Raw genomic sequence first — 55,162 nt, forward strand, 5'->3', positions numbered from 1 at the left:
CCGTCCTCGACTTGCACGATAACCATGTCACTGGCGACGTCGCCGTTCTCGTCGTAGTTCACCTGCCCGCTCGGCCCCGAGTAATCGATCGTCGTCCCGTCATCGATCAGGTCGAATCCGTCGCCGACCTCCGCGTAACTCACGGTGTCACCATCGGGATTTGAGACCGGACGCATGCTTTCCTTGACCGTGTTCGGATCGGTCGTCCCGGCGTGATGGACCGCGAGCGCGTAGGAAACGAGCGCGTCGTACGAGTTCCACGAGTACGGCGAGAACAGGTCGGCGTCCGGGTACGCGTCGGCGTAATCCGCTTCGAAGCTACTCGTTGCGTCACCAGTGGGCGGGAGCGTCCGCACGCCGTACATCCCGTTGAGGATATCCGCGCCGACGTTGTTGAGGAAGTCCTGTGAGAGGAGACTCGTGTGCAGCACCCAGTTCCCACCGTACCCCTCCTCGTTCCACTGATTCAGAATGGTGGTCCCGCTCTCCGGGTACCCGGCGTACGCGATGAACTCCGGATCGTCGGCGTACAGCTCGGACAACGCCTGCTGGTACGAGGACTGTCCGGACTCGTACCCGACCGTGGCCGTCGTCGTCCCGCTAAACGTTTCCTCGAACGTGTCTGCGAGCGCCGCCCCGAAATCGTTGTTAATGTAGAGAACTGCCGCGGAGTCCGCTCCCTCGTCTTCGATGATCTGTGCCATGACCTGCGCGATGAACCGGTCGTTCGTCCGCGTCCGGAACACGAGGTCGTTGTCGTCGAGCGTGCTGATCGTCGGTGACGACGACGCAGACGTGATGTGCAGAACCTCGTTCGGAATACTCACTGATTGGGCGATACTGATCGTCACGCCGCTCGAAACCGCCCCGATCAGTCCTGAGACGTTCTGCGTGTTCACGAGGGAGTTCGCCGCGTTGACCCCCGCAGTCGAATTGGTTTCCGAGTCCTCGTCGAACAGTTCGATCTCTCTGCCGAGCGGCCCACCGGCGGCGTTGATATCCTCTAACGCCATTTCCAGGCCGTTCAGCATCGGTTGCCCGAAGTCACTCAGGTCACCACTGAACGGGATCACGACACCGACACCGATCGGGTCGCTGTCGCCCGCCCCACCGTCCTCACCGTCCGCCGAGTCGGAGCCGTCCTCCGAGTCGGAACCGTCGGACGACCCATCACCGCCGTCACCACCGTCGCCTTGGAGGTCTTCCTGACTACTGCACCCCGCCAAGGCCGCGACTCCGGCACCGCCACTCAGACGAACGAACCGACGCCGTTTGAGCCGCTCTGCAAACGTGCTATCATTCGACATGGCTACGAATCTCATATGTATCTCAGTATAAATATGTGGTTGTTAGAAACTCACACGTAATGCGTCGGCGCGATGTCATCGTATGAATCAGTATGAATTCTGCATACTACTGGAGTATCGGCGATCGCCGAACAGGGATCGTTCTCATTTGTCCGGTCTCGTCTCAGTGATCAGCACCTTCGTTAACCCTTCCTCAATAACGAGGTCGAAGGGGAGATTCGCCGCACTCCGTTCAATAAATCGAGTCATAAACCACCGGATCTGATCTGACGGAAACACGACGTGATACCGGTTATCGTCACTCCGACGGACACTCAAAAACCCGCACAGCGAGAGCCACTCAAGTAACTCGTCGAGCGTCTCAAACTCACCGTCGTACTCGTGTGCGTGATACTCAGAGACTTGGTCCGCTTTCGCTAAGAAGTCGGGATCCGGCTCGTCGTCGCTATCAGACACGTAATCGAGGAAGCAGTGGAGGAAATCGACGTCGAGAAGAACGTGTTCACCGCCCGAGAGCATTTTGTGATAATCGCCGAGCTTCGTCCCCGCGTCAGTCGTTGCGGCTTGGTAATTAGCAGCGTAGAAGGTCAACGCACGCCGCAGTAGCTCGCTTTGCCCGTGCCCCGTTCGTTCAGTGAGATCATCGAGTGCCTCCTTCGCATCCGTATCAAGTGAAACTGTCACACGGTCAATCGCCATATGCTACTGCCATCACTCGTCACGTGAATAGTCAACGGTTGCCATAACAAACTGACGAGGGTGAATAAATCGACAACCGCCCTTGGGCTCTGTCGAAACACGTCGAAACGGATAGGGTAGGCGTACAGAGTAGTGAGACTGTAGTTGACTTGTAAACCGGTCGGTTTTATCGATTGCCGGCCCGCTTGACGGCCGTACCACGCGGCACTCGTTCAGGCGACCACTCCGAGCCGCTGATCAGTCCAAGCTCAGCCGCACGTCACCCATCTGCTTCCCGCGGACGACGAGCGTGGTGCCGTACTCGGTGCGTGTTTGATCCCATGCCGCGAGCGCGTCATCGACCGATCCGTGGCTTGTGAGGGCATCGGTTTACCGCTGGGTAGTTCACGGCAAAAATCGGGAGAAGGCGTCGGGTTAGGATGCTCCGGCTGGGATTCGAACCCAGGTCATTGCCGTGAGAGGGCAATATGATTGGCCGGACTACACCACCAGAGCGCACGTCCGTTCGACGCATTCTCGGATACGGCAGGATATTGTAAAACAGTTCCGTTTCGACCGCACCGTGCCCCGGTTTACCGTGGTTCGGTTTCCCCGACTGCGGCGGGAACAGCCGGTCGGCCGCGGACGACGCGCCCCTCAGACGTCGACGGCGAACGGGGCCGCCTCGGCCGCGTCGTCGGCGACGGCGGCGAGCAGGTCAGCGACCGCGTCGAGGTCGCCGAGGTCGACAACCTCCACGGGCGTGTGCATGTATCGGTTCGGGATCGAGACGTTGAGCGAGGGGACGCCGCCGCGCGCGGTGTAGAAGGCGTCGGCGTCGGTGCCCGTTCGAGATCCGGTCGCCTGGAGCTGCACGTCGATGTCGTCCGCGGCGGCGGCGCCGCGTGCGAGTTCCACGAGGACGGGGTGGTTCGCGCTGCCGCGGGCGATCACCGGCCCCGCGCCGAGCTCGACCGGCCCGCGGCGCTCGGTGTCGACGTCGGGGTTGTCGGTGGCGTGCGTGACGTCGACGGCGACGAACGCGTCCACGTCGTCGAGGTCGACGCCGACCATCCGGGCGCCCTGAAGACCGACCTCCTCTTGGACAGTGGAGACGGCGTACACGGTCGCGTCGACGTCGCGTTCGGCCGCACGGCGGAGTCCCTCGGCGGCCGCCCACGCCCCCGTGCGGTTATCGATCCCGCGGGCCGCGATCCGGTCGCCGGCGAGCTCCTCGCAGTCGGTCGAGAAGGTGACGGGGTCGCCGACCTCGACGTGCTCGCGGGCCTCGTCGGCGTCAGTCGCGCCGATGTCGACGAACTGGCCGGCGATCTCCTCGTACTCCTCGTCCCCGGCGTCGCGCAGGTGGATCGCGGTCTGGCCGATCACGCCCTGGACGGGCTCGTCGGCGTGGACCGTGACGTGCTGGCCCTTCGAGACGGTGCGGTCTGAGCCGCCGATCCGGGAGATGCGGAGGAAGCCGTCGTCGAGCACGTCGCGGACGATGAACCCGATCTCGTCGGCGTGGCCGGTGCAGGCGATCGCCGGCGCGTCGGGGGCGCCCTCGTGGACGGCGACGGCGTTGCCGTAGGCGTCGACGGAGACGTCGTCCGCGAACCCGCGGACGTAGTCGGTCCAGACCCGCTGGCTCGGAGTCTCGAACCCGGAGGGGCTGGCGGTCGCGAGCAGGTCGTCGAGGAACGTTCGGCCGCGCTCGTGCATGCACGCGAGTGACGGGGCGCACGGCAAGAAACCGCCGGTCGGGGGCGACCGCGAGGGCGAGGGCCCGCCGGTCGCGAGGCGGCGGCGTCCCGCCGGTCGCGGGTCGACGGTCCCCGCCGGCCGCCACGACTAAATCGTTGCCGCACGAACAACGAGATATGACCGATTCCTCATTTACCCTGTTGGAGGTCCACCTCGGCGACGGCGACATCGAAATCGGGCCGTTCGAACTGTTCGGCGCGAGTGACGAGCCGACGGCGATCGCCGCGTCGGAAGCGGACGCAGACGCAGACGCCGACGAGGACGACACCGAGACCGACGGCGGCGTTTCGGCGCGGGCGGTCGCCGGTCTCCTGCTCGCGGTGGCCGCGCTCGTCGCGGTCGCGGTCGGCGTCGCGAAGCTCCGCGGCGACGACGAGGTCCCGTCGGGGATCGCCGGCGACGAGTGACGACTGGACGCGGTCCGACGCGGCTACCGACTGACTGAACCCGACGCAAACGACTTGAGGCGCGCACCCCTCCCGTCGGTATGGACATTCTCCGAAGCCTGCGCGCGGTCTCCGAGGCGTCCGGCACCGGCGTCGTCGACTGGGACCGGGCCGCGGCGGCCGCGAAGGCGAGCACCGACCCGGGCTCGCTGGCGCTCACGGCCGCCGAGCGGGAGGGGTACGCCGCCGACGTCCGGGACGCCCGGACCCGGCTCGGCGAGGTCGCGGGAATCGCGTTCGACGTGCCCGACGCGATCGAAGTGCAGAACCGTCACCACTGGATCGACGCGAGCGTCGACACGTTCCGGAACGTGATGGCGCCGATCGAGGCGGCGGCGACCGGGCAAGCGGGGGCGGACGGCGCCCCCGGCGAGCCAGCGAGCGAGGATAACTGGACGACAGAGGGCGGCGACTGGAAACCCGAGAGCAGCGACTGGACGACCGAAGGGCCGCTCGACCGGATTCCGGACCCGTTCGGGGGCGCCGGCGGATCCGGCGGTCCGGGGGGGGTCGGCGGTCCCCGGGGGCCTACCGGCTCCGGCAACCCGATCGCCGCGTTCTCGCGGGACGTCTCGCGGGTCGCCAACACCGGGACGATGGCGTTCGCGCTCGGCTTCCTCGCGCGGAACGTGCTCGGGCAGTACGACCCCCTGTTGCTCGCGGACGAGCCGGACGCCGAGCACGGGCTCTACTTCGTCCACCCGAACATCGTGCGCGTCGCGGCGGAGCTCGACGTCGACTACCCGCGGTTCCGCCGGTGGATCGCCTTCCACGAGGTGACGCACGCGGCCGAGTTCGGCGCGGCGCCGTGGCTCCCGGAGTACCTCGAATCGCGCGTCGAGCGCGGCGTCGAGGGGCTGACGGCCGGCGAGGTGACGATCGGCGGGCTCGACACGGAAGCGTTCGGCGAGCTGCAGGCGGCGATGACGGCGGTCGAGGGGTACGCGGAGGTGCTGATGGACCGCGCGTTCGACGGCGAGTACGCCGATCTGCGGCGCAAGCTCGACGAGCGCCGCGGGGGCGGCGGACCGATCCGGCAGCTCGCCCAGCGACTCCTCGGGCTTGGGATGAAACGGCGCCAGTACGAGCGCGGCGCCGCCTTCTTCCGCCACGTCGCCGACGCCCGGGGGATCGAGGCCGCCGGCGCCGTCTGGGAGCGCCCGGAGCACCTGCCGACCAAGGCGGAGATCGACGACCCCGAGGCGTGGCTCGTGCGGGTCGATCCGTGAGGGCCGACGGCGCGGGTTAGGACAGATCGAGCGCGATCGGGGTCTCGCCGCTGAGGTTGTCGCTCACCGGGCACCGCTGCTCGACGCGAGCGAGCCACTCGTCGCGAGTGTCGTCGCTGACGGGCGCACCGTCCCGCGAGCGCAGCTCCGCGTGAACCGACGCGCGTATCTACTTGGAAGCCGGCGCGCGAGTCGACATCGGCGCCCTGAAACTTCGCCGGATCGAGGTCGCCCTCGAGGTCGATCGCCAGCTCGGCGACATCGATGTCCATCTCGCCGGCGACGACGCGGCCGACGATGCTCAGACAGCCGCCGAGCGAGCCGAGCAGGTACTCGACCGGATTGGGGCCGGCGTCGGTGCCGCCGAGCGATTCCGGCTCGTCGATGACGAACTCGAAGTGGCGGGTCTCAGCGCGGACTCGGGTTCCCTCCTCTAACTCTGTGCGGGCGTCGAACGTCGCTGTCTGTTCGGACGAGTGGCTCATACGCGTCGATACGCGGGGGTCGAATATCAACGCGGGGGAGCGTTCTCACGCCGAGAGACCGGCTACGCCAGTCGCTTATCCCGGAACGCCCGGATCACGTCTTGGCGGGCGATGATCCCGACGACGCGCCCGTCCTCGTCCACGACCGGAACGCGGTTGATGTCGGGGTCGTCGCCGACGAGCAGGTCGAGCACGTCGTCGACCGGGGCGTCGGGGGTCACCGTCGCCACGTCGGTGCTCATCACGTCGGAGACGGGGCGGTCGGCGTTCCGGATCATGTCTACGCCCAAGTCGAGGTCGCCCCACGGCGCCTTCACCTGATACGTGAGCGTGTCGACGAACGGCGGGAGCCCGATCGGGATCCACAGCGTCTCGTCGTCGGGCTCGAACAGATCGACGAGGTCGGACTCGGTGATGACGCCGACCAAGCGGTCCTCGCCGTCGACGACGGGGAAGCCGCTGAACTCGTAGCGGGCGAACTTCTTGAACACGTCGGCGACGTCGTCGTCGGGGGCGACCGTCTTCACGTCGGATTCCATCAGGTCACGCGCGTGCATACCGTCACCGTCGCGAGCGGGGGCCGTAGGCGTTTCGACCGGTGGTGGTGCGGTAACAGAGCGGCGGTACGAGGAAACGGCGCTGCCGCTCGTCAGGTATCAACGAGTGAGTGGCCGGGGTGGGCTCCGAACCCACGATCTCCGCATGTCCCAGGTCCGAGGCTCGGCGGAGCCACGGGAAGGACGCGGACGCTTCCAAGGCGTCACCGCACCGAATCTCCGAACCCTATGAGTGCGGCGCTATGTCCAGCTAAGCCACCCGGCCTCACCTTCACGTACCGCGATGAAACCCTTTAAGCTTCCCATCCGTCGGAAGGGTGTGAGGCGGTGACAGAGCGTGGGCGGGCGCCCCGAGTCGGCCGCGCCAGAGGTGACCGGTCCGAGGCGTTGGATCCGAGAATCGGACCCCGCGGATTTATGGCCGGCGCGGCGAATCCCCGGGACATGACCCTTCCCGACCTGCTCGCGGAGACCGTCGGCGACGAGAGCGTCGTCGCCGAGGTCTCGCTGGGGGGAGACGACCGGCTCGCGGTCACGCCGACGCGGACGCTCGTCTACCGCGGCGACGGCCTGCTGTCGGACGAGTCGGTCGCCGAGTACTCCCACGACGTCGAACGCATCGCGATTTCGACGGGCCGCCGCAAGGCGAAGCTCACCCTCGGCTACGGCCTCGACGGCGACGAGACCCTCTCGCTGCCGGCGAAGCGCGCCGACGAGGCCCTCCACCCGATCCTCGCCGGCGTCCTCTCCGCGACCGGCGTCACCGACCCCGGCGAGTCCGTCCTCCGCACCTTCCGCTTCTCCGAGCTCACCCTCGTCGTCACCAGCGACCGACTCGTCAAACACGTCGGCTCCGCCGTCTGGGACGAGGAGTTCGAGGAGTTCCCCTACGCCGATCTCACCGACCTCGACTTCGAGGAGGGCACCGTCGCGACCGCGGTCGTGCTCGCCCACGGCGGCCGCTCCGAGCGCTTCAAGGCCCCCAACGAGTCCGCCCGGGCGCTCCGCGAGACCCTCGTCGACGCCGTCTGCGACTTCCACGACGTCGCCAGCTTAGAGGAGTTCCGCGTGACCGTCGCCGACGACGAAGATGAAGGGGCCGGGAGCGGCGCGGGCACCGACGGCACCACCGACTTCGGCGAGGGGCCCGACCCCCTCTCGGCCTCCCCCGTCGCCGACGCGGAGGCGGAAGCCGAGGCGGAGGGGGGAGGGGACGGCATCGCGGGTGACACAGGGGCGCCGGACGACCCGCTCTCCGCGGGCGTGGGCGACCCCGAGCCCTCGGCCGCGGCCGGAACTGATGACGATTCCGCGGCCGCGCCCGCGGGAGAGGCGAGCGACGCGACCGCCGACCCCGTCGACACCGACCCCGCCGACGGCCCGGAGACTGGGCCCGAGATCGGCGACGAGGCCGTCAACGAGACCGGCGGCGACGCCGCCGCGCTGAGCGAACCCGCCGCGGAGGACTCCGCGGTCGACGTCGACCCGGCGGCCGAGGCCGACCTCGCGAGCGACACCGCGGGAGAGCCGCCCGCGGAGGGGGCGGCGGCCGAGGGATCCGCGGCGGCCCCGACCGACGCCGACGCCTTCGACGGCTCGCCGTTCGAGAGCGCGGGCGTCGAGGGCGAGGACCTCGCGACCGAGGTGGCCGAGCTCCGCCGTGTCGTCGAGGAGCAGTCCGAGCGGCTCGACCGGCAGTCCGAGCTCATCGAGCGGCTGATCGAGGAGCTTCGACGCGGACGCTGAGGGGCGGTTTCGCCGCCCGAAGCCGGTTCTCCGAATCGATAGCCGTAGGGGTGCCTTTTTAAGTCCGACGACGAAGACGCAGAGAGTGACCGCGCAACTCGGCCCCTGGATCGACGCGACGCTGGGCAGCGTCGCGACCACGGAGGCCCGCCTCGCCGCGACCGGCGGGATCTTCCTCCTGACCGTCGCGGTCGGGTGGCTACTGCTCCCGCGGGCCGTCCGGACGGGCGAGCGGGTGACGGCGGACCGACTGGAGGGATTCCTCGACGGCCGCGGCGAGTCGTCGATCGAGACGCTCCGCGAGGCGCTGCCGGTCTCGTTCGGCCTGCGACTGCTCGTCGGCCTCTTCCAGCTCGCGCTGTTCGCGCTCGCCGCCGTCGCCGTGCTGACGCTGTGGGGACAGTTCTCGGTCGTCGCCGCGGCCCTCCCGGTCGCGGAGAACGTCGCGACCGTCGCCGGGCGGCTCCTCCTCTCGGCGCTGCTGCTCGGCGGCGCCTACGTCGCGAGCGACGTGTTAGAGGAGTACGTCGCCGACCTCTCGAACGACAGCGACCGCATCACGGCCCATCAGGAGCAGCTCCTCACCCGGATCATGCAGGTCGGCCTGCTCGTGGTCGCGGGCGTCACCGTCCTCGGGATCTGGGGTGTGAACCTCGGCGGGCTCCTCGTCGGCGCGGGCTTCCTCGGCATCGTGCTCGGGATGGCGGCCCGGCAGACGCTCGGCTCGCTCATCGCCGGCTTCGTGCTGATGTTCGCGCGCCCGTTCGAGATCGGCGACTGGGTCGCGATCGGCGACGAGGAGGGGTTCGTCACCGAGATCACGATCATGAACACCCACATGCGGAACTTCGACGGCGAGTACGTCGTCGTCCCGAACGACCTGGTCACCAACCAGGCGATCACGAACCGGAGCCGCGAGGGACGGCTCCGGATCCACATGGAGGTCGGGATCGGCTACGACGACGACCCCGACGCCGCCAGCGACATCGCGGAGGAGGTGCTGACCGACATCGACACGATCGCCAACAACCCGAAGCCGTACGTGATCCCCTCCGGCTTCGGCGACTCCGCGATCCTGCTCGACCTCCGCTTCTGGATCGACCCGCCGACGCCGCAGGCGCGCTGGCGCTCGAAGGCGACCGCAGTCGAGCGGATCCAAGACCGGTTCGCCGACGCCGGGATCTCCATCCCGTACCCGCAGCGGACCGTCTCCTACCCGCCGGAGACGGCGGAGGCGGACGAGACCGTCGAGCGCGTCGAGCGCTTCGACGACGACGGCGACGGGCGCGCGAGCGACCGGCCGGCCTGAGGGCGCGTCGCCGCCGCCCAACTTCTTTTTCGCCTGACAGACTGAGGGACGGTATGAGCCGACTCGACCGCGACCGGACGGCGGTCGCAGCGACCGGCGGGACGACCCGCGAGCGCCGCCGGCCGGCGTCGGTCGCATCGCCGCCGCTCGGGAGGTGGAGCGATGCGTGAGCGGGGAGGAGTCTACTGGCCGGACGTCGCCGCCGGACTGGGGGCACTCCTGATCGGCGCGGTCCTCGTCGGCGGACTCGTCTACGCCGCGGGCGCGACGTCGGTGACCCGCGCCGACTACGAGGCGTACGTCGAGCGGTGCGGGGACCTCTCGGAGGAGTCGCGGCTGGTCGACACCGGCCTCGGCATGGAGACGGTCCCGCTGAACGAGAGCGACGTGCGGGCCTGCGAGAACACCACGCTCGGGGAGTACCGGGACGCGAGACTGCGCTCGATGCGGTCGACGCCGCTGAACGCGGTACAGCGGGGGTGGATCGGCGGCACCGGGGCCCTGTTCGCGGCGATCGGCTGGCTCCTCCTCCGACGACAGGTCACCGCCGATCGGTCGGGCTGAGCCCCAGACGTGGTGCTTTCCGTCCGCTCACCGGTCCCGCCCGAAGCCGGCCGCGAACGTCGACTCGTCGACCGACAGCACCGTCGGCCGCCCGTGCGGGCAGGCGTACGGCCGATTGCACTCCCCGAGCCGGTCCAAGAGCGAGCGCTGCTCCTCGCGGGTCAGCTCGCCGATCTCGCCGCGCTTCAGCGACGGGTGACACGCCAGGTCGGCAAGCAGCGCCTCCCGAGCGTCTCGCGGCGACTCGCCGCCCGACAGCGTCGCGAGCGCGTCGCGGAACGCGTCCGCGTCGGCCGCCCGACCGAACGGCGCCGGCACCGCTCGCAGCCTGACGGTCCCCCCGCCGAACGGCTCCGTCTCGAAGCCGAGCGCCGCGAGCGCGTCGGCGTGCGCCTCCGCGGCCGCCGCCTCGTCCGCCGACAGCGACAGGGTCGCCGGCGGGTCGAGCGCGGCGGTCGGCACCGCCTCGTCGGCAAAGGCCCGAGCGAGCCGCTCGTAGTTCACCCGCTCGTGGGCGGCGTGGCCGTCGACGACGAGCAGCTCGTCGCCCGCCTCGACGAGGAGGTAGAGGTCGCGGAACGTCCCGATCGGTTCCGCGTCCGCGAAGGCCGCGGGGCGCTCGCCCGCCTCCCCGCCGACCGGGTCGAGCGCCGATTCGATCCCCGTGTCCACGTCGGCCTTCCGCCGGAGGTCCGCGCCCGTGAGCGCGTCGGCGACCGCCGACTCGACCGCGTCCGCGACCCGGTCGGCGTCGCGCAGCCCGACCTCCCGCTTCGCGGGATGGACGTTCGGGTCGACACGCGCGGGCGGTACGCTGACATCCACGGCCGCCACCGGCTCGCGGCCGTCCGGGAGTAAGCGTCCGTACCCGCCCCGGACCGCCGCCGCGAGCCGGTCGTTGCGCACGGGTCGCCCGTTCACCGACGCCCGGACGTGGTCGCGGGAGGCCCGGGTCACCGAGGGGTACGCGAGCGCGCCGGCGACGTCGATCGAGAGGCCCACTTCCCCTTCGCCCCCGTCCTCGACCGCGACGCTCGCGGCGAGCTCCGTCGACCGGCTCGCGGTCTCGCGGTCGTAGACGCCGAACAGGGCGTCCGTCGGCCCGGTCCCCGGGGTCGACAGCGTGGTCGCCCCGTCGTGTTCCAGCGCGAACGCGACGCGGGGGTTCGCGAGCGCGTAGTCGGCGACCAGCGCCGAGATCCGCGCGAACTCCGCGGCCGGCCCCGCGAGCGACTCCCGACGCGCCGGGCGGGTCGCGAACAGGTCCTCGACGACGACCGTCGTCCCGCGGGCGCGGCCGGCGTCGGAGACGGTCGGATCCCTCGGGTCGGAGTCGCTCGCCGCCCCGTCGACGACCACCCGCGTCCCGACGGCGCCGCCGTCGCTCGTCGTCAGTTCGAGCCGCGCGGCGTCGGCGATCGCGGCCAGCGCCTCGCCCCGGAAGCCCAACGACGCGACGCCGACCGGGTCGCCGTCGGGCGCGAGCTTACTCGTCGCGTGGCGCTCCACGGCGCGTCGGGCGTCCTCGCGGCTCATCCCGTGTCCGTCGTCGGCGACCCGGACCCGGTCGGTGCCGTCGCCGTCGACCGCGACCTCGACCGACGAGGCGCCGGCGTCGAGCGCGTTGTCGACTAGCTCCCCGACGACCCGCGCCGGCCGAGTGATCACCTCGCCGGCGGCGATCCGGTCGACGGTGGCGGCGTCGAGCCGGCGGACGCGTCCCGCCCCCTCGGTCGCTTCCGTCGACCCGCCCGGACGGCCCTCGCCGGCGCGCTCGTCACCCGCCATCGTCGAGCCTCGACTGGAGGTCGTGGAGCGCGTTCAGCGCCTCTATCGGCGTCATTCTCGCGAGGTCGAGGGCGCGGAGCTCGCTCGCGAGGTCGCTCCCGACCCCGCCCTCGGCCGCCTCGTCGAAACCGATGCCGTCGTCCGGGGTCGGGGCGTCGCCGTCGGTCGCGCTCGGGCCGTCTCCGTCGGCGTTCGCGCCCCGGCCGTCGCTCCCCGCGTCGTCGACCGCGCCCTCCTCGACGAGGAACTCGCGGAGCGAGACGTCGTCGGGGTCCGTCTCGTCGAGATCCGCATCGTCGGTCTGACCGTCGGCGGGCGGGTCTCGGTCGTCCTCGTCCGTCGCGGCTCCGCCCTCCGGGGGCGCCCCCCCGGCGTCGTCGGCCACCAGCGACCGCGACCGCTCGACCACGGGCGCGGGGACGCCGGCGAGCTCGGCCACCTCGACGCCGTACGACGAGGAGGAGGCGCCGGGGACGACCCGGTGGAGGAACGTCACGTCGCCGTCCTCGCGGGTGGCGGTGAAGTGGAGGTTGAAGACGCGCTCGCGCTCGTCGGCGAGGTCGGTGAGCCCGTGGTAATGCGTGGCGAAGAGGGCGGTGGCGCCGAGCTCGTCGTGGACGAACTCGGCGGCCGCGCGGGCGATGGCGCGCCCGTCCGTGGTGGCGGTGCCGCGCCCGACCTCGTCGAGGAGGACGAGCGAGTCCGGGCCGGCGTCGTGGAGGATCTCCGTCAGCTCGCTCATCTCGCGCATGAACGTGGACTGCCCGCCAGCGATGTCGTCGGAGGCGCCGACGCGGGTGAACAGCCGGTCGAACACCGGCAGTGAGGCCGCCTGCGCCGGGACGAACGACCCGGTCTGCGCGAGCACCGTCGCGAGCGCGACCGCCCGCATGTACGTCGACTTCCCGCTCATGTTCGGGCCCGTGATCACGGCGACCGACCCGCGCGGGAGGTCGACGTCGTTCGGGACGAACGACTCCTCGGCGCGCTCGACGACCGGGTGACGGCCCCCCTCGATCTCGACCCCGGCGTCCGGGTCGTCGACGACCTCGGGGCGGACGTAGTCGCCCTCGACGGCGACGGTCGCCAGCGAACACAGGGCGTCGAGCTCGGCGAGCGCGTCCGCGAGCCCCTGGATCCGCTCCGTCTCGGCCGCGACGCGCTCGCGGACGTCGGCGAACAGCTCGTACTCCAGGGCGTCCGCGCGCTCGGCGGCGCCGACGATCTCCTCCTCGCGCTCCTTGAGCTCGGGGGTGTAGTAGCGCTCGCTGTTCTTCAGCGTCTGCCGCCGCCGGTAGTCGTCGGGGACCCGGTCGAGGTTCGCGTCGGTCACCTCGATGTAGTAGCCGTGGACTTGGTTGTGACCGACCGACAGCGAGTCGATCCCGGTGCGCTCGCGCTCGCTCGCCTCCAGGTCGGCGACCCACTCGCGCCCCTCGCGCTCGGTCGCTCGGAGGGCGTCGAGGTCGTCGTCGAACCCCTCGCGGATCACGCCGCCGTCGGTGATCTCGGGCGGTGGGTTGACCGCGATCGCCTCGTCGATCAGCTCGCGAATCTCGGCCAGCTCGTCGAGACGGTCGCGGAGGTCGCGGAGGTGGTCGGTGCGCGGGTGATCGGAATCCCCATCCCCGGCGTCCTCCCCGTCCGCCCCCGCCAGCGTCGCCTTCAGCTCCGGGACGACCGCGAGCGTCGCGTGCAGCGAGCGCAGGTCTCGGGCGTCGGCCCGCCCCCGGGAGACGCGTCCGACGAGGCGCTCGAGGTCGTAGGCGGCCGCGAGCGCGTCGGCGACCCCCTCCCGGACCAGCGTCCGGTCGGCCAGCTCGCCGACCGCGTCGTGGCGGCTCCGGATCGCGTCGGCGTCGACGAGCGGGCGCCGGAGCCACCGCTCCAGACAGCGCCGCCCGAGCGCGCAGCTCGTCTCGTCGAGGACGTCGAACAGGGTGTCGCTGGCGCCGAGCCCGCGGTTCTCGAACAGCTCTAAGCTGCGCTGGGCCGCGGCGTCGAGCCGCAGCCGATCGCGGGGGTCGTACCGCCGGATCCGGGTGACGTACGAGAGCGGGCCGTCGTCGCCCTGCGTGTACTCGGCGTACGCGAGCACGGCGCCGGCCGCGCGCAGCTCGGCGTCCGCCTCGAACCGCCGGTCGGGCGCCGGGAGGTACGGCTCCAGGCGCTCGGTCGCGGCGCGCCGCTCGAAGGCGTCCGGGTCGTGCTCGTGAGTCGTCCAGCCGTTCTCGGCGTCCGATGGCTCGAACGCGGGGGCGTCCGGGCCCGCGATCAGCTCCGCCGGGGCGATCCGGTCGAGCTCCCCGGCGACCGCGTCGCGGTCGCCCGACGTGACGAGGCACTCGCCCGTGGAGACGTCGACGGCCGCAAGGCCGATGGGGGCCGGGGGATCGCGGGCGCTTCCGCCGCCCCCATCCCCGCCGGCCGCCACCGCCGCCACGTAGTTCGTGGTGCCCGCCTCCAGCAGGTCGTCCTCGACGACGGTCCCGGGGGTGATCACCTCGGTGACGGCGCGGTCGACGAGCCCGGACGCCTGCTCGGCGTCCTCGACCTGGTCGCCGACGGCGACGCGGTAGCCCGCGTCGAGCAGCGACTCGAGGTAGGGGGCGGCGTTGTCGATGGGGATCCCCGCCATCGGGTAATCGCCGGTCGAGTCCGAGCGCTCCGTGAGCGTCACCTCGCAGACCCGCGCGACGACCTCGGCCGCCTCGCAGAACGCCTCGTAGAAGTCGCCGACCTGGAACAAGACGAGCGCGTCCCCGTGGGCGGCACAGAGGTCCGCGTACTGCGAGAGCATCGGCGTGAGCTCCTCGCGGGCGGCGGCGATCCCCGGCGGGAGCCCCGTCGCGACATCCCGGTCCGCAGTTGGCATACCGCGAACCCGGGCGCCCGCGGGCATAAACGGTGCGGAGGGCGGCGGGCGGGAAGGGCGCTCACGCGATCGCTCCTCACGCGACCGCTCGGCCGCGCACCGCCGAGACGCTTACAACGATGGACGCCTCAGTACGCACGTGACGAACCGGACGATCATCGTCGGCATGGCGGCGACGTTCATCGGGCTGACGGCCCTGCTGCTCGTCGCCGGGGTCGTGGTCTCGCCGGTCCTGCTGGCCGTGGCCGTCCCGTTCGGCGTCGTCTCGTACTTCCTCTGGTACCACGCCAGCGGCAAGCTCCGCGACCGCGTCCGTCGCGAGGCCGCGCGGGCGGGGCCGACCGAGCGCGAGCAGGCGCGACGGCGCGCCCGAACGGCCGAGCACCGCCGCTCCGCGCGCCGGACCGCGGGCGCGACCGACGGCGGGTTCGGCGGCGCGGCGGCCGGCCCCGGCGGAGGCGGTCCCGGCGCGGGCGGCCGGCGCGACCCGCGGGACCGCGCGCCGCCGACCGGCGGGATGACCGAGCGCGACGCGTACGAGACGCTCGACCTCGACCGGACCGCCGGTCAGGAGGCGATCCGCGAGAGCTACCGGGAGCGGGCGAAGCGGCTCCACCCCGACGGCGAGGACGGCGACGAGGAGGCGTTCAAGGAGCTGAACGAGGCGTACGAGACCCTGAAGAACTGAGCGGCGCGAGGGACGAGAACGGGGCTACGCCCGGTCGTCGTCGCCCGTCTCGATCGCCGCCGCGATCGCGGCCGCCGCCTCGTTGAGTTCCTCCCGCGTGTTGACGTTGGTGAACGTCCGTTCCGTCGTCCGCGATCGGATGGTCTCGTCGCCGACGACGACCCGGTCCAACTCCTCCAGCGGCGCCAGCACCTTCCGGTCGCCGCGGGCGAGCGCGCGATCGCAGGCCGCGGCCATCGCGTCGGCGCGGTAGGCCGCCTGCGTCGTCTGGAGCCAGCGGTCGTCGAGCCGCGGGACCGCCGCCTCGCGGCCCGCCGCGTCCTCGCGGAGCGAGGCGAGGAATCCGGGGTCGACGAACGGCATGTCGCAGGCGACGACGGCCACGTACTCGGACGGCGCGGCTCGACAAGCGTTGCGGATCCCGGCCGTCGGCCCGAGGTCGGGCTCGTCGTCGACCGCCCACGTCACCGGGAGCGGGAGCCCCGCGAGCGCCGCCCCGATCGCCTCGCGCTGGTCGGGGCGACAGTTGATCACGATCTCGTCGACGACGGGGTCGCCGCTCGCGGCGCGGGTCGCGCCCGGCGGGACGGGGTCGTCCGTCCCCGCGAGCCGGTCCGCGACCCGGCGGATCATCGGGACGCCGGCGAGCTCGGCGACGGCCTTGTCGCGGTCGCCGAAGCGGGTCGATCGCCCCCCGGCGAGGATGGCTCCGGTGGTCACGGGCGGATCTGTGACGGGCGGGGACTTCGGGGTTGCGGTGGCGTCGCAGCGGCTCCGAATGCGGGGCAGTCGCCGGCGGTCTCCGCGGGGCAGTCGCGGGGCGGTCTCCGCGGCGACGGACGCGCGCTCGCGAGGGGCCGTCGGTGCCCCGCGGACGCGACCGTTTCCGGCCGAAAGCGACCCGTTAAGTGGCCGGCGACCCACGGATCGGACATGGCAGAGGCCACGGATTTGGAGGAGCTGAAACGTGGGACCGACCTGGTCAAGCGCGGCTTCGCGCAGATGCAGAAGGGCGGCGTGATCATGGACGTCGTCAACCGCGAACAGGCCCGCATCGCGGAGGACGCCGGCGCGGTCGCCGTGATGGTGTTAGAACACGTCCCGGCGGACATCCGCAAGCGCGGCGGCGTCGCCCGGATGCCCGACCCCGAGCGCGTCCCCGAGGTCATCGACGAGGTCTCGATTCCGGTGATGGGCAAATCGCGGATCGGCCACCGCAAGGAGGCGGAGATCCTGGAGGCGCTCGGCGTCGACATGATCGACGAGTCGGAGGTCCTGACGCCCGCCGACGACGAGTACCACACCGACAAGCGCGACTTCGCCTCGCCGTTCGTCTGCGGCGCCCGGAACCTCCCCGAGGCGCTCCGGCGCATCCGCGAGGGCGCGGCGATGATCCGGACGAAGGGCGAGGCCGGCACCGGCGACGTGAATCAGGCGGTCAAACACCAGCGCACCATCAAAAACCAGATCCGCACGCTCACCGGGCTCAACCACGAGGAGCGCGAGAAGTGGGCCCGCGAACACGGCGCCCCGCGCGATCTGGTTCACGAGACCGCCGAGGCGGGCCGGCTCCCGGTCGTCAACTTCGCCGCCGGCGGGATCGCGACGCCCGCGGACGCGGCGCTGATGATGTACCACGGCTGTGACGGCATCTTCGTCGGCTCCGGCATCTTCGGCGCGGAGGACCCCGCGGCGATGGGCACGGCGATCGTCGAGGCCGTCAACAACTGGGACGACCCCGAGGAGCTCGCCCGCATCGCGAGCGGCACCGGCAAGGGGATGAAAGGGCAGTCCAACGAGGACATGCCCGAAGAGGAGAAGCTGCAGGGCCGCGGCGTTTAAATAGCGAGTTTTCCGGTTCCTGCGTTCGGTCGCTTTTGAACGGGTGTCGGGTGCGTGACGATGAGGTAAACCGTTTGCAAAGCCCTAGCCGCTCATTTATAAGAAATTGACCTCATACCGGCGGAGAACACCTCCAAAACCCCAGCTGCTCGGCTATACCTCGTCGCAGTCGCTGTGGCAGTGAACACCGCCAAAGCCCCAGCCGCGAGGGGCTCGCGGCCTGTCGGCCGCTCGCCAGTCGAGGGCTCCCTTCGGTCGCCCTCGCAACTCGCGCGGCTCGCTGCGGTCCTCGGTCACTCGCTTCGCTCGTTCCCTGCGGTCCTTGCGTCGCCGTGCTTCGTCCTTCCGGGAGACTTCGTCTCCCGTCTTCCCGCTCGCGTTGCTCGCGGGAATCGCGGCTGCCCCTTTGAGTCCCACCCGACCGCACAGCACTGCACCCTCACACCTCCCCAGCCTCGCGGTTCGCGCTCTTCGAGCGCTCACCGCGTCCCTCGCGCGGCGCTCCTCGCGCTCGCTTATAAGCGAGCGCTCGGAGGCGCGCGCCACCGCAGTCTGCTTATAAATAATCGCCAGGCGCTCCGCCGATCGCTCGCCACGTGGCGACCCTACTCCTCCAGTACCGTCGACCCCTTCCCGATCCGGGTCTGGTAGGCGCGCGCGTCGATCCCGGCCACGGAGAAGGCGTCGAGCATCGCGGCGGCGACCCCGCGCCGGCGGCCCTCGCGACAGACGGCGATGATGGCGGGGCCGGCGCCGCTGACGGTGACGCCCGCGGCGCCGGCGTCGAAGGCGGCGGCGCGCACCTCGTCGTACCCCGTGATCAGGCGGGCGCGCTCGGGGGTGACCACGGGGTCGGACATGCCGGCGCCGACGAGGTCGGGGTCGGAGCGGCACATCCCGACCGCGAGCGTGGCCGCGTTGCCGACCGTTGCGACGAGGTCCTCCATCGAGGCGGTCTCAGGGACGACGCGGCGCGCGTCGCGGGTGGAGACCGCGACGTCGGGGAGGCAGACGACGAGGGGGACCGCGGCGTCGACCGCGTGGGTCGCCTCGCTCGTCGTCACCGTGAATCCGCCGAGGATCGAGGGCGCGACGTTGTCCGAGTGGGCGACGCCGGAGACGACCGCCTCCCCCTCGGCCGCGATCGGGACCAGCTCGGAGCGGGAGAGCCCGCGGTCGTACAGCCGGTTGAGCGCGACCGCGGCGCCGGCGGCGCTGGCGGCCGAGGAGCCGAGCCCGGAGGCCGGGCGGACCCCCTTGTCGATGTGGATGCGCGCGGGCGCGTCGAGCGCCTCGACGACCGCGCCGACCGTGTTCTTCTCGGGGTCCTCCGGGATGTACTGCGCGCCGACGCCGGTGACCTCGATCGTCGTCTCCGCGGCCTTCTCGACGGTGACGACGTCCGCCGGCCGCGTGAGAGCCGCCCCGAACACGTCGAACCCGCTGCCGAGGTTCGCGCTCGTGGCGGGTGCCCGTACCGTGACCATGCCGGGGAGTGTCGCCGGGGGTGCAAAAAGGAGCGGGATCGAACAGCGGCGGCGGGGGACGGCGAGCCGATCCCGGTCGCGTCGCTGGGGCGTCGGTGGGAGAGAGGACAGAGAGCGAGTCGCGCGCCGCCGGTTAGCTGTCGGCCATCGTCCACAGCAGCGTGCCGATGAGGATCATCGGGATCCCGATCAGGATGTACGTCTTCGGCATCGTCGTGTACGGCGACATGAAGAATATCAGTCCGAAGCCGGCGAAAACGGAGGCGATCACGCGCTGGGACTTCAGCGGCACGGCTCCGAGCAGCGAGACGATGAACCCGAGCAGTATGACGTGCCCGAGATGGTAATCGAGCAGGAACGTGTCGATAGCCAGCGGCGAGAGCATTCTTGTCCGAAGGTGCGAGGGATTCGCGCATTAAAGTTCCGTTTCTCGCGAGACTGACGGGGAGGTCGACACGGCGTTCCCACCATCCCTTATAAGGGCCGGCGGCGAGACCACCCACCGTGCGACTCGTTCAGGTCATGATCCCGGCGGGAAAGCGGGCGGCCGTGGTCCGGGCGCTCGACGAGGAGGGGGTGGACTACGTCATCACCGACGAAACGAGCGGGCGCAAGTACACCGCGGTCGCGATGTTCCCGCTCCCCACCGCCGCGGTCGAGCCCGTCCTCGAACGGCTGCGCGAGGCGGGGATCGACGAGCGGACCTACACCGTCATCGTCGCCGCCGAGACGGTCATCTCCCGGCGGTTCGAGGCGCTCGAGGAGGAGTACGAGCAGGAGTCCGAGCGCGGCGGCGACCGGATCTCCCGGGAGGAGCTCCAGGCCAAGGCGGACAGCCTCGCCTCCGGGATGGGAACCTACGTGCTGATGACCGTGATCTCGGCGGTGATCGCGACCGCCGGCCTCCTGCTCGACTCGCCGGCGACCGTCGTGGGGTCGATGGTGATCGCCCCCCTGATCGGCCCCGCGATGTCGGCCGCGATCGGCACCGTCGTCGACGACGAGGACATGTTCAGACGCGGGGTCCGGATGCAGGTGCTCGGCGTCGTCGTCGCGGTCGCGGCCGCGACGCTGTTCGCGTTCGCGCTCCGGACCCTCGCGTTAGTCCCCCCCGGGCTCGATCCCCTCGAACTCGCGGAGGTCTCCGAGCGGCTCGCCCCGAACGTGTTGGTGCTCGTCGTCGCGATCGGCGCCGGGATCGCGGGGATCGTGTCGCTGATGACCGGCGTCTCCGCGACGCTGGTCGGGGTGATGATCGCGGTGGCGCTCATCCCGCCCGCGGCCGCCGTCGGCATCGGGATCGCCTTTCAGATCCCCCGGCTCGTGCTCGGCGCGGGCGTGATCCTGGCCGTGAACGTCCTCTCGATCAACCTCGCCGCGCTCGTCGTGCTCTGGTACGAGGGGTACCGGCCGCAGCGCTGGTTCCGCGAGGACGACGCGCGCGCGGCGTTCGTGAAGCGCGTCGCGGTCCTCGTCGCCGCCATCGCGGTGCTGTCGGTGTTCCTCGGCGGCGTCACCTACGAGTCCTACGCCGTCTCGACGACCGAGGCGGACATCAGAACGGCCGTCGGCGACGAGCTGGCCGCGCTCGACTCGAACGTGGAGCTGCTGGAGTTGGATATCGAGCGGACCGGGACGTTCCCCCCGCTCGAGACCGAGCGAGTGGACGTCATCGTCGGCGCGCCGCCGGGGAGCGACCTCGCGGGGCTCGCCGACGCGCTCGACGAGCGGGTCGAGACGACGATCGGGAACGACGTCCGGATCGAGGTCCGTATCGTGACCGTCGAACGCGCCTGAGCCGGCGCCGCTGCGCGATACCGACCGATCGGTCCCGTTTTCGACGGATTCGAGACGATAGGGGAGCGTCTCTCCCGTAGAAGTTCTGTATCGTCGATTTTGTCGCCGTATACCGAAAGTGGAAGTACTTTTTAACGCGGCCCGAGTGCCGTAGCACAGTGACCGACTCGACACGTTCCGACGACGATTCGATGCGCGAGGTCGTCGAGCGCTCCCGCAGCGGGGCGCCGGCGGTCGGCGAAGCGGTCCGGGACCGCTTCTCGTCGGACGAGGTGTTCCAGCGGATCATCGCCGCCGCGGACGAGGAGGTGACCTCGGGCGGGCGCGAGCTCTTCTTCAGCGGCGTCGCCGCGGGGCTGGCGATCACGATCACGTTCATGCTGTACGCCTCGCTGACGGCGTCGACCGACGGCCATCCCATCCTGAGCGTCCTGCTGTACCCGCTCGGGTTCGTCTACATCATCATCGGCGGCTACCAGCTGTACACCGAGAACACGCTCCCGCCGGTCGCGCTGACCTTGGAGCGGCTCGCGAGCCTCCCGACGCTGCTGCGCCACTGGAGTATCGTGCTCGCGGGGAACTTCACCGGCGGCGCGTTCGGGGCGGTCGTGCTCTCGTACGGCGGCGTCTTCACCGGCGACGCGGTCGACTCCGCGATATACATCTCGGCCGGCGGGCTCGACGTCGGCTTCTGGCCGCTCTTCTTCAAGGCCGCGATGGCCGGACTGATCGTCGCCGGCGTCGTCTGGGTCGGGTTCGCTTCCACGAACTCCGTCACCCGCCTGCTCGTCGTCTACCTCGCGTTCCTGGCGATCCCGCTCGGGAACCTCTACCACGTCGTGGTCTCGTTCACCGAGGTGCTGTACCTGCTGTTCGCGCAGCAGCTCGGGCTGTACACCGGCGGGGTCACCCTCGTCGGCGGGCTCGGCGGCTTCGTCCTTCCGGTGCTGCTCGGGAACACCATCGGCGGGATCGTGCTCGTCACGCTGGTGAACTACTTCCAGACCAGCGAGGAGCGGTTAGAGGAGGCGCGCTTCGAGGGGATGACCCGCCGGCTGACGGTGCCCGAGTGGGTGCTCGGCCGGGCCGCGGGGCGCTCGTACGTCCCGATCTTGGACGCCACGGAGGCGACGCTGTTCGCCAACGAGGGCCACCGGATCATGGTCCCGATCACGAACCCGCGGACCGACGGCCCGATCGTCGAGCTCGCGAGCCGGATCGCCAGCGACCACGAGGACGGGCTCGTCCACATCGTCCACGTTGTACAGGCGCCGGAGCGGATGTCGCTGTCGGCGGGCGCGGGCCGAATCGCCGACGTCTCCGAGGAGGGGATGGCGGGACTGCGCGAGACCGCAGAGGGGTACGACGTCGACGTCTCGACGTCCACCGTCGTCTCCCACCGCTCGTTCGAGGAGGTGTTCAACATGGCCCGCCGGACCCGCCCGGAGGCCGTGCTGATGGGCTGGGGCGAAGACCAGCTGTGGAACGCCGCCCGCGCGGAACGCCCCATCGACGAGCTCACCAACCAGCTCCCCTGCGACTTCCTCATCCTGAGCGAGACCGACCTCGACACCTCGAGGATACTCCTCCCGACCTCCGGGGGGCCGGACTCGGCGCTCGGCGCGGAGGTCGCGAACGTGCTCTCGCGGACCGCCGGCGCCGAGGTGACGCTGCTCCACGTGGTCGACGGGGCCGAGGAGCGCGACGCGGGCGAGGGGTTCCTCGCCGGCTGGGCGACCGAGCACGGCCTCGCCGACGCGAGGCGGGTCGTCGACGAGGGCGGCGACGTCGAGGACGCGATCGCCCGAGAGGCCGTGAACAACACCCTCGTCATCATCGGGGCTACGGAGAAGGGGCTCCTCTCCCGGCTCGTCTCGAACTCGCTGCACTTGGACGTGATCCACGACGTCGACTGCTCGGTGCTGCTCGCCGAACGCCCCAGCAGCCGCTCGATCCGCGAACGGCTGTTCGGCTCGGGGCGCCGGGTCTCCGGACCGCCGGACGGCGGCGTCGAGCGCGATCCCGCCGCGTCGCGAGGGGCCGAGCTCACCGGCCCCGACGACTCCGGTCCGATCCCCCCGAGGCGCGGGAGCTCCGACGACGACGACGCCGACGGGAGCACCGACGGGAGTTCGACCGACGAGTCGACGGAGCCGACGGTGATCACCGACCACGAGGACCCCGGCGACGGGGAGGAGGTCGAAGAAGAAGCGGTCGGCGATGAGGGGGAGAGCCCCCCGCCCGAGCGGTCGGTCGTCACCGATCACGACGACCCGGAGGAGGGGGACGAGACGGACGACCCCGACGACACGACGTGACCGACCACGCGACCGACGACACGACCGGCAACGCGACCGACGACACGACCGACCACGCGACGTAACCGACCGCGTCACGGGGCGGTCGATAGCGCAAACGGCTCTTTGTCCCACCGGCGACTTATAGTGAGCTCCGAGCGACGGGTCGAGCATGGACCGAAGACTGGCGACTGCGGCCGGGCTCGTGCTGCTCGTCGCGCTGGCGGGCTGCGCGGGACTCCCCGGCTCGACGGGAGACGCGGGGACCGCCGCGAACGCGGCTCCGGGAGAGGAACCGGCGCTCGACAGGAGCATCGAAGTGACGGCGGACGGCGTGGCCACGGCCGAGCCCGACCGCGCCACGATCCGCGTGGCGGTGACCGCGACGGGCAACGACTCGGCGGCGGTCCGCGACGAGCTCTCCGCCGCGGACGAGTCGGTTCGGGCGGCACTCACCGACTGGGGACTCGACGAGGACGACATCCGCACCGACCGCTACGACGTGCGCGAGTCGTACGAGACCCGGGACGATCCGGATCGGACGACGTATCAGGGCGTCCACAGCTACGCCGTCACGATCGACGACGTGGACGCGGTCGGCGAGGTGATCGACGTCGCGGTCGACGCCGGCGCCGACGAGGTGCGGCGCATCGAGTTCGGGCTGAGCGAGGAGCGCGAGCGCGAGGTGCGCGCGGCGGCGATCGAGAACGCGATGGCGAACGCAGACGACGACGCGGCCGTGCTCGCGAACTCCAGCGGGCTCGAGGTCACCGGCGCGTACAGCGTCTCCACCGCGGACGCCGGGGTGACGCCGTACCGGGTCGCCGAGACCGCGATGGCCGCGGGGGGCGACGGCGGCGACGCCGCGACGGGAGTCGAGACCGGCGACGTGAGCGTCCGAGTCAGCGTCAACGTCGTCTACGGCGCGGAACGGGCCTAGACGGAGACCGGGTCGGCGCTCCGACCCTCAGCCCCGCCCCGGACCCGCCGGGAATCGAAAACGGGATCGCGGCTTTTAGCGGCAGAAACAGCCGGGATATGGCGGATTAGCGGTATTTAAACTGCGTCTGCTCCGTTGAGATTCCACCGACAGATACATAGGGAAGTGATCGGATCCTAAAACTATGCCGGACGATTACAACACCGATGGTATCGATCGACGAAAGATTCTTAAAGGAGCCGCAGCCGCGGGCCTCGTCGGCATCGCGGGCTGTTCGGGAGACGGCGGCGACGGCTCCGACGGGAGCGACGGCAGCGACGGCGACGACGGCTCCGACGGGAGCGACGGGTCCGACGGCGGAGGCACCGAAAGCCGCCTGAGCTGGCACGCGGGCGGGACCGGCGGGACCTACTTCCCGCTCTCGAACGAGATCAAGACCATCGTCGAGGCGAACACCGACTTCTCGCTGAACGTCCAGTCGACGGGTGCGAGCGTCGAGAACGTCGGCAGCCTCGCCGACGGGTCGGCCGACTTCGCGCTGATCCAGAACGACATCGCCTCGTTCGCGAAGAACGGGACGGGCATCGACGCCTTCCAGGACAACGCGATCGAGAACCTCCAGGGCGTCGCGACGCTGTACCCGGAGACGATCACGCTCGTCACGCTGGCGGAGAACGACATCTCCTCCGTCGGGGACCTCAGCGGCGCGACGATCAACACCGGCGACCTCGGGTCGGGGACGCAGGTCAACGCGGTGCAGATTCTGGAATCGATCGGGGTCACCGACTACAACGAGCAGAACGCCGGCTTCTCGCAGGCGTCCGAACAGCTCGCTAACGGCGACATCGACGCGGCCTTCGTCGTCGGCGGCTGGCCGGTCGGCGCGATCGAGGACCTCGCGAACACGAACGACATCGAGATCGTTCCGATTTCGGGCGAGAACCGCGAGGCCGTCAAGGAGGACGCCTCCTGGTTCGCGAACGACACCATCCCCGGCGGCACGTACAGCGGCGTCGAGGAGGACATCGAGACCGTCGCCGTGCAGGCGATGATCGCCACGAACGCCGGGGTGCCGGCCGACACCGTCGAGACGGTCACCGCCGCCATCTTCGACAACCTCGACGAGCTCACGATCAAGACCGACTTCATCACCGTCGACAGCGCGCAGGACGGGATGTCCATCGAGCTGCACGAGGGAGCGGCGTCCTACTTCGACGCGTAGACGCTCCGAGGACGGCCCCGACGCGGATCGGCCGCTCGTACGGGGCCGCGGGCGAGTCGTATCGGTTCCACTGAGGGACGCTCCCCGTCGATCGCGGGGGACCGCGCCGCCGACGGCCGGTCGCGTCCTGTTCAAACTGCCTCACGAGCTGTCCAACCCCGACACCACCGGAATCACTCGAAGACATGGGCCGCCTTTCTCAGCCGAACGTCGGTGCCGCGATCCTCGCGCTCGGAGTGCTCGCTTTCGTCGTCGTCGCGGTGACCGCCCCGATCGGCGCCGCCCTCGTCGTCGAGGACATCGAGACGGGCGAACGATACGTCGCGGAGCCGGTGAACGACGGGAGCACGGTTGCGCTCGAGTACACCCACAGCGTCGAGAAGTCCCGGGTGTACGACGAGTACCGCGTCGACGGGGAGACGCTCGTGAACACGCGGATGGAGTTCGAGTCCTACGGCTGGGGGCTTCCCGCGCGCGTCAACGTCACGAACGTGAACGGGACGTTCGTGTACGAGCCCGATGAGCCGATCACGGCACTCGACGAGCTCTCCGTCTCGCCGGGACGGATCGCCGACCACACGCTGATCGTCGACGACCGGCGATACGACCTCGTGGCGGTCACGGACGGCAACGACGTGAAATTGCACATCGAACGACGGTCGCTTCTCGAGATGATCCTATGACCAAGACCCATCGAACAGACGGCGGTATCGACGACCCGAACGACGGCGGTCCCGGAAGCGACGAGCCCGAAGGCGACGGCCCCGGAGGCGACGACCCGGGTGCCGACGATCCGCCGGACGACGGGACGCCCGAGGAAATTTCCCGCGAGGAGGCGGACGAGCTGATACAGGAGATCGAGCGCCGCCGCTCGCTGCAGGGGGCCGCCGCGGTGGCGGTCGCGGTGATCGGGATCGCGTTTTCGGTCTTCCAGCTGTTCCTCGCCGCGCGGAGCTTCACGTTCACGGTCTGGCTTCCGACCGTCGAGATCGCGGGGATCGCGCTCGCCCCCTGGCAGGTCTCGCTCCAGCTCCTGCAGGCGAACGCGATCCACGTCGCCTTCGCGCTCGTGCTCACGTTCCTGCTGTTCCCGGTGAGCACCGGCGACGGGTTCGTCGCGCAGGCGCTCGGTCGGGTCGCGCCGGCGGCGTCCCGTCGACTCGGTGAGGGGAACCCCGTCACGCGACTGCTCGAACGGGGTCGGGCGGGGCTGCGCTGGGCGTTCCTCGACCCCGACCGCGACAGAGTGACGCCGGCGGACCTGGTGTTCATCGTCGCGGCGTTCCTGTCGGCGTTTTACTTCCTGACGGAGTTCGCGGAGATCCAGAACATGCGCGTCTTCGGGGTCGACTCGGGACGGCCGATCACCGAGGTGTACGCGTTCCTCCAACCGCTGCTCGGCGGCGTCCCGTTCGTGAGCGAGTACTCCTACGCGATGATTCTTGGCGTGACCGGTGTCCTGCTGGTGTTGGAGGCCACCCGCCGGACGCTCGGCCTCCCGCTGATGATCATCGTCGCCACGTTCATCGTCTACGCCCGCTGGGGGTACCTCATCAGCTCGGGCACGCCGTTCCTCGGGCTGCTCGCGATCCCGGAGCTCACCTGGCCGGACATCGTGCAAAACCTCTGGTACAACACCGAAAACGGGGTGTTCGGCATTCCGGTGACGGTGTCGGTGAGCTTCATTTACATCTTCATCCTGTTCGGTTCGTTCCTCGAGATGAGCGGGGCCGGCCAGTGGTTCATCGACCTGGCGTACGCGCTCACCGGGGGTCGCAAGGGCGGCCCGGCCAAGGCGAGCATCCTCGCCAGCGGGTTCATGGGAACCATCTCGGGGTCGTCGATCGCCAACACGGTCACGACCGGCGCGTTCACGATCCCGCTGATGAAGCGGTCGGGGTACTCGCCGGAGTTCTCTGGCGCCGTCGAGGCGTCAGCGTCCTCCGGGGGACAGATCCTCCCGCCCGTGATGGGCGCGGCCGCCTTCCTGATGGTCCAGTACACGGCGACGCCGTTCGCCGACATCATCATCATCGCGACGATCCCGGCGATCGTCTTCTTCTTCGGCGTCTGGGTGATGGTCCACCTCAAGGCGGTCGAGGCGGGGATCGGCGGCGTCTCCGACGCGGACACCGTGGACCTCTGGAGCCACCTCAAGCGCGGCTGGTTCTACCTGGTCCCGATCGTGCTCCTCCTGTACTACCTCATCATCGAGCGGCTCTCGGTCTCACGGTCGGCGTGGTTCACGCTCGTGGCGCTCGTCGGGCTGATCGCGCTCGTCTCGGCGTACAGCGAGGAGACGCGGCTCCGCCTCCTCGCCGTCTTCGCGGCGATCGTCGGCGTCGAGCTGGCGAGCCACGCGGTGGCCGGCGTGAACGTCGTCGGCCTCGTCACCGGGGCCGGCGGTGCGGGGCTCCCGCCCGGCGAGGCCGCCACCGCCCTGCTCGCGGGGATCGAGTGGTACGCGATGCTCGCGGGAGTGATCACGCTGCTGTCAAAGCCCGACCTCGACGCGTCGCTGCTCGACCTGAACCCCTCGGTCCGGGACACCGCCGAGACGATCGGCGATCGAACCGGCCGGGACCTGGAGGACAGCCAGCCGTTCAAGCTCGGCACGTTCGTGGTCACGTCGATGGAGCAGGGCGCGCGCACCGCGGTCCCGGTCGTGGTCGCGGTCGCGGCCGCGGGGATCATCCCCGGCGTCATCAGCGTCTCCGGGCTCGGCCCCAACCTGACCTCGCTGCTGCTGGCGCTCTCGGGCGGCTCGATCGTGATCATGTTGCTCGTGACGGCGGTCTCGAGCATCATCCTCGGGATGGGGATGCCGACGACGGTCACCTACATCATCCTCATCTCGATGCTCGCGACGCCGCTCGTCGAGTTCGGCATCCCGCTCTTAGCCGCCCACCTGTTCATCCTCTACTTCGGCGTGATCGCCGACATCACGCCGCCGGTGGCCGTGGCGGCGTACGCCGCCAGCGGGGTCGCCAAGTCCGACCCGTTCGAGACCGGCGTGAAGGCGTTCTCGCTGTCGCTGAACAAGGCGATCGTCCCCTTCGCGTTCGTGCTCGCGCCGGGGATCGTCCTGCTGCGCGAGAAGGCGAACGCCGCCGAGCTGCCGCTTCGAGAACGGTACCGCGTGATCGGGTTCCAAGACCTCGCCGAGCTCTCCTACTCGGTCCCCGAGATCATCGTTCCCGTCATCGGGGTCTTCCTCGGCGTGGTCGCGCTCGGCGCGACCGTCATCGGGACGCTGTACGCGCGCGTCGGCCGCGTCGGTCGGGCCGCGTTCGCCCTCAGTTCGCTGCTGCTGATGGCGCCGAGGCTGCTCTCCGAGTCTGTCTTCGACACGCTCGGGCTCGTCGGCGTGACCGTCTCCGTCAACGCGCTCCTGCTCGACCTGACCCTCCGTAGCGTCGGGTTCGCCCTGTTCGCTGCGCTGACCGTCCGGAACCGTCGGAAGGCAGAGCGCGAGGGCGACGGGGGAGACGGACCGAGCACCGAGTCGGAGTCGAGCGAGATCGCCGCCGGCGTCGACTCGGCCTGAGCGGCCGGTCGCTCGCTTCGAGCGAGCGGTTACGTCAGACCTCGTAGCCGGCAAAAATCAGGCCTCGTAGCCGGCCATCTCCATCACGGACGCGAACTGCTCGGTGTCCGTGACGCTCTCGTAGGCCATCCCGCCGATCATCCCGCCGGGGTAGGTGTCGCCGTTCATCGCGTGGTTCACCTTGTGGCAGTGGAGCGCGTACACGCCGGGGTCGGCGGAGGCGGTGAACTCGATCGTCTTCCGCTCGGCGGGCGCGATAGGGATCACGTCCTCGCGGTGCCGGGCGGCCTCGGGGATGACGCCGCCGTCCTTCTCGACGACCGTGAACCCGTGGTTGTGGGTGTGCATCGCGTGCGACTCGTAGCCGGCGTTGACGTAGTGGATCCGGACCCGGTCGCCCTCCTCGACGATCAGCGGCGACCCTTGCTCGGGGTGGAAGGTGTACGGCGCGGAGCGGCCGTTCACGGTGAACGCGTCCGGGTTGCGGTCGCGGTGGCTGAAGGAGACGTCGCCGCCGGCCGTCGAGGCGGAGAGGCGGGTGTCCCAGTCTTTGATCGTCATGAACGCCTCCTTGTCGGGGGCCTCGTACCCCTCCGGATCGACGCGGAGGATCCCGTACATCCCCATGTCGAGGTGATTCTGCGTCTGGTAGTGGCAGTGGTAGAAGTGGGTGCCGGGCTGGTTCGCGGTGATCTCGTAGGTGTGCTCCTCGCCCGGGGCCACCTGCTGGCCGGTCGTCGTCGGGACGCCGTCGTCCATCCAGCTCTTCGAGAGCCCGTGGACGTGGAACGTGTGCGGGCGGTTGTGCGCCGAGTTGTCGTAGGTGATCTCCAAGTCGGTCCCCTCGGTCACCCGGAGCAGCGGACCGGGAACGCTGGGGTCCGTGTCCGGCGTCTGCCACGCCCAGACCTCGGGCAGCTCCCAGGGGCCGCCCTGCGTCTCGTCGCCGAGCAGCCGGTGGCGACACGGCGTCGTGGACACCGTGATCTGACCGTCGCGCTCGTCGAGATCGATCGTCGTCCGGGGCGTCGTGTACGGGTGGTCCGTCGCCACGCCGGTGGCGTCGCTCCCCGACCACTCCGCGACCCGTTCGGTCGCCGCCTCGCCGCCGCCGGCCGCGTTCTCCGCCGCCGCGGTGCTCTCGGCCCGCGGGGCGCCGCAGCCCGCGAGTCCGACCGTCCCGAGCGCCGCGGCCGCCGAGAGGAACCCGCGTCTGGAAGCCGTGCGTCGACCGGCGTTGTCGTCGTCTCTCGTCATGGCCGAACATGAACGGGTGATTTATTTAAATTAGAAACCGGATCTACGGGACGTGAGAACACGGTCGTCGGCCGATTTGTTTATATATTCCCCAAGCCGGGCGCGCGGTCTCGTCACCGGTGACGCACGAGGCGTACGTCCCCGAACGACGGTCGGAGCTACTCCTCCGCCTCGGGTTCGCCGGTCTGGGTCGGACTGCGCTGGATCCCCTTGAGGTACCGGTACACCGGGTACACGTACTCCTCGATCGGCCCCTGCACTCCGCGCGGGCTCGAGTACACCAGCACCGGCACGCCGCTCCCCTGAGCGAGTTTGATCACGTTGTCGGGGGTGCTCCCGAAGACGCGGCGCCGGAGGCGACGGGTCCGGGTGGCCCCGATGAGCAGGATACCGCCGTTCTCGCTCGCCTGATCCACCAGCCCGTCGGCGATCGTCTGGGCGGTGATGTTGTGGATCTGGACCGACGACGCGTGCGGAAGGCCGGAGACGGTCGCCTCCGCGTTCTCCGGGCGGCCCTCGCCGCCCTCCGGCGTGATGTTGATGACGTGGATCTCCGCGTCCTGCTCGCCCATCCGGTCGATGAGCGAGAGCAGGTCCATGTGGTGCGGGCCGCCGCCGGCCCCGATGTTGACCACGTCGAGGACGTCGGGGTCCAGCACGCCGCTCGCGAACAGCACCCCGCACGGAGACTTGTACTCCACGTGCTCGGCGACTTCGGTGTGCTCCTCGGGGTACCCCATCAACACGAGGGCCGACTCCTCGTTCCGGGCCGTCTGGACGATGTCAAATCCGACGTCCCGGCAGGTGTGTCCCTCGACCGCGTAGGGCACGTCGAGGTCCTCGGCCGCCAGCAGGTCCTGGATGCGCCGCACCCGGCCGCGGGTGATCTCCTCGACCGCCTCGTACGGCGTCTGCTCGGGGATCTGCGTGACCGTCATCACGTCGACGAACGTCTCTCCCGGCTGGTACTCGCCGATCGCCGCCGCCAACCGGACGTACCTGACGGCCCGTTCCGGCCGCGCGACCGGGACGAGGATACGGAAGGAGTCCTCGCTCGGCACCTCCGGGGCACCCGCCGACACGGCAGTGGGTTCGGCGGCGCCGACCTCGGCCTCGGGCGCTCCCTCGGTCTCCGCTCGGCCTTCAGGTTCGGTGGACGGAACCACCTCCTCGTACAGCTCGTCCATGTCCGGCTCGCCGCCCCAGACCAGGTACCCCGCGAGCACGACGAGGACGAGGAAGACGCCGACGACGACGCCCTTCACCGGGAGGTTGGTGATGAGCGCGACGTTCGCGAAGACCCCGACGATCGGAATTACCGGGACGCCCGGCACCCGGAACCCGCGTTCGAGGTCGGGGTACCGGCGCCGAGAGTAGATGAGCGCGATGTTAACCACGGAGAGCGGCAACAGCAGGTTCAGCGTCGCGAAGCCGGTGAGCGTGGTCAGTCCCAAGTCGGTGAGAGTGAGCGGCCCGAGCGCCGGCAACGACACCGTGAGATCGAACGGGACCGCGCCGCCTTCCGCCGGGAAGAGGCCGATGAACACGACGATCAGCGCGACGATCACCGCTGTCGCCGACATCACGCTCCAGAACGGGGTGCCGTACTGACGGTGGATGCGCGAGAACGGCCGCGGCGCCTGCCCCTGCCGGCCCATCAGCGAGCCGATTCCGCTGGCCGCGAGGATGCTCGCGTTCGACGCGCTCACCATGCTGAAGATCGCCCCGGCGACGATGAGCGAGCGCCCGATCGGTCCGAGGAAGCCGGCGGCGACGCGCCCCATCGCGGTCTCGCCCTCCTGCGCGATGACCTCGGCCGGGACCGGCGAGTTCACCATCGACACGATGACGAGCGCGTAGAGGACCGTCACCGTGAGGATGCTCGCGCCGATCGCGAGCGGTACCGTGCGGCGGGGCTCGATGATCTCCCCGGCGCTCGCGGCGATCGCGGAGAACCCGAAGAAGGTGATGAACGCCAGCGCGGCGATCGAGACGATCCCGATCGGGTCGGTCGTGAACCCGGCCGAGAAGTTGCCGACGGCGACGGACGGCCCTCGGAACGCGACGGCGCCGCCGACGAACGCGAGGAGGACGGCCACCTTCGCGCCCGTCACGAACAGCTGGAAGGTCCCGCTCTCCTCGGTCCCCCTGGCGTTGAGCGCGCCGAGCAGCAGGGCGGCGAGCACGCCGGAAGTCCCGTGCGGGAGGAAGTGGAGCGACTCCGGGAGGATGAACCGGACGACCCACTCGTCCATCGTCGCGAGGTAGAAGGCGGTCGTACCGGTGTAGCCTAAGAACAGCATCGCGCCGACGACGTACACCAGCGTGTCGTGTTCGAAGGTCCGCGAGGAGAACAGGTAGCCGCCGCCGTTCTCGGAGTAGATCGACGCGAACTCGGAGTACGACGCCGCGGTCAGGCCGGCGACCACCGCCGCGAGGACGAAGGCGATCACGGCGCTGCTCCCGATCTCGGCGACCGCCGTTCCCGACAGCGAGAAGATCCCCGCCGCGATCATCGTGCCGAGACCGATCGCGTAGGCGATTTTGAAATCGAGCGTCCGGGTGTGCTCCACCATTACGCCCCGATCCGGAATGGGGATACCAAAAACTATTGTTTCCTAACACAGCCCCGGAAGCGATTGTCGAATCCGAACGTGCGCGGGATTTATTCGGCTCCGCCGCGACCGCGAAGCCATGCTCGTCGGCATCGTCTCCGACACCCACGACGACCTCGCCGCCGTCGAGGCGGCCGTAGCGCTGTTCGACCGAGAGGGCGTCGACGCCGTCGTCCACTGCGGCGACTTCGTCGCGCCCTTCTCCGTGACCCCGTTCGACGTCGGCGGCGACGACCCCGACGCCGGCTTCGATTTCTACGCCGCCCGCGGCAACAACGACGGGGAGTGGGCGGTCGGGTCGACCGTCGAGTCGTTCGGCACCTACCTCGGCGAGGCCGGGACGCTCTCGTTCGGAAGCGACGGGAACGCCGTCGACGTCGCGGTCACCCACGGGACGAGCGGCGTCGTCGTCGACGCCCTCGTCGACTGCGGCGACTACGACTACGTGTTCCACGGTCACACGCACGCGCACGGCGTCGAGGAGCGCGACGGGACGGTCCGGGTGAACCCCGGCGGCCTCCCGATCCCGGTCGAGGGCGCGGACGACGACTTCCGCGTCGCGACCCTCGACCTCGGGGCGGACGCCGACGGAGCGGTCGGGGGCGACGTGGCGACGGGCGTCGACGCGGTGACGCACCACACGCTGGAGTTATAAATAGCGGACGGCGGCGCGGTGCGGTCGAACCCGGAGTAAGACGCCGCGAGCGACACACAAACGCGCGTTTGTGTCATCGGGAGTCTTTTGAGGTGTCAGTCGGAGAAGGTGTATGGACAGGCGTTCGTTCCTCGTCGGAGCGAGCGGTGCGGCGAGCGCCCTCGCCGGCTGCGCCGACCTCGTCACGCCCGGCGAGGGGGGAGTCGCCGAGCGGGACCTCCCGGAGCGGCCCGCTGACCTGACCCCCGAGTCGGTCGCCGCGTACGTCGCCGACTACGAGGAGGTACGGGTGCACAACCGCCACGCGAGGGAGGGAGCGACCGAGGTGACCGTCGACGCCGTCGCGACGTTCGACCGCGCCTCAGGGGGCGACTACTTCGCGACCGCCCAGCACGCCGGCACGGTGTACGAGGAGCAGGACGGCGCCAGGTCGGTCGGCGAGCTGTACGGCCGCCCGGTGCCGTACCTGGTCGCTCCGGATCGAACGCTCCGGCTGCCGGTGACGCGGCGGCGGGTCGCCTCCGGCGCGTCCGACCGCCCGCCGGACGAGACGGCGTCGCCGCCGCTCGGCGTCCGACTGTGCAACGTCACCGACGAGCCGCGCGAGTTCGCGGTGACCGTCGTCCGACGGAGCGTCGGGGAGGAGTCGGACGCTGCGACCACTGACGCGACCGACGCCGACGTCGCCGAGGTGACCGGCGAGGAGGGCGACCTCGTCTGCTCGACGACGGCCGCGCTCGACCCGGAGAGCGCGGTCGAGCTGCTGGCGATCACCGACGTCCGCGGCAGCTACCGCGTCACCGCCAGCATGGAGGACGACGGCGTCACCGGACAGGGACGGATCGAGGTCGGGCTGCCGGGCGCCGACCGCGCCCCCAACGTCGACGTAGTGATCGACGAGAGCGGCGTCTCGGCGTGGCACCTCCCGTCGTTCGAGGGGATCTGAGTTCAGTCGTCACCGTCGGCCGCCGGGGCGTCGAGATCAGCGGCGTCGGCGACATCGTCGGAGCCAGCGCCGTCGCCGTCGTCAGGATCAGCTGCATCGCCGTCGCCGCCGGCGTCGTCGAGCTCGTCCCGCTCGACCCCGCGGAACTCGAAGCGCGCGCCGCCGCCGTCGGCGTCGACGAGCTCGACCGACCAGCCGTGCGCGTCGGCCACCTCCGCGACGATCTTCAGCCCGAACCCGGTCCCGTCCTCGTCGGTCGACACGCCCGTGGCGAACACGTCGTCGCGCACCTCGTCGGGGACCCCCGGCCCGTCGTCGGCGACGTAGAAGCCGGTCCCCCCCCTCCGCGTCGTCGAGCGCGCCGACCTCGACGCTGACGTCCGCGCCCCCGTGGGTGACCGCGTTGGCGAACAGGTTCTCGAGGGCCTGTCGCAGCCGGCTCCGGTCGGCCCGGAGCACGGGGTCGTCGGCGACGGTCAGCTCGGCGGCGGCGGTGTCGACACTCTCCCACGACTCCTTGGCGACGGCGCGCAGCGAGACGGCCTCCGTCTCGTCGACGCGTTTCCCCTGTCTGGCGAGCGTCAGCATGTCTTCGACGAGCGCCTCCATCCGTTCGAGCGACCGCTCGACAGCGTCGACCTCCGGCGCCTCCGTCTGCTCCTCGCTCAGGCGCTCGCGGATCAGGTCGAGGTTCCCGGCCGCGACGTTGAGCGGGCTCCGGAGGTCGTGGGAGACGAGGCTGGCGAACTCCTCGAGGCGGTCTCGCTCGCGGGCGATCTCGTCCTCGCGGGCCCGGAGCTGGCGCTCCCGCTCGATCCGGACGAACACCATCGTCACCGTCGCGGCCCAGATCCGCGCGACCGCGAGGTCCGACTTGCCGAACGCGTCGGGCTCCGTGGCGCCGACGTTGATGATCCCGTAGCGGCCGAGCGGGAGGACGAGCTCGCTCCGGATCGGCGAGTCGGCGTTGTACAGGTCCGGCTCCGCGCGGGTGTCGGCGACGTACTCCGGCTCGCCGGAGTCGAACACCTGCCACGAGATGCTCCGCTCGTCGGCCGAGAACGTGGGGTGGTCGCCCACGACCTCGTCGGCGCCGGCGGTCCAGACGACCGGGATGAGAGCCGCCTCGCCCTCGTCGTACAGCCAGATCCCCGCGATCGGGTGACCGAGCACCTCCTCGACGTACTCGACGGCTGCCTCCGCGGCGACCTCTCGGTCGGTCGTCTTCAGGAGGTCCTGCGTCGCCTCGTGGAGCGCCTCCAGCGTCTGCGTCCGTCGGTGCAGTTCGGCCTGCTCGGCGCGCTCCGCGCGGACGTCGACGAGCGTGACGACCAGGTACGTCTCCCCGTCGCGTTCGAACGGGCCGAGGCTGAGCGTCACCGGCACTTCCGTGCCGTCCGCGCGGCGCGCGTGCAGGTCGAGGCTCGCCGACATCGAGCGCGGCTCCGGGTCGACGACGTACCGGTGGACCTCGCGACCGGCCGCGCCGCTGTCGGGATCGAACAGCAGCGTCTCGAACTCCCGCCCCTCCAGCTCGTCGGGGTCGTATCCGAGCACCGACTCGGTGCGCTCGTTGGCCGCGCGGATGACCCCCTCGGCGTCGATGATCAGGACCGCGTCCGGGATGCCGTCGAGCGCCTCGGGGAATCGCTCCATCGTCAGTCCTCCGCCGGCTCGTGGACGTGCCCGCACTCCGGGCACCGAACCTCCTCGCCGCGGAGGTCGGCCGAGGAGGCGCGCACCTCGCGCATCACCTCGCTGATCTTGTCTTCGGCCTCCAGCTCGTCGGCGACGGCGAGGTCGACCCCCTCGACCTCGAGGAGGAACTTCGCGACCTCCGTCACCTCGTACATCATCTCGTCGAGGTCCTCGGCGGTGAAGAAGCCGGACATCGCCCCGTAGAGGAACGTGGCGCCCGCCTTCGTCACCTTCTCCTCGAAGGAGTAGCGCGCCTGGTTGACCGCCTGCGGGGTGTACGTATCGGTCATGAAGGGGACGAGCTCGGGGAGGTTCTCGCCGATCTTCGTCATCTCGACGCCCGTCTCGGTGCGGAAGTCGGCGCAGAGCCGCGCGATCGCCCACTCGCGGGCCGTGACGTACGTCCGGTCGCGGAGGAAGTCGTTGACGCGCTCGTAGCGGGCGCCGTCCATCTTCTTGAACCGCTCGTACTTGCGGACTTCCGGCGGGACGTCGACGGTCGCGTCGCCGGCGTCGCCGCCGGCCGCGGGTTCGTCGCCGTCGGTGGCGGTAGCGTCGCTGTCGGCGGCAGCGTCGCTGTCGGCGGCAGGTTCGTCGCCGTCGGCATCTCGCGGCGGGGGCGACTCGTCGAGGGACCCCGGAGCCCCCTCGTCTCCGGCCGGCGGATCGCCGTCGGGGTCCGACCCCGCGGCGTCGTCCGACGCGGGACCGGGCTGGTCGTTCATGGTGGTATCAACCCGACCCCCGAACAAAAGGGTTGCCGCTGGGAGCGGCGGCGAGGCGCGACGGGCGCGCCGGCGTCGACCGAAGCGGCGGCGCTGGTCCGCCCGCCGGCGGCGAGCGTCGCCCGCGGAGAACCACTTTTGTACCGTCGTGTGGACGTGCGTCGTATGAAGGTGCTCTGCGGGATCGGCGGTAGCGACGACTCGTTCCGCGCGCTCGATCAGACCGTCGAGCGGGCGACGGTCGCGAACGACGATCTCACGGTGGCGGTGGTCGACAACGAGGACTCGTCGGTCGCCCCCGACGAGGTGATGCAGCGCGCCCGAGCGGCGATCGCCGACGCGGGGATCGACGCCGACGTGAGGCGAGTCGAGGGCGACCCCGGGAGCAGACTGGTTGAAATCGCCGAACGGGAGGAGTTCGAGAAGATCGTCCTCGGCGGCGGCCACACCAGCCCGATGGGGAAGATCACGCTCGGACCGATCGCGGAGTTCGTCCTGTTGAACGCCAAGACGTCGGTCACGCTGGTCAGATGAGCGACCGACGCTACCCGGACGCGGCCGCCGACGACTTCCCCGCCCCTCCCACCGAGTTCACCGACCGGGAGGACCGGACGGTCGAGATACGGCCGTACGGCGGCTCCGAGGCCGCGTACGAGTCGCTCGTCGAGATGTACGACGCCTTCGACCCGTCCGACCGCGCGCAGGGGATCCCCCCCGGCGGAGAGAAGCGCATCCGCGAGTGGTTAGACGCGATCCTCGACGACGACTGTTACAACGTGATCGCGTGGTGTGGCGACCAGGTCGCGGGACACGCGACGCTGGTGCCCGACGGCGACGCCTACGAGCTGGCGATCTTCGTCCATCAGGAGTACCAGCGCGCCGGGATCGGCACCCACCTCATCCGCGGCCTGCTCGGCCACGGGCAGGCGGAGGGGGTCGAGAAGGTGTGGCTCACCGTCGAGCGGTGGAACCGCGCGGCCGTCTCGCTGTACAAGAAGATCGGCTTCGAGACCTCCAACGCCGAGAGCTTCGAGCTGGAGATGGGGCTCCGGCTGAACGAGGACGAGGAGGACGGGACCGACGAAGACGACGAGGGGTGAGAGCCGGCGAGAGCGACAACGGCCGAGGAGCCGGCGAGGGCGACAACGATCGAGAAGCCAGGGAGAGCGACGATAACAGGGTATACGACGATAGCGAGGCGAATACGGCCATCGCATCCGTGAGCGCGCCGACCGGCGGCACCCCTCGCTCGCCGGGATCTTCAAGCCTTTACGTGCGGCGGGCGAGCGCTCCGGTATGAGTCATCGAATCCTTCTGCTGGGGGCGCCCGGTGCCGGAAAGGGGACGCAGAGCGCGAAGCTCGCCGACGAGTACGGCGTCGAGCACGTCACGACCGGCGACGCGCTCCGCGCGAACAAGGACATGGAGACGGAGTACGGCACGCCGCGCTCGTTCATGGAGGCGGGCGAGCTCGTCCCCGACCCCGTCGTCAACGAGATCGTGGAGGCGGCGCTCGACGACGCCGACGGGTTCGTGCTCGACGGCTACCCGCGCAACCTCGATCAGGCCGAGTACCTCTCGGAGATCACCGAGCTCGACGCCGTCGTCTTTCTCGACGTCGACGAGGAGGTGCTCGTCGACCGACTCACCGGCCGCCGGGTGTGCGACGACTGCGGCGCGAACTTCCACGTCGACTTCCAGCCGCCCGAGGAGGCGGGCGTCTGCGACGAGTGCGGCGGCGAGCTGATCCAGCGCGACGACGACACCGAGGAGACCGCCCGCGAGCGGCTCCAGGTCTTCTACGACAACACCGAGCCCGTGATCGACCACTTCCGCGACGAGGGCGTCCTCGTCGAGGTCGACGGCGAGGCGGCCCCGGACGAGGTCTTCGCCCGGATCCGCGACGTCGTCGAGGCGTAACGCTGGAGCGCGGTGAGCGGCCGCGACGCCGGCTGCGGTATCGGCCGCGGCCCGACACACCGGCTGCGGTATCGGCCGCGGCCCGACACACCGGCCGCGACGCCGATCCTACAAGGTTCTTAACCGTCGACCGCTAACCGACCGATAATGAGTAAGGTCGAACGGAGAGTCCGCTCGCTCGTCAGCGAGGACGGCGAGATGCGGGACGCCTTGGAGATCGTCCTCGACCGCGCCACCGACGGCGAGGTCCAGTGGGTCGACGTCCGCGACGAGATCACCAGCGGCCAGTGGGGCCGCCTCATCGAGAAGGAGATCCTCGTCGACGGCGAGCGCGGCTTCGCGCTCGCGGACCCCGACGAGATCGAGGCGGGACTGAGCGAGGACGACGGGAGCGGCGGTGGCGGCGACGTCGAGACCCCCGAGACGACGTCGTGGACGAAGTGGGACAAGCTCGCCGGCGTCGCGACGCTCGGCGCCTTCGTCGGGTACGCCGTCGGACCGGTCCGGGACACGATCGCGGGGGCGATCGACGTCGTCCTCGGGCCCCTGCTGAACGTCGTCCCCTTCTACGTCGTCATCATGGTGATCGCGCTCGGGACCGGGATGTACTCCACGCTCCTGCGCGCGGGACTCATGGACATGGAGAAGATGAGCCAGTACCAGGAGCGGATGCAGGACATCCAGGAGCGCCGCAAGGAGGCGAAGGAGCGCGACGACGACGCGGCGTTAGACGCCATCCAAGAGGAGCAGATGGACGCGATGGGCGACCAGCTCGGGATGTTCAAAGAGCAGTTCCGCCCGATGGTGTGGATCATGTTCCTCACCATCCCGGCGTTCCTCTGGATGTTCTGGGTGATCGGCTACCGCGGGTCCGACTCCGCGTACCCGGAGATCGCGGCCCAGGAGCTCGTGGTGCCGCTCGCCGGGACCGTCACGTGGGACACGGGGATCGTCGGTCCGATCCAGATGTGGATCCTCTGGTACTTCCTGTGCTCGATGGCGTTCACCCAGCTCGTCCAGAAGAGCCTCAACATCCAGATGTCGCCGTCGACGTCGTAATTCCGCGTACAACGCGCCGTTCGTGCCGGCAGCCGCGGATTCCGCCGGCCCCGACTCTTTCTCAGGTATCGGTCGCGGCGTTCCGGATCGTCTCGAGAGCGACTCCGAGAGCGAGTGCGCCGACGAACAGGAGGACGGTTCCCCCGACGACGGCCGTTTCGGCGATCCGCGGGATTTGCTCTGTGACCGAGACGAACACGCGGACGTCGAGCGCGACCACGCCGACGGCGCCGACCCCGTTGAACGCCATGTCGAGGACCGTATCGCGGAGCCCGTAGTACTCGAGCACCGGCGGTCTGTCGATGTACTCGCCGAGTTCGCGGGCGGCCAGCTCCACGAACTCCCAGACGACGCCGGCACCGAGCGTGAACAGGACGGTGAAGAGGGCCGCGTAGGGATCCGCGACCTGCGATCCGAGCGGGGACGGGACCTGGAGGCTCGCGTAGACGAGTGCCGCGACGAGAGCGGCGGAGACGGCGTGCGTGAGATGGTCCCACCAGGAGACGGTGTCGTACCATCCCAGCATCCCCAGCATGTGAAGGAACCCCGCGACGGCGATCCACGCGGAGAGCGCGGGCCCGAACGCGACGTCCGCCCCGCTCCGGAACGCGATCGCGATTTCGGCGAGCGTCGGAAGGGCGGCGACGACGAGAGACGCGATCCCGTTCACGACCGCTTGGAGGTTCCGAGTCAGCGACCCGATCAGGACCGTGCCGAAGATCCCCGTCAAGAAGACGTAGAACGCAATTTGCAGAACGTTCGTCATGGGGTGGCGGGCCGGAGTGTGGCGTAGTGGTCGACGTGTTCGGGGAGTTCTCGCGGTCTGCTCACGCTCTCGTGTCCTCGGAGGGAGTGCGTTCCGCATCGAGCCGTGCGGTAATGGTCTCTTCGATCACATCGAGCGACCGTGTGCTCGGGCGCGCGGTCGGCGGAGGTTCCGAGCGTGCTTTGGCTGCCCCCACGGAAGAATGACCGCCGCCCGCTCAGCAGGCGCAGTAGTACTCGCGGTCGACGAACTCCGTCTCGAACAGCTTCGCGGCCGGGCCGGGGTCGGAGGGTCGGTACGCCCCGGTCGTCAGGTCGCCCTCGCGCTCGAACGCGCCGGAGACGAGCCGCCGCCAGTCGGCGGGTGACAGCTGGTCCCAGAACGCGTCGTCGCCCGCTAAAAGAGAGAGGTAATCGCGGAGGAACACCCACCGCGTCGGCTCGGTTCCGGACGACTCGTACGTCGCGTCGGTGACCGCGGCGTAGGCGGCCATCGGGAGGTTCGCGCCCGCGGCGACCGGCATACCGATCCACTTCCACGGGCGGGTGTTGACGTCGAGCAGGAGGAACTCGTCGCGGTCGGCGTCGTAGACGAACTCGGCCTCGCTGATCCCGTGGTAGTCGGCGTCGTCGAGCACCGCGAGGGCCCGCCCCTCGATGGCGGGCTCGTCGGCCGTCTCGACCAGACAGGAAGTCCCGAACTGTTGGGGGTACCGGACCGCCGCGTTGCCGACGACCGCGAGGGCGTCGTCGGTCCCCGAGGGCGGCACGTACGACGCGAGCGAGTGGTCCCGACCGGTCGCGACCTCGACGCGCTTCTGCGCCATCACGGCGATCCCCTCGTCGCTCGCGGCCGCCACGACGTCCGCCAGCTCGTCGCGGTCGGCGACCTCGATCACGTTGGTGCCGAGCGCCTCCTCGAAGTCGCGCTTGAGCTCGGGTTTCACCACCAGCGGGAAGCCGAGCGCCGCGGCGGCCTCCTCGACCGTGGCGTCCGCCTTCCGCGTCGCCGCGTCCGCGGTCTCTGTCAGCCGATACGTCTCCGGGTACGGGACGCCGAGCGCCTCGCAGGTCGCGTACAGCTCGGACTTGTTCAACACGTCGTCGAGCGTGTCGACCCCGGAGAAGGGGAGCCGGACGCCGTCGGGGTCGGCCTCGGCGTACGCCAGCGCCCACTCGTCCATGCAGCCGAACGCGACCGCCTCGGTCCCCGCGGCGTCGACGACCGCCTCCACGTCCTCGCGGAACCCGCCGAGGTCGTCGAGGGGGTAGGTGACCGCGCCCGCGAAGTCGACCGCGTCGGAGGGCGGGGCGAGGCCGTCGTGGCGGACCGCGTCGGCGTTCCCGCCCGGGTCGCCCGCGCCGGACGCGTCGGCTCCACCGTCACCTCCGCCCGCGCCGGACGCGTCGGCTCCACCGTCACCTCCGCCCGCGCCGTCGCCGGCGCGGTCGAGCGCGATCACGGGCACGTCGTGGGCGTCGAGCGCGCGCGCGACGCCGAGTCCGGTCACGTGGGCGTTGCTGACGAGGGCCGGCGGACGGTCGAAGGAGGCGTCCGCGAGCGCGTCGATCAGCGCTTCCGTCGAGAGGAACTGCGCTGCCATACGCCGCGTTGCCCGTCCGGGTACAAAGGGCCACCAGTAGCGGCCCGGCGTGCCACTACCGGTGACGCAACGCGCTTTTGGTCGCGCCGCGCCTCCCTCCGGTATGAGCGAGACCGATCTGCCGGGCCGAGTCCGCCGCGCGTTCGCGGACCACGGCTCCTTCGAGCCCGCGGACGGGGAGGGCGTGTGGACCTCGGAAACGACCGCGTTCGACGGGGAGGTGCGCGCCGAGCCCGCGGGAGACGGCCGGGTGCGGTTCGCCGTCACCGTCCGGGTGCCGACCCTCTCGGCGGCGACCGCCGACGAGGTCGCCGACGTGGTCGAGGAGGGGTGGGCCGAGACGTTCGAGCTCCGCGTCGTCGACGTCGGCGGCGTGACGCGCGCCGAGCGCGAGTTCGACCCGCAAGTCGCGGTCGGGGACGACGAGATCGCCGTCGAGTTCGAGCTGACCGACATCAACGAGCGGCGCGGCGTCGACGACGCGGGGGCGCTCATCGACTTCGTCGAGGGGACCTACGTGCAGGGCGTGATCCCGGGCTACGAGTACGTCGACCCCGTGGCGGGGCTGCTGTCGGCGGCGCGCCGGCAGGGGAACGACGGGGGATTTTAAAAGGGAGCGGCGGCGGATCGGAACCCAGAGACGACGGCGCGTTCCGATCGGCTTCGCGGGCGGTAGTTTTTAAATGGGCCGCCGCCGCGCCGGCCGATAGGGGCAAATGGCGGGAGCCCGTACGGCGGGTATGCTCGCGCTGATCGGGTACGTCAGCCTCCTCGCCCTGATGGCGTTCCACACCTTGGTCGTCGGGGTGACGACCCGCTTCTTCCGGCTTCGACTGTCGACGTCGTGGGGGTCGGTGGTGTACACGATCGTGTTGACACCGATGCTCCTGTTTATCTCGACGCTCGTGTTCACCGGCCTGTTCAACGTCGGCGCCGGCGTCGTCCTCGGCAGCACGACCGTCCTCTTCGGACTGCTCGTCTTCCTGCCGCTCGTGCTCGGCGCGGCCATCGACTACCTCTACGTGCCCTCCCCGGAGGAGTACGAGCTCCCGGACACGCAGTAGCGGAGGGACGGATCGGCCTCGCCCGGGGCGGCGGCGGCCTGTTCTTCGATCGGCGGCGACCTATGCTTCGACCAGCTCGTCGATGACCTCCTCGACGCGGGCCGTGACGACCTCTGGCGACCGCGTCGCGTCGACGCGCACGAACCGGTCCGGCTCCGCGTCGATCAGCCGCTCGTAGTTGTCCCGGACCGCCGCGAGGTAGCCGTCCTGCTCGAACTTGTTCGTCCGGCCCGCGCGCTCGGCGGCGGTGCGGGCGTCCAGGTCGAGGTAGACCGTCGCGTCGGGCGGCCGCGAGAACGGCGCGTGGATCTCTTTTATGTATTCGAGCGGGTCGGTCCCGTCGAGGGCGACGTCGCTCGCGTCGAGCGTCGCGGCCTGATAGGCGAACCGGGAGTCGGAGTAGCGGTCGGAGACGACGAGGTCGCCGTCGGCGAGCGCGGGCGCGACCGTCCCGGAGAGGTGATTCGCGTGGTCGGCGGTCAGCAGGAACAGCTCCGCCAGCGGGTCGGCGTCGTCGACCGCGATGGACCGGTCGACCGCCTCGCCGTACCAGCTGTCGGTGGGCTCGCGGGTGAACGTCGCGTCGGGGTAGGCGTCGCGGAGCGCCTCCCAGACGGTCGTCTTCCCGCTCCCGTCGAGCCCCTCCAGCGTGATCAGCATGCCCGCGCTCGGGCGCGGCGGGGAATAAACGGTCCGGGTTCCGCGAGCGCGACCGCCTCGCGGTCGGCGAGCGCGTCGGCGAGGAGGGCCGCGGCCGGCGACGCCGCCCTTTTTAGTGTCGTGCCGACGAACCGGCGGCATGGTCTGCGACTCCCCTGCGCTCCGATCGACACGGAGGCACCGATGGTAGCCGTCGCGGTCTCCGTCGGCCGAGTGGTCGGCGCGCTGGTGTTGGTCGTCTTGAACGGCTTCTTCGTCGCGTCGGAGTTCGCGTTCGTCCGGGTCCGGTCGACCTCGGTCGAGCAGCTCGCCGCGGAGGGCCGCCCCGGGTCGGGCGCGCTCCAGGACGTGATGGGGAGCCTCGACGACTACCTCGCGGCGACCCAGCTCGGGATCACGCTCGCATCGCTCGGGCTCGGGTGGATCGGCGAGCCCGCGGTGGCCGCGCTCATCGAGCCGGTGCTCGGGACCGTGCTCCCCGAGAGCGCCGTCCACCTCGTCGCGTTCGCGATCGGGTTCAGCGTCATCACGTTCCTCCACGTGGTGTTCGGCGAGCTGGCGCCGAAGACGATCGCCATCGCGCAGGCCGAGCGAATGGCGCTGCTGCTCGCCCCGCCGATGAAGCTCTCGTACTACCTGTTCTCGCCAGGCATCGTCGTGTTCAACGGGGCCGCGAACGCCTTCACGCGCGCCATCGGCGTCCCGCCGGCCTCGGAGACCGACGAGACGATGGAAGAGCGGGAGATCCGACGCGTCCTCGCGCGCTCCGGCGAGGCGGGCCACGTCGCCGACGCCGAAGTCGAGATGATAGACGCCGTCTTCGAACTCGACGACACCGTGGTCCGGGAGGTGATGGTCCCCCGGCCGGACGTGACCAGCATCCCGGCCGACGCCGACCTCGCCGCGATCCGCGCGACCGTGCTCGACGCGGGCCATACCCGATATCCGGTGGTGGCGGCCGACGACGCCGACCGGGTGGTCGGCTTCGTGGACGTGAAGGACGTGCTGCGCGCCGGCGAGGCCGGCGACGAGTCGGCGACGGCCGCGGACCTCGCGCGCGACCTGGTCGTCGTCCCCGAGACGACGACCATCGGCGACCTCCTCGTCCAGTTCCGCGAGGAGCACCGCCAGATGGCCGCAGTCGTCGACGAGTGGGGCGCCTTCGAGGGGATCGTGACCGTGGAGGACGTGACGGAGGCGCTCGTCGGCGACCTCCGCGACGAGTTCGACGCCGACCACGGCGAGCACACGATCCGGGCCCAGGAGGGCGGCGCGTACGAGGCCGACGGCTCCGTCTCGCTGTCCGTCGTCAACGACGCCCTCGGGACCGACCTCGAGGGCAACGGGTACGAGACGCTCGGCGGACTGGTGTTAGACCGGCTCGGCCGCACGCCGGAGACGGGCGACGTCGCCGAGGCCGGCGGCCACCGCTTCGAGGTCACGGCCGTCGACGGCGCCCGGATCTCGACCGTGCAGATCGACCGGATCGACGGCGGTGAGGGGTCGGAAGGTGGGGATGGCAGGAGCGTCGACACCGGTGGCGACGGCGGAGACCCCGACGACAACGCCGATCGGACCAGCGAGTAGGGGGCGCCGACGAGCGGGAGACTCACACCGCGGCGCGGGCGTTTTTTATGAGTCGGTCGCGACTCTCCGCGTATGTTCGACCGGATCCTGTTCCCGACCGACGGCGGCGACGGGGCGGACGCGGCGTTCGACCACGTCCTCGACCTCGCGGCTGACCACGACGCGACGGTCCACGTCCTCAACGTCGCCGACACGACCCACGACAGCGTCACGCGGGTCGGCCGAGACGTGGTCGACGTGCTCGAACAGGAGGGCGAGGAGGTCGTCGAGGCGGCCGCGGACCGGGCTGCGGACCGCGGCGTCGAGACCGTCACGGCCGTGCTCCAGGGCGGCGTCGCCGAAACGATCGTCGCGTACGCGGCCGACCACGAGGCGGACCTGATCGCCATGCCGACCCGCGGGCGAACGGGGCTCGACCGGCTGCTCCTCGGGAGCACGACGGAACACGTCGTGCGTCGGTCGACCGTTCCGGTGCTCAGCCTCAGACCGGACGGCGAGCCGGCGCGGTATCCCTACCGGAACGTCCTCGTGCCGACCGACGGGAGCGACCGCGCCGACGAGGCGCTCGACCGCGCCGTGGCGCTGGCGTCCCGGAGCGGCGCGACGCTCCACCTGTTCTCCGTCGTCGACATCGGCAGCGTCGGGGCCGAGGCGTACTCGGGCACCGACGCCCTCGTGTCGGCGGCCGAGGAGGCCGTCGCGGAGGCCGCCGACGTCGCCGAGGCGGCGGGCGTGGAGACGGTCGAGCGCGCCGAAGTCGGCTCGTCGGCCGCCCGGGGAATCCAGTCGTACCTCGCGGACCACGACCTCGACCTCGTGGTCATGGGCACGCGCGGGCGGACGGGCGTCGAGCGCTACCTGCTCGGGAGCGTCGCCGAGCGCACCGTCCGGACCTCCCCCGTCCCGGTGTTGACGGTGCCGGACGACGAGTCGGAGTGAGGCGGAGGGCCGACCGCGCCCGGTGCGCGTCGTCGATCGCCGGCGCGTGGCCGCCTCCGTCTGACGCCGCGGTAGGTTTACGGGCGTTCCTCGCCTTACTGCGTGCATGAAAGTGTTGGTGGCAGGCGGAACCGGATTCATCGGGTCGTACCTCTGTCGCGCGCTCGCCGAGAGAGGCCACGACGTGACGGCCCTCGCGCGGTCGGGCGGGGAGCCGTCCGAGGGCGTCGACGTCGCCACGGGAGACGTCACGGACTACGACTCGATCGCCGGGGCGGTCGAGGGACAGGACGCCGTGGTGAATCTGGTCGCGCTCTCGCCGCTGTTCGAGCCGAAGGGGGGTAACGTGATGCACGACCGCATCCACCGGGGCGGGACGGAGAACCTCGTGCGCGCCGCCGAGGACGCCGGCGTCGAGGGGTTCCTCCAGCTGAGCGCGCTCGGGGCCGACCCCGACGGCGACACGGCGTACATCCGGGCGAAGGGCCAGGCGGAGGAGATCGTCCGCGAGAGCGACCTCGACTGGACGATCTTCCGCCCCTCGGTCGTCTTCGGCGAGGGCGGGGAGTTCGTCTCGTTCACCAAGCGGCTGAAGGGGATGTTCGCGCCCGGCGTCCCGCTGTACCCGCTCCCGGGCGGCGGGAAGACCCGGTTCCAGCCGATCCACGTGGAGGACCTCGTGCCGATGCTGGCCGACGCGCTGGAGGACGACGAACACGTCGGCGAGACGTACGAGATCGGCGGTCCGGAGACGCTGACGCTCCGGCAGGTGACCGACCTCGTGTACGAGGCCGAGAAGAAGGGCGTCACCATCGTCCCGCTGCCGATGCCGCTCGCCAAGGTCGGCCTGACGGTGCTCGGCGCCGTCCCCGGCTTCCCGATGGGGCCCGACCAGTACCGGTCGTTGCAGTTCGACAACACGACCGCCGACAACGACGTCGCCGCCTTCGGCGTCGAGACCGACGAACTGACCACGCTCGCCGCGCACCTCGGCGTCCGATGACGGGGACGATCCCGGGACGGGACGGCGATCCGACGGTCGACGCCGCGGCCGCGGCGCCGTTCGTGTCAACGAGGTGGATATCAGCGATGGTAACGCCAACCGAAGGCTTAAATACTCCATCACGTTCTGTTCATTTCAAAGGCGGAGGGAGCACACGATGAAACTTGCAATGATCGGATTCGGACAGGCGGGGGGGAAAGTTGTCGACAAGTTCCTGGAGTACGACAAACGGACGGGATCGGAGATCGTCCGTGCGGCCGCGGCCGTCAACACGGCCAAGGCCGATCTCATGGGCCTCGAGCACATCGCCGAGGACCAGCGCGTGCTCATCGGGCAGTCCCGGGTGAAGGGCCACGGGGTCGGCGCGGACAACGAGCTCGGCGCGGAGATCGCCGAGGAGGACATCGACGAGGTGCAGGGGGCCATCGACTCGATCCCGGTCCACGAGGTCGACGCGTTCCTCGTCGTCGCCGGGCTCGGCGGCGGCACCGGCTCCGGGGGGGCGCCGGTGCTCGCGAAACACCTCAAGCGGATCTACACCGAGCCCGTCTACGGGCTCGGCGTCCTGCCGGGCAGCGACGAGGGAGGCATCTACACCCTCAACGCGGCCCGCTCGTTCCAGACGTTCGTCCGCGAGGTGGACAACCTGATGGTGTTCGACAACGACGCCTGGCGGAAGACGGGTGAGTCCGTCCAGGGCGGCTACGAGGAGATCAACGAGGAGATCGTCCGGCGGTTCGGTATCCTCTTCGGCGCGGGCGAGATCCAGCAGGGCCAGGAGGTCGCCGAGAGCGTCGTCGACTCCTCGGAGATCATCAACACGCTCTCCGGCGGCGGCGTCTCCACGGTCGGCTACGCGGAGGAGGAGGTCGAGGAGCGTTCCTCCGGCGGGCTGCTCTCGCGGCTCCGCAACGACGACGGGGAAGACGAGCTCGACAGCGCGCACACCACGAACCGCATCACCAGCCTCGTCCGCAAGGCGGCGCTGGGCCGGCTCACGCTCCCCTGCGAGATCGAGGGCGCCGAGCGCGCGCTGCTCGTGCTCGCGGGGCCGCCGGAGTACCTCAACCGGAAGGGCATCGAGCGCGGCCGGAAGTGGCTCGAAGAGCAGACCGGCTCGATGGAGGTCCGCGGCGGGGACTACCCGTACCGCGGCGCGGGCTTCGTCGCGACCGTGATCCTGCTGGCGGGCGTCACGAACGTCCCGCGGATCAAGGAGCTCCAGCAGGTCGCCATCGAGGCGCAGGACAACTTAGACGAGATCCGCGAGGAGAGCGACGAGAACCTCGACGAGCTCGTCAGCGACGACAGCGACGAGCTGGAATCCCTGTTCTAGGGCGACCCTCCCGATGGAGGTCCTCGTCCCGTTCTCGACCGACCGCCCCAAGTCCCGACTCTCGGGCGCTCTCGACCCAGACGAGCGGGCGGCGTTCGCGCGGGCGATGCTCCGCGACGTCCTCGGCGTCGTCGAGAGCGCCGGCGGCGACCCGCGGGTGCTCGCGACGGGGCCGGTCGACGCCGATCTGGAGTGTCCCGTCGCGGTCGACGAGCGGCCCCTAACCGAGGCGGTCAACGCGGCGCTCGACGCTCACTTCGATGAGTCACCGGAGGGTGCGACACCCGTCGCCGTCGTCATGGCGGACCTCGCGCTCGCGACGCCGGCGGCGCTCCGGGAGCTGTTCGCGGCCGGGCGCGAGGCGGACGTCGCGATCGCGCCCGGCCGCGGCGGTGGGACGAACGCGTTCGTCGCGAGCTCTCCCGATTTCCGGGTCGACTACCACGGCGCCTCCTACCTCGACCACCGGCGGATCGCCGCGGAGGTCGGCGCGGGCGTCGCGGTCGTCGACTCCCACCGGCTCGCGACCGACGTGGACGAGCCCGCGGACCTCGCCGAGGTGCTGATCCACGCCGAGGCGGACGGCGAGGGCGGCGGTAGCGGTGGGAGCGAAGCGGCGCGGTGGCTCCGCGACGCCGGCTTCGCGCTCGACGCGGCGGGCGGACGGGTCGGCGTCGAGCGGTCGTGACGCGCGGACGGGGGCGACAGCGCCCGCGCTCGGATCCGCGACCGCGATCCTTTTTGAACCGCGAGCGTGAGGGACGGACGTGTTCACGGCGGCCGACGAGTACGGGATCGACTTATCGCTCGACGCGGACCGCGTCGAGCGGCTGCTCTCGGTGACGCCCGCCGACGTCGATCCCGCCGAGCGGCTCACCTTCGCGCGAAACGTCTTCGTGCCGCTGACGACCGCCTGTCGGTACACCTGCACCTACTGCACCTACTACGACGTGCCGGGCGAGGCCACCCTGCTCTCGCCCGAAGAGGTCCGCGAGCGCTGCCGGGTCGGCGCCGACGCGGGCTGCACGGAGGCGCTGTTCACGTTCGGCGACGAGCCGGACGACCGGTACACGGAGATCCACGCGCAGCTCGGCGAGTGGGGGTTCGACTCGGTCCACGACTATCTCTACCGGGCCTGCGAGATCGCCCTGGAGGAGGGGCTGCTCCCGCACTCGAACCCCGGCGACCTCACGGAGGCGCAGTTCGCGGCGCTCCGCGAGGTGAACGCCTCGATGGGCGTCATGCTGGAGACGACCGCCGACGTCGACGCCCACGCCGGGGGCCGCCGGAAGACGCCCGGCCAGCGGCTCAACACGATCCGGGCGGCGGGCCGACAGGGGGTTCCGTTCACCACCGGCATCCTCGTCGGCATCGGCGAGGGCTGGCGCGACCGCGCGGAGAGCCTGCTCGCGATCCGCGAGCTCCACGAGCGCCACGGGCACGTCCAGGAGGTGATCGTGCAGAACGTCGTCCCGAACGAGCGGTCGGACTTCGCGAAGCCGGACCTGTCGACGATGCGCCGCGTCGTCGCGATGGCCCGGGCCGCGCTCCCGCCGGAGGTGTCGGTGCAGGTGCCGCCGAACCTCTCGCCCGCGGCCGACCTCGTCGGCTGCGGGATCGACGACCTCGGGGGCGTCTCGCCGGTGACGGACGACTACATCAACCCGGCCTACGAGTGGCCCGACCTCGACGGGCTCCGAGCGGTCGCCGACGCCGGCGGGATGCCCCTCCGCGAGCGGCTCCCGACCTACGCGCGGTACCTCCCGGACTGCGTCCGCCCGGCGGGCGTCGACCCCGCCCCGGCGCCGACCGGCCGCGACGCGTGGATCCCGCCGGCGGTCCGCGAGCGGATCCGCGCGGGCGACGTCCACGGGCGGCGGCTCCGCGGGGTCGCGCGGGGTGACGGGCCGCTCGCGGTCCGCGGCGACTGATCGGGAGTCCGATTCGCGGGTCGCGCCCGGCTCCGAAGCGGGCGACCGCCCCCGATAAACAACTGCGCTGCCAGTAGCTTCTTTAAATACCCCTCCGAAGGGATGTGTGATGCTACCACTACAGTTCGGCGGTGCCGGATTGAGCGCGGCGCTGGCGGGGGTCCTGTTTTCGGTGACGCTGTTCCTCGTCGGGTTCGTCGGCGTGTTGCTGCTGGGGAAGGTCCTGCTCGTGCCCGCGGTCGAGCGGGTACTGAGTTCGCGCGGGTTCGACGGGGCCGTTCGCAGCCTCGGATCGAGCGTGACGAACGCCGTCGTCTGGGTCGCGGCGATCGCCATCGGGTTCACGATGGCCGGCTACGGCGCCTTCCTCTCGGCGTTCGCCGTCTTCGGCGGCGCCATCGCGCTCGCGATCGGCTTCGCCGCCCAAGACCTCCTCGGCAACTTCGTCGCCGGGATCTTCATCCTGAAGGACAAGCCGTTCGAGGTCGGCGACTGGATCGAGTGGGACGGGAACGCCGGGCGCGTCGAGGACATCGACCTGCGCGTCTCGCGGGTCCGGACGTTCGACAACGAGCGGATCACGGTGCCGAACGGCGACCTCGCGAACAGCGCCGTCACGAACCCGGTCGCGTACGAGACGCTGCGCCAGAAGTTCGTCTTCGGGATCGGCTACGACGACGACATCGCGCAGGCGACCGACATCATCACGGAGAAGGCGGAGGCTCACGAGGAGATCCTCGACGACCCGGGCGTCTCCGTCCGGCTCGTCGAGCTCGGCGACTCGGCCGTGGGGCTCCAGTCGCGCTGGTGGATCGACGACCCGGACCGCGGGGACTTCGTCCGGGTGCGCTCGGAGTACGTCACCGCGGTGAAGGAGGCGTTCGACGAGGCCGGCATCGACATGCCGTACGTCCACCGGCAGCTCACCGGCAGCGTCGAGGTGCTCGAGTCGGTCGCCGACGACGAGTAACGAGACGGCCCCGCCGCGGGACGGTCCCGCCACGAGGCGGTGGACCGCCCGCGGCGCCTTTTAATCGGTCGACCGCTCTTCGTCGACCGACGCGTCGCCGTCCGCCGCGTCCGGCCGGTACTGCCGGCTGACGGCCTGCCACCGGTTCGACCGGAACCGCGCGAGGTTCAGCCCGGTCGGCACCAGCTTCTCGACTATCACCGCCGCGTACAGCCCGCCGACGCCCAGCGGCGTCACCAGCCCGAGCAGCGCGACGGGGATCGCGACGATGTACGACCCGATCATCGACGCCGCGAACGGCCACCGGGTGTCGCCGGCGCCGCGCAGCGACCCCGTCACCGAGCCGCCGATGCCGAGCGGTATCGCGGAGACGGCGGCGACGACGACGAACGTCGCGGTCGCCGCCACGGCCGCCGGGTCGTCGACGAACACGCCCGCGATCGGGTCGGCGGCGAGGAGGACGACCGCCGACGCGAGCACGTAGACGACCGCCGACAGCCGGATTACGTCGCGGGCGTACTCGGTCGCGAGCGACTCCTCCCCCGCGCCGAGCCGCTGGCCGACGAGCGTGCTCGCGGCGATGGAGAAGCCCCAGCTGAAGCTTCCGAGGAGCGCACGGACGCGCCGGCCCACTTCGAGGGCCGCGACGGTCGCGTCGCCGAACGAGGAGGCGACCCACAGCAGGGGGAAGACGGCGACCCCCTCGGCCACTCGGCGCCCGATAAGGGGGGCGGAGACCCGGACGAGCTGTCGGACGAGCCCGGCGTCGATCCACGGCCCGGCGCGCCGGATCGGGACTGGCGAGGCGCCGCGGCCGAAGTACGACCGACCGGTCATTCCCCACGAGAGCGCGACCCCGACGGCGGCGATGGAGAGGGCGGTGCCGAGCCCCGCGCCGAGCACGCCGAGGCCGACGCCGAGCACGAGCCAGACGGTGAGCGCGACGTTGAGGAGCGCGCCCCCGGCCCGGACCACCATCGGCGTGAACGTGTCGCCGACGCCGGCGTACGTGCGGCTCGCGATCATGTTGAAGAACTCGAAGGCGAGCGCCGGCGCGGTGACGGCGAGGTACACCGTCCCGGCCCGGAGCGCGGTCCCCTCGCCGCCGACGAGCGCGATCAGCGGCTCGGCGAACGCGACGAAGCCGACGACGATGGGGACGACGAGCGCCAGCGCGACGACGAGCGACCCCTTGACGACGAGCGCGGCGCGGTCGCCCTCGCCGCCGCCGTAGTTCTGCGAGACGAGCGACACCGTCCCGCCCGCGAGCCCGATGGAGACGAACTTCGCGAGCTGCCAGTAGGCGAACGCGAACGCCATCCCGGCGACCGAGGGCGCCCCGAGCGCGATGCCGACGACCGCCAGGTCCACCGTGTTCTTCGACATGATCGCGAACCCGGTGACGACACGGGGCCACGCCAGGTCGAGGGTTTCGCCGAGCCGACCGCGGTCGATGACGCCGGCGCGGTCGAGCCCGTCCGCCGTCGCCGAGCCGATCCGGGAGAGGGCGCCCCGGAGCCGAGCGGCCGCCGCCCGGAGTCGTGATCGCATCGCCGTCGGTACGACCCGGGAGGGCTTGGGTCTGTTCACCCCGGCAGACCGCCCCGCTCGCGCGGCCGGGCGAGCGGCGATCGAAAGGGACTCCGAGCGACCCGCCCGCCCGACCCGCCGAACGGTACTTTTTCACACCTACCACCAAATCATACAACCGATGAATCCCACGGAGTGGCGGACGTACCTCGTGACGCAGGCGAGCCGGTCGGCGGGTCGCGACACCGAGACTGTCGTCGAGGCGGCGATCGCGGGCGGCGTCGACGCCGTGCAGCTCCGCGAGAAGGACGTGCCCGACGACGAGCGGTACGAGATCGGGCGACGGCTGCGGGAGCTCACGGCCGACGCCGGCGTCCCCCTGATCGTCAACGACCGGGTCGACATCGCCGCCGCGGTCGGCGCCGACGGCGTCCACCTCGGGCAGTCCGACCTGCCGATCGGGGTCGCGCGCGAGCAGCTCGGGGAGGCGGCGGTCGTCGGGCGCTCCGCCTCCACGGTCGAGCAGGCGCGGGCCGCCGAGGAGGCGGGCGCGGACTACCTCGGCGTCGGCGCGGTGTACGGGACGGAGTCGAAGGCGGTGCCCGACGCGAAGGACGGGATCGGGACCGAGCGCGTTCGGGAGCTCGCCGAGGCCGTCGAGATTCCGGTGATCGGGATCGGCGGGATCACCGCCGACAACGCGGCGCCGGTCGTCGAGGCGGGCGCGACCGGCGTGGCGGCGCTCTCGGCGATCGCGGCCGCGGACGACCCGGGAACGACGACCGCGGCGCTGCGGGAGGCGGTCACGGAGTGACGGCCGGTCGGGGCGGGACCCGGCGGACGCCGGCGCTCACGGCGCGCCCCCGACCCGGTCACGCTTCGCGTTCGAACTCAGGATCGAACAACCGCGCCGACATCGGTGCCGGGTCGCCGTCGGTGAGGTTGTAGTCGGAGAAGTCGGTGACCCCCGCCTCGCGGAGGAGCGCCTCGTCGTAGAAGCTGTGGCCCGTGCACTCCGCGGGGTCGCGCGCGAGAATCTCGAGCACCGCGTCGGAGACGATCTCCGGGGTGCGCCAGTCGTCCTCGGTCCCGAGCCCGAAGTAGCGGGTCGCGCGGGTGTCGACCGTCGTCACCGGCCAGAACGTGTTACAGCCGACGCCGTCGCTCGCCAGCTCCTCGGCCAGCGAGAGCGTGATAAACGACATCCCGAGCTTCGACCACGCGTACGGCGCCTTCCCCGGCGAGCGGTCGGTCGTGACCGGCGGCGAGTTCGACAGGAGCCACGCCCCGTCGAGCCCCGCGAGGTGGTCGGCGAACGCGTGCGCGACGAGGTGGGTCCCCCGGACGTTCACGTCGGTCAACAGATCGAACCGATCGGCCGGCAGGTCGGCGACGTTCGCCAGCTGGATCGCGCTCGCGTTGTTGATGACGACGTCGACCTCGCCGAAGTGATCGATCGCTTCCTCGACGACAGCCTCGACGCGGTCCTCGTCGCGGAGGTCGAGTTCGAGCGCGAGCGCCTCGGCCCCGCGGTCGCGCACCTCGCGGGCCGTCTGCTCGACCGAGCCCTCCAGCTCCGAATCGTCGTCGTCGGTCGTCTTACCCGTCGAGACGACGTTACAGCCGCGGTCGGCGAGCGCGAGCGCGAGCTGCTTGCCGATGCCGCGGGTCGTTCCGGTGATAAAGGCCGTCGAGCCCGAGAGGTCGGGGTCCGCGAGTGTCATACCCCCCGTTCGGCCGACCGAGGGATAATTCTCGGTGGTCGATCCGCGAAAGCGACGATATGATATTTAAATATTCGAGGGCATCAACGACGATCGCTTATAAATGAACGATGCGGTCGGCGCGTGCCGACGAGCGGCCGAAGGCCGCGAGTCGCCCGCGCGAGGGACGCCGCGAGCGACGTGGGCGACCGAAGGGAGCCCCAAGCGAGCGGCGAGGCTGGGGAGGTGTGAGGTGCGGTCGCGACGCGACCGGGGGGACTCAAAGGGGCAGTCGCGAGGACGGCGCAGGCGACGTAAGCACTGGAGGGAATGAGCGACGCGAGCGACCGAAGCGCGCAGCGAGCGTGCGCCGTCCTCGCGACTGGGGCTTTGGAGGTGGTCACCACCGATCCGCCAGCAACCGTTTATAAACGAGCGACTGGGGCTTTGGATGCTTATCGCGTCGCTTTCTTCCATTCGCGCAGCCCCAACCGATCGCCGTTCAGGTCCTCGGCGGGCGCCTCGGTGGCCGCCCAGACGAACAGCGGGGCGACGCTCTCGGGGTCGCGGGCGCGCTCCTTCCCGGTGAGGTCGGTCGCGACGAGCCCGGGGTCGACGACGCCGACC

Annotated in this window: 46 protein-coding genes, 2 tRNA genes and 3 pseudogenes (1 of these 51 only partly in view); 29 read left to right on the plus strand and 22 right to left on the minus strand. The window is 70.6% G+C overall.

Annotation, left to right across the window (positions count from 1 at the left end; all coding sequences use genetic code 11):
* The 4 genes from B4V06_RS15850 to B4V06_RS15865 all read right to left on the minus strand — a co-directional run.
* On the minus strand, nt 1-1,307 hold the 5' portion of the coding sequence (locus B4V06_RS15850; RefSeq protein ID WP_176329396.1) for an ABC transporter substrate-binding protein. Its footprint begins 46 nt before the window's first position; only the first 1,307 of its 1,353 coding nucleotides appear in the window; it begins with the start codon at nt 1,305-1,307; its stop codon lies off the left edge, out of view.
* A gap of 144 nt (nt 1,308-1,451) precedes the next feature.
* Entirely contained in the window at nt 1,452-2,006 is a 555-nt protein-coding gene (locus B4V06_RS15855; RefSeq protein WP_176329395.1) for a ribbon-helix-helix protein, CopG family, read from the minus strand.
* Between the two features lie 420 nt (nt 2,007-2,426).
* Nucleotides 2,427-2,501, minus strand: a tRNA-Glu gene (locus B4V06_RS15860).
* 141 nt (nt 2,502-2,642) lie between these two features.
* The gene (locus tag B4V06_RS15865; RefSeq protein WP_498170584.1) at nt 2,643-3,707 is read right to left on the minus strand and encodes a zinc-binding metallopeptidase family protein; all 1,065 of its coding nucleotides are present in this window, start codon (nt 3,705-3,707) and stop codon (nt 2,643-2,645) included.
* 158 nt (nt 3,708-3,865) lie between these two features.
* On the opposite strand from B4V06_RS15865, the gene B4V06_RS15870 reads away from it, so the two are divergent.
* Nucleotides 3,866-4,156: a hypothetical protein gene (locus B4V06_RS15870; protein WP_148041748.1), complete on the plus strand. Its 291-nt coding sequence runs from the start codon at nt 3,866-3,868 to the stop codon at nt 4,154-4,156.
* An 80-nt stretch (nt 4,157-4,236) separates the two neighbouring features.
* The gene (locus tag B4V06_RS15875; protein WP_498170585.1) at nt 4,237-5,424 is read left to right on the plus strand and encodes a zinc-dependent metalloprotease; all 1,188 of its coding nucleotides are present in this window, start codon (nt 4,237-4,239) and stop codon (nt 5,422-5,424) included.
* Nucleotides 5,425-5,681: 257 nt separating this feature from the next.
* Here B4V06_RS15875 and B4V06_RS15880 read toward each other — a convergent pair.
* From B4V06_RS15880 to B4V06_RS15890, 3 genes and pseudogenes are all read right to left on the minus strand, one after another.
* Nucleotides 5,682-5,909: pseudogene (locus tag B4V06_RS15880) on the minus strand (OsmC family protein); the annotation flags it as partial.
* 62 nt (nt 5,910-5,971) lie between these two features.
* A complete protein-coding gene (locus B4V06_RS15885; protein WP_123112942.1) occupies nt 5,972-6,466 on the minus strand; it encodes a CBS domain-containing protein in 495 nt (164 codons plus the stop codon).
* A gap of 111 nt (nt 6,467-6,577) precedes the next feature.
* Nucleotides 6,578-6,731 (minus strand) — tRNA-Met (locus tag B4V06_RS15890).
* Nucleotides 6,732-6,910: 179 nt separating this feature from the next.
* Between B4V06_RS15890 and B4V06_RS15895 the strand changes: the two genes are divergently transcribed.
* The 3 genes from B4V06_RS15895 to B4V06_RS15905 all read left to right on the plus strand — a co-directional run bounded on the left by B4V06_RS15895 (nt 6,911) and on the right by B4V06_RS15905 (nt 10,085).
* Nucleotides 6,911-8,212 (plus strand): DUF7115 domain-containing protein, encoded by a 1,302-nt coding sequence (locus B4V06_RS15895; protein WP_498170587.1) that lies wholly within the window; start codon nt 6,911-6,913, stop codon nt 8,210-8,212.
* Nucleotides 8,213-8,297: 85 nt separating this feature from the next.
* A complete protein-coding gene (locus B4V06_RS15900) occupies nt 8,298-9,521 on the plus strand; it encodes a mechanosensitive ion channel family protein (RefSeq protein ID WP_255212481.1) in 1,224 nt (407 codons plus the stop codon).
* 162 nt (nt 9,522-9,683) lie between these two features.
* Entirely contained in the window at nt 9,684-10,085 is a 402-nt protein-coding gene (locus tag B4V06_RS15905) for a hypothetical protein (RefSeq protein ID WP_123112944.1), read from the plus strand.
* Nucleotides 10,086-10,112: 27 nt separating this feature from the next.
* Here the strand turns inward: B4V06_RS15905 and mutL are convergent, their stop codons facing one another.
* Together mutL and mutS are read right to left on the minus strand one after the other, a co-directional pair.
* Complete coding sequence (mutL, locus tag B4V06_RS15910; protein WP_123112945.1) at nt 10,113-11,873, minus strand: DNA mismatch repair endonuclease MutL; 1,761 nt, start codon at nt 11,871-11,873, stop codon at nt 10,113-10,115.
* Complete coding sequence (gene mutS, locus B4V06_RS15915) at nt 11,863-14,748, minus strand: DNA mismatch repair protein MutS (RefSeq protein ID WP_498170588.1); 2,886 nt, start codon at nt 14,746-14,748, stop codon at nt 11,863-11,865. The genes mutL and mutS overlap by 11 nt, the downstream gene beginning before the upstream one ends.
* A 139-nt stretch (nt 14,749-14,887) precedes the next feature.
* Here mutS and B4V06_RS15920 point away from each other — a divergent pair, with 139 nt between their 5' ends.
* A complete protein-coding gene (locus B4V06_RS15920) occupies nt 14,888-15,436 on the plus strand; it encodes a J domain-containing protein (RefSeq protein WP_123112947.1) in 549 nt (182 codons plus the stop codon).
* Between the two features lie 24 nt (nt 15,437-15,460).
* Here the strand turns inward: B4V06_RS15920 and mobA are convergent, their stop codons facing one another.
* A complete protein-coding gene (mobA, locus tag B4V06_RS15925) occupies nt 15,461-16,156 on the minus strand; it encodes a molybdenum cofactor guanylyltransferase (protein ID WP_123112948.1) in 696 nt (231 codons plus the stop codon).
* A 213-nt stretch (nt 16,157-16,369) separates the two neighbouring features.
* Between mobA and pdxS the strand changes: the two genes are divergently transcribed.
* The gene (pdxS, locus tag B4V06_RS15930) at nt 16,370-17,278 is read left to right on the plus strand and encodes a pyridoxal 5'-phosphate synthase lyase subunit PdxS (RefSeq protein ID WP_123112949.1); all 909 of its coding nucleotides are present in this window, start codon (nt 16,370-16,372) and stop codon (nt 17,276-17,278) included.
* A 605-nt stretch (nt 17,279-17,883) separates the two neighbouring features.
* Here pdxS and B4V06_RS15935 read toward each other — a convergent pair.
* Both B4V06_RS15935 and B4V06_RS15940 read right to left on the minus strand, forming a co-directional pair.
* Nucleotides 17,884-18,765 carry a homoserine kinase gene (locus B4V06_RS15935; protein ID WP_498170589.1) on the minus strand — a complete coding sequence of 294 codons (882 nt, stop codon included), beginning with the start codon at nt 18,763-18,765 and terminating at the stop codon, nt 17,884-17,886.
* A gap of 133 nt (nt 18,766-18,898) precedes the next feature.
* Nucleotides 18,899-19,150, minus strand: a complete 252-nt coding sequence (locus B4V06_RS15940; RefSeq protein WP_123112951.1) for a DUF8006 family protein — start codon at nt 19,148-19,150, stop codon at nt 18,899-18,901.
* Nucleotides 19,151-19,287: 137 nt separating this feature from the next.
* Between B4V06_RS15940 and B4V06_RS15945 the strand changes: the two genes are divergently transcribed.
* The 6 genes from B4V06_RS15945 (at nt 19,288) to B4V06_RS15970 (ending at nt 28,568) form a co-directional block, all read left to right on the plus strand.
* On the plus strand, nt 19,288-20,562 hold the full coding sequence (locus B4V06_RS15945; RefSeq protein WP_123114863.1) for a TIGR00341 family protein: 1,275 nt from the start codon (nt 19,288-19,290) through the stop codon (nt 20,560-20,562).
* A 158-nt stretch (nt 20,563-20,720) separates the two neighbouring features.
* Nucleotides 20,721-22,880, plus strand: coding sequence for a formate/nitrite transporter family protein (locus B4V06_RS15950; protein WP_123112952.1), 2,160 nt, complete (start codon nt 20,721-20,723; stop codon nt 22,878-22,880).
* Between the two features lie 151 nt (nt 22,881-23,031).
* Nucleotides 23,032-23,799, plus strand: a complete 768-nt coding sequence (locus tag B4V06_RS15955; RefSeq protein WP_123112953.1) for an SIMPL domain-containing protein — start codon at nt 23,032-23,034, stop codon at nt 23,797-23,799.
* 184 nt (nt 23,800-23,983) lie between these two features.
* Nucleotides 23,984-25,021 (plus strand): TAXI family TRAP transporter solute-binding subunit, encoded by a 1,038-nt coding sequence (locus B4V06_RS15960; protein WP_123112954.1) that lies wholly within the window; start codon nt 23,984-23,986, stop codon nt 25,019-25,021.
* Between the two features lie 185 nt (nt 25,022-25,206).
* Nucleotides 25,207-25,704 (plus strand): DUF1850 domain-containing protein, encoded by a 498-nt coding sequence (locus B4V06_RS15965; protein WP_123112955.1) that lies wholly within the window; start codon nt 25,207-25,209, stop codon nt 25,702-25,704.
* On the plus strand, nt 25,701-28,568 hold the full coding sequence (locus B4V06_RS15970) for a TRAP transporter permease (protein ID WP_498170592.1): 2,868 nt from the start codon (nt 25,701-25,703) through the stop codon (nt 28,566-28,568). The genes B4V06_RS15965 and B4V06_RS15970 overlap by 4 nt, the downstream gene beginning before the upstream one ends.
* A 57-nt stretch (nt 28,569-28,625) precedes the next feature.
* Here B4V06_RS15970 and B4V06_RS15975 read toward each other — a convergent pair whose 3' ends face one another.
* Together B4V06_RS15975 and B4V06_RS15980 are read right to left on the minus strand one after the other, a co-directional pair.
* Nucleotides 28,626-29,825 (minus strand): multicopper oxidase domain-containing protein, encoded by a 1,200-nt coding sequence (locus tag B4V06_RS15975; RefSeq protein ID WP_498170594.1) that lies wholly within the window; start codon nt 29,823-29,825, stop codon nt 28,626-28,628.
* 158 nt (nt 29,826-29,983) lie between these two features.
* On the minus strand, nt 29,984-32,401 hold the full coding sequence (locus B4V06_RS15980) for an APC family permease (protein ID WP_498170595.1): 2,418 nt from the start codon (nt 32,399-32,401) through the stop codon (nt 29,984-29,986).
* A 118-nt stretch (nt 32,402-32,519) separates the two neighbouring features.
* On the opposite strand from B4V06_RS15980, the gene B4V06_RS15985 reads away from it, so the two are divergent.
* Both B4V06_RS15985 and B4V06_RS15990 read left to right on the plus strand, forming a co-directional pair.
* Nucleotides 32,520-33,095, plus strand: coding sequence for a YfcE family phosphodiesterase (locus B4V06_RS15985; RefSeq protein ID WP_498170597.1), 576 nt, complete (start codon nt 32,520-32,522; stop codon nt 33,093-33,095).
* Nucleotides 33,096-33,207: 112 nt separating this feature from the next.
* Nucleotides 33,208-34,041, plus strand: coding sequence for a hypothetical protein (locus B4V06_RS15990; protein WP_498170598.1), 834 nt, complete (start codon nt 33,208-33,210; stop codon nt 34,039-34,041).
* 2 nt (nt 34,042-34,043) lie between these two features.
* On the opposite strand, the pseudogene B4V06_RS15995 reads toward B4V06_RS15990, so the two are convergent.
* Nucleotides 34,044-35,697, minus strand: a pseudogene (locus B4V06_RS15995) (ATP-binding protein).
* Nucleotides 35,698-35,699: 2 nt separating this feature from the next.
* Nucleotides 35,700-36,464, minus strand: coding sequence for a DUF5806 family protein (locus B4V06_RS16000; RefSeq protein WP_498170599.1), 765 nt, complete (start codon nt 36,462-36,464; stop codon nt 35,700-35,702).
* Nucleotides 36,465-36,629: 165 nt separating this feature from the next.
* Between B4V06_RS16000 and B4V06_RS16005 the strand changes: the two genes are divergently transcribed.
* The 4 genes from B4V06_RS16005 to B4V06_RS16020 all read left to right on the plus strand — a co-directional run bounded on the left by B4V06_RS16005 (nt 36,630) and on the right by B4V06_RS16020 (nt 39,443).
* Nucleotides 36,630-36,998, plus strand: coding sequence for a universal stress protein (locus B4V06_RS16005; RefSeq protein ID WP_498170600.1), 369 nt, complete (start codon nt 36,630-36,632; stop codon nt 36,996-36,998).
* Nucleotides 36,995-37,564, plus strand: a complete 570-nt coding sequence (locus tag B4V06_RS16010; RefSeq protein WP_123112964.1) for a GNAT family N-acetyltransferase — start codon at nt 36,995-36,997, stop codon at nt 37,562-37,564. The genes B4V06_RS16005 and B4V06_RS16010 overlap by 4 nt, the downstream gene beginning before the upstream one ends.
* 196 nt (nt 37,565-37,760) lie before the next feature.
* Nucleotides 37,761-38,384, plus strand: a complete 624-nt coding sequence (locus tag B4V06_RS16015) for an adenylate kinase (RefSeq protein ID WP_123112965.1) — start codon at nt 37,761-37,763, stop codon at nt 38,382-38,384.
* 147 nt (nt 38,385-38,531) lie between these two features.
* Nucleotides 38,532-39,443, plus strand: coding sequence for a DUF106 domain-containing protein (locus tag B4V06_RS16020; protein WP_123112966.1), 912 nt, complete (start codon nt 38,532-38,534; stop codon nt 39,441-39,443).
* 61 nt (nt 39,444-39,504) lie between these two features.
* Here B4V06_RS16020 and B4V06_RS16025 read toward each other — a convergent pair whose 3' ends face one another.
* On the minus strand, nt 39,505-40,209 hold the full coding sequence (locus B4V06_RS16025) for a DUF2238 domain-containing protein (RefSeq protein WP_123112967.1): 705 nt from the start codon (nt 40,207-40,209) through the stop codon (nt 39,505-39,507).
* 217 nt (nt 40,210-40,426) lie between these two features.
* Nucleotides 40,427-41,812 (minus strand): carboxylate--amine ligase, encoded by a 1,386-nt coding sequence (locus B4V06_RS16030; protein WP_498170602.1) that lies wholly within the window; start codon nt 41,810-41,812, stop codon nt 40,427-40,429.
* Between the two features lie 103 nt (nt 41,813-41,915).
* Here B4V06_RS16030 and B4V06_RS16035 point away from each other — a divergent pair, with 103 nt between their 5' ends.
* Nucleotides 41,916-42,422 (plus strand): DUF5813 family protein, encoded by a 507-nt coding sequence (locus B4V06_RS16035; protein WP_123112969.1) that lies wholly within the window; start codon nt 41,916-41,918, stop codon nt 42,420-42,422.
* Between the two features lie 130 nt (nt 42,423-42,552).
* Nucleotides 42,553-42,876, plus strand: coding sequence for a DUF7991 family protein (locus B4V06_RS16040; protein WP_123114864.1), 324 nt, complete (start codon nt 42,553-42,555; stop codon nt 42,874-42,876).
* Nucleotides 42,877-42,936: 60 nt separating this feature from the next.
* Here B4V06_RS16040 and tmk read toward each other — a convergent pair whose 3' ends face one another.
* On the minus strand, nt 42,937-43,536 hold the full coding sequence (tmk, locus tag B4V06_RS16045; RefSeq protein ID WP_123112970.1) for a dTMP kinase: 600 nt from the start codon (nt 43,534-43,536) through the stop codon (nt 42,937-42,939).
* A gap of 183 nt (nt 43,537-43,719) precedes the next feature.
* Here tmk and B4V06_RS16050 point away from each other — a divergent pair, with 183 nt between their 5' ends.
* The 7 genes from B4V06_RS16050 (at nt 43,720) to B4V06_RS16080 (ending at nt 51,302) form a co-directional block, all read left to right on the plus strand.
* Nucleotides 43,720-45,123, plus strand: coding sequence for a hemolysin family protein (locus B4V06_RS16050; protein WP_123114865.1), 1,404 nt, complete (start codon nt 43,720-43,722; stop codon nt 45,121-45,123).
* A gap of 72 nt (nt 45,124-45,195) precedes the next feature.
* Nucleotides 45,196-46,062 carry a universal stress protein gene (locus B4V06_RS16055; RefSeq protein ID WP_123112971.1) on the plus strand — a complete coding sequence of 289 codons (867 nt, stop codon included), beginning with the start codon at nt 45,196-45,198 and terminating at the stop codon, nt 46,060-46,062.
* A 106-nt stretch (nt 46,063-46,168) separates the two neighbouring features.
* On the plus strand, nt 46,169-47,065 hold the full coding sequence (locus tag B4V06_RS16060) for a complex I NDUFA9 subunit family protein (RefSeq protein ID WP_498170603.1): 897 nt from the start codon (nt 46,169-46,171) through the stop codon (nt 47,063-47,065).
* A gap of 157 nt (nt 47,066-47,222) precedes the next feature.
* The gene (locus B4V06_RS16065) at nt 47,223-48,401 is read left to right on the plus strand and encodes a tubulin/FtsZ family protein (RefSeq protein WP_176329394.1); all 1,179 of its coding nucleotides are present in this window, start codon (nt 47,223-47,225) and stop codon (nt 48,399-48,401) included.
* 13 nt (nt 48,402-48,414) lie between these two features.
* Nucleotides 48,415-49,089, plus strand: a complete 675-nt coding sequence (gene cofC, locus B4V06_RS16070; RefSeq protein ID WP_498170605.1) for a 2-phospho-L-lactate guanylyltransferase — start codon at nt 48,415-48,417, stop codon at nt 49,087-49,089.
* 79 nt (nt 49,090-49,168) lie between these two features.
* Nucleotides 49,169-50,332 carry a 7,8-didemethyl-8-hydroxy-5-deazariboflavin synthase subunit CofG gene (cofG, locus tag B4V06_RS16075; protein WP_498170606.1) on the plus strand — a complete coding sequence of 388 codons (1,164 nt, stop codon included), beginning with the start codon at nt 49,169-49,171 and terminating at the stop codon, nt 50,330-50,332.
* A 109-nt stretch (nt 50,333-50,441) separates the two neighbouring features.
* The gene (locus B4V06_RS16080; protein WP_123112976.1) at nt 50,442-51,302 is read left to right on the plus strand and encodes a mechanosensitive ion channel family protein; all 861 of its coding nucleotides are present in this window, start codon (nt 50,442-50,444) and stop codon (nt 51,300-51,302) included.
* A 60-nt stretch (nt 51,303-51,362) separates the two neighbouring features.
* Here B4V06_RS16080 and B4V06_RS16085 read toward each other — a convergent pair whose 3' ends face one another.
* Complete coding sequence (locus B4V06_RS16085; RefSeq protein WP_498170607.1) at nt 51,363-52,853, minus strand: MATE family efflux transporter; 1,491 nt, start codon at nt 52,851-52,853, stop codon at nt 51,363-51,365.
* A gap of 160 nt (nt 52,854-53,013) precedes the next feature.
* On the opposite strand from B4V06_RS16085, the gene thiE reads away from it, so the two are divergent.
* Nucleotides 53,014-53,646: a thiamine phosphate synthase gene (thiE, locus tag B4V06_RS16090; protein WP_123112978.1), complete on the plus strand. Its 633-nt coding sequence runs from the start codon at nt 53,014-53,016 to the stop codon at nt 53,644-53,646.
* 58 nt (nt 53,647-53,704) lie between these two features.
* Here thiE and B4V06_RS16095 read toward each other — a convergent pair whose 3' ends face one another.
* Both B4V06_RS16095 and B4V06_RS16100 read right to left on the minus strand, forming a co-directional pair.
* The gene (locus B4V06_RS16095) at nt 53,705-54,556 is read right to left on the minus strand and encodes an SDR family oxidoreductase (RefSeq protein ID WP_498170608.1); all 852 of its coding nucleotides are present in this window, start codon (nt 54,554-54,556) and stop codon (nt 53,705-53,707) included.
* A 434-nt stretch (nt 54,557-54,990) separates the two neighbouring features.
* Nucleotides 54,991-55,162 (minus strand): annotated as a pseudogene (locus B4V06_RS16100) (short-chain dehydrogenase); the annotation flags it as partial.

It is taken from the genome of Halorubrum sp. B53 (assembly GCF_059752395.1).

Excerpts from the sequence above, each read along its gene's own strand:
- B4V06_RS15855 (WP_176329395.1), bottom strand. The coding sequence starts at position 2,006 with ATGGCGATTGACCGTGTGACAGTTTCACTTGATACGGATGCGAAGGAG.
- B4V06_RS15865 (WP_498170584.1), bottom strand. The coding sequence starts at position 3,707 with ATGCACGAGCGCGGCCGAACGTTCCTCGACGACCTGCTCGCGACCGCC.
- B4V06_RS15870 (WP_148041748.1), top strand. The coding sequence starts at position 3,866 with ATGACCGATTCCTCATTTACCCTGTTGGAGGTCCACCTCGGCGACGGC.
- B4V06_RS15875 (WP_498170585.1), top strand. The coding sequence starts at position 4,237 with ATGGACATTCTCCGAAGCCTGCGCGCGGTCTCCGAGGCGTCCGGCACC.
- B4V06_RS15885 (WP_123112942.1), bottom strand. The coding sequence starts at position 6,466 with ATGCACGCGCGTGACCTGATGGAATCCGACGTGAAGACGGTCGCCCCC.
- B4V06_RS15895 (WP_498170587.1), top strand. The coding sequence starts at position 6,911 with ATGACCCTTCCCGACCTGCTCGCGGAGACCGTCGGCGACGAGAGCGTC.
- B4V06_RS15905 (WP_123112944.1), top strand. The coding sequence starts at position 9,684 with ATGCGTGAGCGGGGAGGAGTCTACTGGCCGGACGTCGCCGCCGGACTG.
- mutL (WP_123112945.1), bottom strand. The coding sequence starts at position 11,873 with ATGGCGGGTGACGAGCGCGCCGGCGAGGGCCGTCCGGGCGGGTCGACG.
- mutS (WP_498170588.1), bottom strand. The coding sequence starts at position 14,748 with ATGCCAACTGCGGACCGGGATGTCGCGACGGGGCTCCCGCCGGGGATC.
- pdxS (WP_123112949.1), top strand. The coding sequence starts at position 16,370 with ATGGCAGAGGCCACGGATTTGGAGGAGCTGAAACGTGGGACCGACCTG.
- B4V06_RS15935 (WP_498170589.1), bottom strand. The coding sequence starts at position 18,765 with ATGGTCACGGTACGGGCACCCGCCACGAGCGCGAACCTCGGCAGCGGG.
- B4V06_RS15940 (WP_123112951.1), bottom strand. The coding sequence starts at position 19,150 with ATGCTCTCGCCGCTGGCTATCGACACGTTCCTGCTCGATTACCATCTC.
- B4V06_RS15945 (WP_123114863.1), top strand. The coding sequence starts at position 19,288 with ATGATCCCGGCGGGAAAGCGGGCGGCCGTGGTCCGGGCGCTCGACGAG.
- B4V06_RS15955 (WP_123112953.1), top strand. The coding sequence starts at position 23,032 with ATGGACCGAAGACTGGCGACTGCGGCCGGGCTCGTGCTGCTCGTCGCG.
- B4V06_RS15960 (WP_123112954.1), top strand. The coding sequence starts at position 23,984 with ATGCCGGACGATTACAACACCGATGGTATCGATCGACGAAAGATTCTT.
- B4V06_RS15965 (WP_123112955.1), top strand. The coding sequence starts at position 25,207 with ATGGGCCGCCTTTCTCAGCCGAACGTCGGTGCCGCGATCCTCGCGCTC.
- B4V06_RS15970 (WP_498170592.1), top strand. The coding sequence starts at position 25,701 with ATGACCAAGACCCATCGAACAGACGGCGGTATCGACGACCCGAACGAC.
- B4V06_RS15975 (WP_498170594.1), bottom strand. The coding sequence starts at position 29,825 with ATGACGAGAGACGACGACAACGCCGGTCGACGCACGGCTTCCAGACGC.
- B4V06_RS15980 (WP_498170595.1), bottom strand. The coding sequence starts at position 32,401 with ATGGTGGAGCACACCCGGACGCTCGATTTCAAAATCGCCTACGCGATC.
- B4V06_RS15985 (WP_498170597.1), top strand. The coding sequence starts at position 32,520 with ATGCTCGTCGGCATCGTCTCCGACACCCACGACGACCTCGCCGCCGTC.
- B4V06_RS15990 (WP_498170598.1), top strand. The coding sequence starts at position 33,208 with ATGGACAGGCGTTCGTTCCTCGTCGGAGCGAGCGGTGCGGCGAGCGCC.
- B4V06_RS16000 (WP_498170599.1), bottom strand. The coding sequence starts at position 36,464 with ATGAACGACCAGCCCGGTCCCGCGTCGGACGACGCCGCGGGGTCGGAC.
- B4V06_RS16005 (WP_498170600.1), top strand. The coding sequence starts at position 36,630 with ATGAAGGTGCTCTGCGGGATCGGCGGTAGCGACGACTCGTTCCGCGCG.
- B4V06_RS16010 (WP_123112964.1), top strand. The coding sequence starts at position 36,995 with ATGAGCGACCGACGCTACCCGGACGCGGCCGCCGACGACTTCCCCGCC.
- B4V06_RS16015 (WP_123112965.1), top strand. The coding sequence starts at position 37,761 with ATGAGTCATCGAATCCTTCTGCTGGGGGCGCCCGGTGCCGGAAAGGGG.
- B4V06_RS16020 (WP_123112966.1), top strand. The coding sequence starts at position 38,532 with ATGAGTAAGGTCGAACGGAGAGTCCGCTCGCTCGTCAGCGAGGACGGC.
- B4V06_RS16025 (WP_123112967.1), bottom strand. The coding sequence starts at position 40,209 with ATGACGAACGTTCTGCAAATTGCGTTCTACGTCTTCTTGACGGGGATC.
- B4V06_RS16030 (WP_498170602.1), bottom strand. The coding sequence starts at position 41,812 with ATGGCAGCGCAGTTCCTCTCGACGGAAGCGCTGATCGACGCGCTCGCG.
- B4V06_RS16035 (WP_123112969.1), top strand. The coding sequence starts at position 41,916 with ATGAGCGAGACCGATCTGCCGGGCCGAGTCCGCCGCGCGTTCGCGGAC.
- B4V06_RS16040 (WP_123114864.1), top strand. The coding sequence starts at position 42,553 with ATGCTCGCGCTGATCGGGTACGTCAGCCTCCTCGCCCTGATGGCGTTC.
- tmk (WP_123112970.1), bottom strand. The coding sequence starts at position 43,536 with ATGCTGATCACGCTGGAGGGGCTCGACGGGAGCGGGAAGACGACCGTC.
- B4V06_RS16050 (WP_123114865.1), top strand. The coding sequence starts at position 43,720 with ATGGTAGCCGTCGCGGTCTCCGTCGGCCGAGTGGTCGGCGCGCTGGTG.
- B4V06_RS16055 (WP_123112971.1), top strand. The coding sequence starts at position 45,196 with ATGTTCGACCGGATCCTGTTCCCGACCGACGGCGGCGACGGGGCGGAC.
- B4V06_RS16060 (WP_498170603.1), top strand. The coding sequence starts at position 46,169 with ATGAAAGTGTTGGTGGCAGGCGGAACCGGATTCATCGGGTCGTACCTC.
- B4V06_RS16065 (WP_176329394.1), top strand. The coding sequence starts at position 47,223 with ATGAAACTTGCAATGATCGGATTCGGACAGGCGGGGGGGAAAGTTGTC.
- cofC (WP_498170605.1), top strand. The coding sequence starts at position 48,415 with ATGGAGGTCCTCGTCCCGTTCTCGACCGACCGCCCCAAGTCCCGACTC.
- B4V06_RS16080 (WP_123112976.1), top strand. The coding sequence starts at position 50,442 with ATGCTACCACTACAGTTCGGCGGTGCCGGATTGAGCGCGGCGCTGGCG.
- B4V06_RS16085 (WP_498170607.1), bottom strand. The coding sequence starts at position 52,853 with ATGCGATCACGACTCCGGGCGGCGGCCGCTCGGCTCCGGGGCGCCCTC.
- thiE (WP_123112978.1), top strand. The coding sequence starts at position 53,014 with ATGAATCCCACGGAGTGGCGGACGTACCTCGTGACGCAGGCGAGCCGG.
- B4V06_RS16095 (WP_498170608.1), bottom strand. The coding sequence starts at position 54,556 with ATGACACTCGCGGACCCCGACCTCTCGGGCTCGACGGCCTTTATCACC.